Below are 46,512 nucleotides of genomic sequence, written 5' to 3' on the forward strand. Positions count from 1 at the left end.
GGTGTCTGGGTTTCTCGCGTGAGAGGTCCGGTGTGGACGGTTCCACCGGTGGCGGCGGAGGAGGTCGGAGGCGGGAACACCATCCCCGTGGGGTCGGAGCGCGTGGCGCGGCAGGGATGAGGGCGTGCCGACGGGTTGGGCCGGCACTGGTCGGGCCATGGCGAAGATCAGGCCGCCGAGGAGTGCTGCAAGACTGCCGCAGGTGACGAGCTGGATCACAGTCCCTCCCTTACAGACTGGTCGGCCATAGATGACGACCCGAGGTGAACCACATCGCCGACTGCGACCGAACGAACGAGTCGGAGAGGTGGTGCTGACACAGCCGGGGCGGGGAAGCCCTCCGCGTCATGCCCTCAAGGTAGATGCTTTATAAAGCTCTCCGGAAGCCGCCTGAACGGGTGATCGCCAGGGAGGTTGTCCCCGGGAGGGAGGCCGCTCGTACTGTTCGCGGCATGGCAAGAACGAGTCGTGCGATCGCACCAACGAACGTCCGACGCAGGCGGCTCGGCGCAGAACTGCGGCGACTCCGAGAGTCGATGAAGCTGTCGATGCAGGATGCGGCGGATGTGCTCGACAAGACGGCGCAGACGATCTCGAACATGGAGCGTGGCCGGTACGGCGTCAGCAAGGCTGAACTTGAGAAACTGCTGGTCGTCTATGGAGCCACGCAGGAGGAGCGTGAGACGCTTGAGTCCCTGAGGCGGGACGGTGCCAAGCGTGGTTGGTGGTCTACTTACGGGCTGCCGGACTGGGCGAAGCCGTACGTGGGGCTGGAGACAGATGCGGTTGCTGTTCGCAACGCCGAACCTTTGATCATTCCAGGTCTGATGCAGACCGCGAGCTATGCGGAAGCCATCCACCTGGTGGCGCGCCAGGCAACCCCACCTGAACAGGTAGCGAAGCGAGTGGATGTTCGGATCCAACGTGCACGTCGACTGCATGACGCGGAGCCGCTTGAGCTATGGGCGATCGTTGGTGAAGAGGCGTTGCGTCGGGAAGTCGGCGGCGCTCAGGTCATGACCGAGCAACTTGATCACATACTGTCACTCCTAGAGCTGCCCAATGTGACCCTTCAGGTGCTTCCGCTCAGCCATGGGGCGCACCCCTGCATGGCTGGCGGGCTTGTGTTGCTACGGTTTGCCGACCCTCTTGACCCACCCTTGGGCTACCTCGAATACCCGTTGGGCGCACATGTAGTAGAAGATGATGAAGCCGTGCGTCGCCTGGAGACCCTCTTCGATGATCTGCGCGCGCTGGCTTTGGACCCGCGGGCGTCTGTACGGCTCATCACTACGATTCGAGACGAGTACAGGAGGCGTACGGGTGGCTCTTGATCGCTCATGGCGCAAGTCGAGCCGAAGTGCCGCCAACAGCGGCAACTGCGTCGAGGTCGCCGGCATTGCGGCCGCTTTGGTGGCCGCTGTACGCGACTCGAAGAACCCGACCGGCCCAGTGCTCGTGTTCGCGCCCGCCGCGTTCACCGCGTTCGTCAACACCGTGAAGACCGGTCGGCTCGACCTGAGCTGACTATGAGCATGCACTGAGGGCGGGGGCCGACGGTCCCCGCCCTCAGTCGTTTGGCCCCTCGTTCGACAACCTGCCGTGGGGCACCATCAGGTCTGACTCGGTTCGAGGGGAGCAGTTGCGATGCGGGAGTCAGCAACTTCAGCAGTCACGAGGTGGCGCAAGTCCAGCCGGTCCTCAGGGCAAAACGGCCAGTGTGTGGAGGTCGCCGGCAAGCTAGTTGGCGTTGCTGCGGTGCGGGATTCGAAGAACCCGACCGGCCCGGCGCTCGTCTTCGCCCCGGCCGCGTTCGCCGCGTTCGTCGGGGCCGTGAAGGAGGGCCGGCTCGACCTGAGCTGACTGCGAGTGTGCACCGAGGGCGGGGGCCGACGGTCCCCGCCCTCAGTCGTTTGGCCCCTCGTTCGGCAACCTGTCGTGGGGAACCATCAGGCCTGACTCGAATCGAGGGGAGCAGTTGCGATGCGGGAGTCAGCAACTTCAGCAGTCACGAGGTGGCGCAAGAGCAGCCACAGCAGCCCGAATGGGACCGCTTGTGTCGAGGTAGCGGCTTCCGAGGATGTTGCTGCGGTGCGGGATTCGAAGAACCCGACCGGGCCGGCGTTGGTGTTCGCTTCGTCAGCGTTCACGGCGTTCATCGGGGCCGTGAAGCAGGGGCAGCTCGACTTGAGCTGACTGTGAGCATGCACTGAGGGCGGGGGCGGTCGGCCCCCGCCCTCGTTCGTTTGGCCCCTCGTTCGGCAACCTGTCGTGGGGAACCATCAGGCCTAACTCGAATCGAGGGGAGCAGTTGCGATGCGGGAGTCAGCAACTTCAGCAGTCACGAGGTGGCGCAAGTCCAGCCGCTCTTCTGGCCAGAACGGAAACTGCGTGGAGGTCGCCGGCAAGCTACTTGGCATGGCTGCGGTGCGGGATTCGAAGAACCCGACCGGCCCGGCGCTCGTCTTCGCCCCGGCCGCGTTCACCGCGTTCGTCAACACCGTGAAGACCGGTCGGCTCGACCTGAGCTGAGTGCGGTCCGGAGCTGAGGGCGGGGCTGGGCGTTGGTTGACTGCCCGGCCCCGCCTTCCCCGCTTCCGGGAGGAAGGCTGGCTGGCCCAGCTCGCCGGGAGTGGTTGGTCAATGGTCGCGGCCGAGGAGGATGTGCGGGTAGCCGCGGTGAACCTGGGGCCCCAGCTCCACTCCGAGATCGGCGATGACCTTCTCCGGGCGTGCGGTGGCGTCGTCGACATCCCGCGCCAGCACGAGACGGAATGTTCCGGTCGGGTGAACGGGATCGCCGGCGACGTGGACATGAACCTCGCGATGCGACCGCTGCACGACATCACGGGCTCGGAGGGTGATGTGAGTTGCGAGGACGCCTACAAGCGCTTCACTAGGCAAGTCCAGTGTCGGCAATGGAGTTGTCGGGAACGTACGCGAACATCTTTGCCTCGACCGCGAGGGACGAGTGATTCCCTAACCAGACGTCGGCATGGATCGCGGCCAAGGCCACGGCGCGCGACGACCCGTCAGTCCGGTAGAGCCGAGGGGATGGCCCGGGTCGGCGTCGCCTCGGAGAAGGCGTTCCACAGCAGAGCAGCGGCAGATCGGGCAGCCGCTCGGCGCTGACCGGGGTGTCGGGCAGTTCGCGGGCGGTGAGGTTGGTGAGCAGGGCGACGCGTTCGCGGTGCCATTCCAGGAAGTCGTAGTCCAGGGTGGGTGGTGGCCGGGTTCGGCGGCGAAGCTGCCGCACACCAGGTCGACCCTCTTGCCGTCGAGTTTGCGCCACAGGTCGCGGGTGCGGACGTGCTCGATGTTGAGCTGCACGCCGCGGCGCTCGAAGTCCTCGCGCAGCGCGGGCCAGACGGCGCCGAGGAACTGCACGGTGAACTCGGTGGTGCCACCACTGATCTGCTGATCATTAGCTGCTCGACCAAAGACCAGGGAGGGCCTCGCGCGCGACTACTGGGCTGTAGTAGGGGGACCCCCCACTTCTAGAGTCCCATGGGGCACCGACAGAATCCGCCCGAGGACCAGGACGCAGACGGGCGAGACGCCGGAAGATCCGCCAACCGGGTGGACTTCCGGCGTCTCGCTCGGTCTTTCCTGGATTGGGCCGCTCGGCGCGTCGCTCGGGGCTTCGCGGTCCGCACGGAAGTTCCGGTCTCCGTGGTGAAGCGGAATCCGCTCGGCCGAACCGACCACCGACCAAGACAGCCAAGGCAGCTCAGGGCCAGGAGGTCTCGGAGGTCGGGCAGACGACCAACTCCCGCACCTCGCAGCCCGGGGGCTGGGTCAGCGCCAGCAGCACCGCCCTGGCGACGTTCTCCGGCGCGTTGAGGACGCTCTCATCGGCCGGGCGGTACTTCTCGTCCCGGTCGGCGAAGAAGTTCGTCCGCATGCCGCCCGGCACCAGGAGGGTCACCCCGACCTCGCCGGCCAGCTCCGCCGCGAGCGCGCGCGTGAAGCCGACGACGCCGAACTTGGCGGCGCAGTAGGCGGTCGCGTCGCTGACGGCGCGCAGGCCCAACGTCGAGGCGACGGTCACGACGTGGCCGTGGCTGCTGGTCAGGTAGGGCAGCGCGGCGCGCACGACGGCGGCGGTGCCCAGCAGGTCGACGGCCACGACGTTGTCCCACTCCTTGCCGGGCACGTCCGCGAGCCGTCCGCAGCGGTCGATGCCGGCGGCGGTCACCACCGCGTCGAGCCCGCCCGCACGCTCCGCCAGCTCGCGCACCGCGCGTTCGGTCGCGCGCGTGTCGGCCACGTCGACGCGGGCGAAGTCCTCGTCGCGCAGGGAGTCGGGCTGGTTGAGGTCGAGCACGAGCGGACGCCCGCCGGCCTCTCTCACGGCGCGCACCACGGCGGCGCCCAGTCCGGACGAGCCCCCGCTGACCAGCACGGTGCCCGGGTTGTCCCGGCCCCGGCGGTCACTGGCGGCGATCCCCAGGTCCTGCGGTCGAATCGTCACGCTTGTCCTCCCCTCACTCGGCACTCACTCCGGCCTGACAAACAGCGGAAGGTGCTCACATCCGCCGGAAACCCGCACACCACACCGGTGGACACTCACATCCGCCGGGCACCCCCACGCCCACAGCGCCTGACAGCCGCTCACATCCGCCGGCCGCCCCACACTCACACCGCCCCACACAACTCACACCGCCCCACACAACTCACACCGCCCCACACTCACACCGCCCGACACTCACACCGCCCGACAGTCGTTCCCGCCCGACAGCCGCGCCCGTCTGACCACCACCCGGCGCTCGCCAAACAGCCGGCGAACCACCCGCCGAACCGAGCACAGCACGAAGCGCTCAGCGGGACAGGGCACGGACCAGGCCCGTCGTGGACCGGCCGCGGTGGTAGGGCACGACCACGGCCTGGCCGCCCCAGCTCCGCACCAGCTCGGCCTCGGGCAGGCGGTCGGCGGAGTAGTCGCCGCCCTTGACCCACACGTCCGGCCGCAGCCGGGCCAGGGTCGCCTCCGGGGTGTCCTCGTCGAACACCACCACCGCGTCCACAGTGGACAGAGCACGCAGCAGCTCGGCGCGGTCGCGCTGGTCGATGATCGGACGCGCGGCGCCCTTCAGTCGACGGACCGACGCGTCGGAGTTCAGGCACACCACGAGGCAGTCGCCCAGCGCCCGCGCCGCCGCGAGCGTCCTGGTGTGCCCGGCGTGCAGCAGGTCGAAACACCCACCGGTCGCCACGACGACCCCGCCGCGCGCCCGCGTGGCCGCGACCACCCGCTCCGCTTCGGCCATCCCGTCGTCCACCGGCGGCATTCCCCGGTGGTTCCCGTCGTCCATGGCGTCGACGCCGCCCGCCGCCAGGAACTCCCCGGCGGAGGTCACCGCCGCGGCGACCGCCTCGTCGGTGGGCGCTCCCTCGCGCAGCCACCGGGCGGCCGTGGCCGCGAACCGGTCGCCCGCCCCGCAGGGGTCGGCCACCGACACCTTCTGGGCCGGCGCGGCCACGGGCCCCGGCCCGCCCTGGTCGAGCAGCGCGCCGCGCGCGCCCATCGTCACCGCGACCGCCCTGGCCCGCCACTGCCGCCGCAGCGACGCCGCGCACCGCTCGGCGATCGCCAGTTCGGCCCCCTCGCCGCCGCGCTCCCCGCTGAACTGCCGGGCCTCGGCCAGGTTCGGCGTCGCGAGCCGCACGCCGGGCACGGGCGTCGCGCCCCTGGGGTGCGGGTCCCACACGACCGGAATCCGGGCCGCCAGGTCGGCGAGCAGGGCCCGCAGCGCCGGGTCCTCGGCCACGCCGCGCCCGTAGTCGGCCACCAGCACCGCCCCGGCCTCGCGCACGGCGGAGAGCATCGGCACGCTGAACGAGGGGCGCACGGAGGCCTGGCGGTCGCCCCGGTCGATGCGGGCCAGGGAGTGCCCGTCGCACCGCAGGCGCGTCTTCACCGGGGTCGGCCCCGCCGCCCGCCCCGCCACCAGGCGGACCCGGTCGCGCAGCAGGGATTCCAGCCGCTGTCCCGCCTCGTCGTCGGCCAGCGCGGTCACGAGCACGACGGGGACGCCGTCGGCGGCGGCGAGGGCGGCGGCCAGTCCCGCGCCGCCGGGCCGGGCGCGTTCCCGCCGGACGTCGAGCACGGGGGCCGGCGCGTCCGGGCAGACCCGGGTGACCGAGCCGACCACGTCGACGTCCAGCAGGGCGTCGCCCACGACCACGAGCGGTCCGGTCATGACACCCTCCTCGTCACCGACGCCGTCGCCGACGCGGGCGCGGACCCGGACGCCGGGGAGACCGGGGCGGTCAGCCCGCCGGTCCCCGTCGCCCGCCGTTGTCCGTCCATTGTGGACAAAGCGCTCTCGAAGGCCGAACAGATCATGTGCACCGCCACGAGCTGCGCCTCCTGCACGCTGGCCGTGCTGCCGGGCAGGCACAGCGCCTCGTCCGCCACCTCGGCGAGCGGATTGGGGCGCGGCCCGGTGAGCGCCCACGTCGTCGCGCCGGCCCTGCGGGCCGCGTGCGCGGCGTACAGGAGGTTGCGGCTGCGCCCGCTGGTGGACAGCAGCACCACGACGTCCCTCGGCCGCGCGTGCGCCTCCACCTGCCGGGCGAACACCTGGTCGTAGCCGTAGTCGTTGCCGATGGCGGTGAGGCTGGAGGTGTCGGCGTGCAGGGCGATCGCCGAGAACGGGCGGCGGTCGGTGGAGAACCGCCCGACCAGCTCCGCGGTGAGGTGCTGGGCCTCCGCCGCGCTCCCGCCGTTGCCCGCGGCCAACAGACGGCCACCGGCCACCAGTCGCCCTGCCAGGACCGCGCCCCACCGCGTGATCGTGGTGGCGTCGCCGCGCAGCGCGGCCAACGTCACCGTCAACGCGTCGACGTGCGCCTTGGCCGGGATGTCCGACAGCGTCGGCACCCTCCGGTCGTGATCCCCTCGCCCCTGGTTCTCCCGCGGCGCGCTCATCGCGAACCACCCGCCGCCTGGTCGGCCGTCTCGCGCGGGCGGCACTCGACGATGGCGCGCTCGTAGACCCGCCGGGTGTCCTGCGCGATGCGGTCCCAGTTGTAACGGGAGCACGCCCGGTCCCTGCCCGCCGCGCCGTAGGCGGCCCTGCGGCCGGGATCGGCCAGCAACGAGCGCAGCGCGCGGGCCAGCTCCTCCGGCCGGCGCGGCGGCACGTGCAGCCCGGTGATCCCGTCGACCACCGTGTCGGTCAGACCGCCCACGGCGGCGGCGACGACCGGCACACCACACGCCATCGCCTCCAGCGGCACGATGCCGAACGGCTCGTACCACGGGGTGCACACCACGGCGTCGGCGGAGCGCAGCAGCGCCGGCATCTCCGCGCGGGAGATCTGCCCCAGAAGCCGCACCCGGTCGGCCACGCCCTCCCGGGCGGCGTGCTCCTGGAGCCGGCGCGCCTCCTCGTCGGCGGCCAGCGCCTGCCTCGGCGGGCCGCCGGCGATCACCAGCTCGGTGTCGGGGAGCCGGCGCAGCGCGCTGATGATCGTGTCGAAGCCCTTGCGCGGCACCAGCCGGCCCACCGAGACCAGGCGGTGCGGCGCGCCGGTGGGCGCGCGCTCACCGCCGGGGCTGAACAGCTCGGGGTCGACCCCGCACGGGACCACCGAGATGTTGGCCCGCCGCACACCCATCCTGGCCAGCTCGAACACCTCGTCCGAGCACGTGGCGGCCACCCGGGTGGCCCGCTGCCCGATCTGGCGCTCCAACGCCACCCGCTCCGACGGGCTGGTGTCGAGCGCGCCCTGGTGGCGCCGCTTCACCGTGCCGAGGGCGTGGAAGGTCTGCACGACGGGCAGCCCGTGCCCCCTGGCGCCCAGCAGGGAGGCCAGGCCGGACATCCAGAAGTGGGCGTGCACCACGTCCGGTCGGTCCCTGGCCCACTCGGCGTCCAGGAACTCGGCGAACTCGCCCATGTGCGGCAGCAGCTCGTCCTTGGGCAGGCGCCGCGCGGGGCCGGCCGGCACGTGGACCACGGTCACGCCGGCGCCGGCGACCACGCGCTCGGGCAGGTCGCGCGCGTCCCGTCTGGTGTAGACGGTCACGGTGTGACCCAGCCGGGCCAACGCGGCGGACAGCTCCGCCACGTGCAGGTTCTGACCGCCGGCGTCGACCTCGCCCAACGCGGCCAGCGGGCTGGCGTGCTCGGACACCATCGCGATCCTCATGATCCACTCCCTCCCGTCGTGACCGGGACCGTCGGGGACGCCGGCCGCGCGGTCCGCGCCGCCGTGATCGTCAGCAGCCGGTCCCAGTCGGCGAGGAACGGCGCCAGGCCGTACCGGTCCAGCGCGGCCCGCCGGGCCGCCCTGCCCAGCGCGGCGGCGGCCGCCGGGTCGGCCAGCAGCTCGCGCACCGCGTCGACCAGGCCGTCCACCCGTGTCGAGATGACCCCGGCCCCCGGCGGCACCGCCTCCACCACCTCGGTGGTGGCCAGCGCGACCACCGGCATGCCCAGGTGCATCGCCTCGATCAGGGACAGTCCCAGCGAGGTCCAGCGCACGGGGTGCACGTACACCCGGCGCCGCGCGAGCTGCTCGTGCAGCTCGCGGGGGCGGAGGTTGCCCGCCGCCCTGACCCGTCCCCCCACGTCCCCGAGGGCGCCGTCGCCGCCCAGCCGGCCGGGCAGCTCCTCGGCGCCGATGCCGAACACGTCCACCGGACCGGCCGCCGCGAACCGGGGCAGCAGGTCGGTGCCGGTCACCCTCCACCGCCGCACGGGCTCGTTGATCACGACCGCGGCGCGCTCCAACTCCCCGGTGTAGCGCTCGCCGGGATCGGCGACGCCGTGCTCCACGACGACCGTCGGCGCGCGCCCCGAGTCCCACATCAGCTCGTTGAAGTGGGTGACGTGCACCAGGCAGATGTCGTCGCGGTCGGCGATGGGGTGCCGCGTGTTGGGCACCTCGCCCTTCGGCGTGTTGTGCTCGACGTACACGGCGGGCACGTCCCGGCCGGGGCGGCGGCGCAGCCACCGCTCGGCCAGCGCCAGCTCCTCCGGCCGTTGGAGCACGACCACGTCCACGTCCAGGTCCGCCAGCTCGGCGGCGGGAACCTCGACCACACCCGGCCAGTCCCACCCGGCCCGGCCGCCGCCCCACGGCCCGCCCTCGGGCAGCACGGGCATCAGGTACTCGTGCCGGCCACGCACGAACGCGTCGGTCCACGAGCCGTGGACGTGCCACAGCAGGACGCGCAGCCGTCGTTCGCTCACGCCGCGACTCCCTTCGCCAGTCGTTGCACCGCCGCCACCACGTCCCCCGCCGTCACCGAGCCGAGGCAGGGGTGCCCCGGCACCGGGCACGCGCGGGCCCTCGTCCCCCGGCACGGCGCGTCCTGGTCGCCCAGGAGCACGGTCGGCACCCGGTAGGGCGCCCACCGGGCGGCCGGCACGACCGGGGAGAACAGCGAGACGACCGGGGTGCCCACGGCGGCGGCCAGGTGGGCGGGCCCGGTGTTGCCGACGACCACGGCGTCGGCGCCGGCCAGCACGCCGGCGAGCTGGGCGAGGCTGGTCGCCCCGCCGAGGTCGAGCCCGTCCCGCCCCGCGACCAGGGCGGTCAGCTCACGTTCCCGGGGGCCTCCGGTGACCACCACGCGGTGGCCGGCGGCGGTCAGCGCCCGCACGGCCTCGGCGCAGCGCTCGGGCTGCCACGCCCTGGCGGGCACGGTGGCCCCGGGGTGCAGCACCAGGTAGGGGCCGCGCCCGACCAGGTCGGTGACGTCGGGGGGCCGGCGGACGGCCAGCCGCCCGTCGTCGCCCGGCGGCAGCCGGAACCCGGCCGCGGCGGCGACCGCCAACGCCCGCTCCGGCTCGGGCAGGTCCTCGTCGATGTCGACGTCGGGGCGCAGTCGGTGGTCCAGTAGGGAGCCCGGGTAGTCGGTGGACACCGCCGCGATCTCCGGCACCCCGGCCAGCCGCAGCAGCAGGGCCAGCGGCAGCGGGGACTGGTGGAACGAGGTCAGCACCAACGCGACCGAGGGCCGCAGCCGGGCGACCCGACCCACCAGCTCGTCCATCGCCTCCGGCCGCACCGGCTCCGGTTCGGGGTCGAGCCACGGGCAGTGCCAGGTCCACACGTCGGCGACGCCGGGCAGCAGGCGCGCGGCCTGCTCGCCCCTCGGCGAACACAGCAGGGTGACGTCGGCGGGGCCGGAGCCGCGCCCGGCGGCGGCCGCGCGGACCGAGGGCCCGGCGAGCAGCACGTCGCCGTCGCTGTCCAGCCGCGCCACCAGCACCCGTTCCCTCATCGCGCTCCCCCCAGCACCAGCAGGACGGCGGTGAGCAGGTCGGGCGCGGTCATGGGCGCGGCCAGCACCTCCTCCTGCCGGGTGACCGGGGTGGGCACCAGCACGCCGCGCGCGCCGGCGGCCCGCGCCGCCTCCACGTCGCTGCCGATGTCCCCGATCACCACGACCTCGGCGGGGGACACGCCCAGCCGGGACGCGGCCTCCAGGACCAGCCCGGGCGCGGGTTTGCGGCAGGCGCAGCCGTCCTCGGGCGCGTGGCGGCAGATCGCCCACACGTCGAACGGGCCGAGCAGCTCCTCCACCCTGCGGTTCACGGCGCGTAGTTGCCGCTCGTCGATCAGCCCGCGCCCCACGCCGGACTGGTTGGTCACCACGCCGACCGGGATGCCCCTGCGCCGGAGCACCCCGAGCGCGGCCTCCGCGGCCGGCACCGGACGAACCCTCGTGGCGTCGCCGTTGTACGGCACGTCCTGCACCAACGTGCCGTCCCTGTCGAACAGGACGGCGGCGGGCCACCCGGTCGTTTCCGGCCGGCCGAGGGTCGTGGAGATCCGCGTGGGCTTCACGTCATGAGGAGTTGCTCTTCACCGCAGCGGTAAACCCCATCGGCCGAACTACTACTCTTCGTAGTCAGCCTGGCCGCGGCGCCGGGCGTGCGTGCGTCTGAAGGAGTTAACCCTCAGTGGCGACGCCCGTGGCGTCCCCCGACCCTGTTGTGTCCACTGTGTACCGTCGCGTCGACGGAGTGCGTGATGCCTGTGGTGTCTGCGATGTCTGTGGCGTCGACGCTGTCTGTGGTGCCGACGCTGTTTGTGGTGCCGACGCTGTCCGCGGCGTCGACGCCGCGGTGGGCGCCCCGCCGGAGTCCTCACCCCGGTCCCGCCGGCACCGCCCCGGCCGCCACCCCTCGGCCACGACGTCGGCGACCTGGCGCAGCCCCGCGAGGCTGACGGCCTCGTCCACGCCGCTGCCCGGCGGGACGAGCACGGCGAGCCGCTGGCCGACCGCGGCGGCGGCCTCGGCCACGTCGAACAGCGCCCGCACGGCGCCGTCGGAGACCTCGCCGACCCCGCTCAGGTCCACCAGGACGGGCACGGTGCCGCCGCGCGCGACGCGCAGGAGGGCACGGCGCAGCGCGGGACCGGCCCGCTCCGGCAACTCGCCCCGGACGACGACCCGCCCCGGCCCGCCCCGCAGGTCCAGGCTGAACGACTCCGCCTCGGCGACCGTCTCCTCGCCCCTGGCGGGCGCCTCGCGGCGAGGCGTCCTGCGCAACGTCACCGTGGTCCCGGTCGGCGACGGGTCCACCACCACGCGGTCGACGCACTCCTGCATGAGCAGCAGGCCACGGCCCCGCAACCCCGGATCCGCCCCTGGCGGCCGCCACCGGCCCCCGTCGGCCACGACGACCTGGATGGTGCCGTCCCGCTCGACCGACCCGCTCACCCGCACCAGGCCGTCCTGCCCCTCCGGGTAGGCGTGCTCCACGGCGTTGGCGGCGGCCTCGCCCACCGCCTGCTCCACACCCTGCGCGTCGTCCTCCCCCGCCCCGATCTCGGCCAGCCAGCGGCGCAGCTCCTCCCGCACGCCCGGCAACCGGCCGGGCCGCGCGGGGAAGGTCACGGTGAGGGTCGGCGGCGGGGGCTGGGGCGTGAGCGCCAGCACGACCGCGCCGAGGCCGCCCAACCCCAGCGGCTGTCGGGCGATCCGCTCGGCGAGGCGACCGCACAGCGCCTCGGGGTCGTGGCAGGGCAGGCGGGCCACCAGGTCGGCCAGCCGGCGCTCGGGGCTCCCACCCCCGGGGCTCCGGCGGGCCGCGCCCGCGGTGTGCAGCACCAGCATCTCGTGGGGACCCAGCACCGAACGCGCGGTGGCGGCCGGGGAGAGGGGCGGCGCGCCGATCCCGAGCGGCCCCGTGCGGTCGCCGACGAACTGGCGCACCACTCCGCCCTGACCCAACGCGAGCGGGCTCGGGGAGCCGGCGCACGCGACCCGCACGACCGCGTCGGCGGGATCGAACAACACCAGGGTCAGGGTGGCGCCCCGCAGCTCGGGCAGGATCTCGGCGAACCGGTGCAGGCCCACCACCGCGCGCGTCGGATCGGTGCCGTGCAACAGTTCCATCGCCAACGCGCCCCGCAGGCGCTCCACGGCGGTAAAGGCCGCGACGGCGTCGTGGAGCACCGGCAGATGGCCGACGGTCAGGGCGAGCCGGCCGCCGTCGAGGGCGAGCACGTCGTAGAAGTCCCGGCCGGCCCGGCGTTCCGTCCCTGGCACGATCCGCACGGCGACCCGGGCTCCCGGCACGCACGGCAGGGAAACCGTCTCGGGGACCCGCGCCCGCGCGGTCCTCTCGTCCGACACGTCCGCTCCCTGGTCAACACCCCCGACAGGGGCTTCCCAGCACAGCGCGGCACGGACGACCACGCGACCCTGTGGCCCGTTCCTCCCCACGTCGTCCCGCCACGCCAGGGCTTCCCGAGGGGCGGGACGACCAAACGCCGCGTCGATCGAGCGGCGACCGGGGACCGACCATCACACGGCCGAGCGGAGCCCTTCGAGCGGCGCCCTCCGAGCACTGCACGGCCGGGGGCCGTCCGGTCGAACGCGGTCCGACCGACCCGATCGGCAGAACCGATCAGCAGAACCGATCGGGGCAGCCGATCGGGGCAGCCGATCGGGGCAGCCGATCAGCAGAACCGATCGGGAGAAGATCGGGAGAACCGATCGGGAGAACGTCGGCAGGACACGGTGCGGCGGACGGCCGTCGGACCGAACAGGGGGCCGGCCCGACGCTGGACCACCGCGTGGCCGGTCAGCGACGCGCGACGCCCTGGGGACGGTCTAGTGCCGCCGTCCGTGGTGGACGGGCGAGGGCAGCGGCGTCACCTCGCCGTCGGCCAACCGGTCGGCCAACGCGCACTCCATGCGGTGCAGGGCGTCCTCCAACCGTCGCTGAGGATCACCCGCGAACTGGCGCACCAGCCCGCGGCCGGGACGCCACCACATGCGGGCGTGGACCCGGGTGGTGTGCTTCCACGGTCCCGGGCGGAGCCGGATCTGCACCCCGCACACGCCGGGGTGTCCCCCCGCGCGCCAGGCCACCAGTTGCCGGTCCCGGTCGGCGGTGCGCTCCACCGGCACCACCAGCGGAACGCCGTTGGCGCCGACCAGGTGCGCCCGCACCCTGCGGTCGTCGACCCGCTCGATGCGCCGGATCTCCGTCACGAGGTCGGCCAGCACGCACGCGTCCCGGCAGTACCGGTACACCGCCTCCAACGGCTCGCCGACCGTCCAGTCCGTGACCACCTCGCGGCCCCGCATGGACGCGGCGAGCCGGTCCAGCGGCCGGGCGGGCGCCCTGGCCACCGCCACGGCGGCCACCGCGGCCAGCGGCGCCGCCCATCCCAGCCACCGCCGCCACCGCCGTCCGGTCCGGCCTGTCGTCCGCTCGCGCCTGCTCTCGCGCATGACTGTCGCCTCCCGACCTCGGCGAGCGCCCTGGAGCCGGCCACGCCACACCACTCCGGGGCGGCCGACCACCAGTGCACACCCAGCACCCGGGAAGCGCTACCCGCGACCACGCGGGTGTAACCGCCGGACGCGTGGGGTAGCCGACCCGAAACAGGCACAGACCGGCGACAGGGGTTCCGACCGGCCGGCGCACCGCTCCCCCGGTGACCGCCGGCCCCAGGAGGGAGGCCGACGTGACGACCATCGTCAAGTCCGTCGACGTCGAGGTCCCGGTGCACACCGCGTACAACCAGTGGACCCAGTTCACGACCTTCCCCAGATTCATGGCCGGGGTGCGCCGGGTCGACCAGCTCAGCGACACGATGACGCACTGGGACACCGAGATCGCCGGCGTCCACCGCGAGTTCGACGCGCGGATCACCGAGCAACGCCCGGACGAGCGGATCGCCTGGCGGGCCGTGGACGGCCCCGAGCAGAGCGGGGTGGTGACCTTCCACCGGCTCGACGACACCCACACCAGGGTGCACCTCCAGATGGAGTTCGAGCCCTCGGGGTTCACCGAGCTGGCCGGGGCCGCGCTGGGCCTGGTGGAGCGCCGGGTCCAGGGCGACCTGGACCGGTTCAAGACGTTCATCGAGGCGCGCGGCCAGGAGACCGGGGCGTGGCGCGGGCACATCGCCCGACCGCCGCAGGCCGGCGACGTGCGGTTCACCGAGCACGGTCCCGGACCCGTCCACCGGCCCGGCCAGTCCCCGGCCCGGTGAGCGCGGCGTCGGGACCGCACCTGGCGCACGGGACCCTCTCCGCCGCCCCGACCCGCGAGGCCCTCGCCGCGGGCGGGTCGGCCGGCGGACGCGCCGCCGTGACCGGCCGGCGGCGCGTCCGCCCCTCCACACAGTCCCGGGGGCAGGGGACGGGCGACAGCCGGGCCTGCGAGCGCGCCGACGGCGCCGAACCCGAACATCCCCGATCGCGCCGACGACGGCCGACGACGGCCGACGACCGGCTGAAGAGCGCTGATGACCACTGATGACCGCTGACGGACCCGGACCCGGCCGCCCGACCACGGTGACCAGGAGGAGGCGACCATGACCGTGACGACGAGCGGCTCCCCGGGAGCCCCGTCGACCACGTCACCGCGCGACGACCGGACCACCCGCTACCGGCGTGCCGCCGACTTCGTCGCCGCCGCCATGATCTACCTGCGGGACAACGTGGTGCTCCGCGAGCCGCTGCGGCCGGAACACCTCAAGCCGCGGCTGTTGGGCCACTGGGGCACCTGCCCAGGGATCACCTATGTCTACAGTGGACTCAACGGGCTGGTGCGGAGGACGGGGCAGCGCACGTTGTTCGTCGTCGGCCCCGGGCACGGCGCGCCCGCCGTGCACGCGAACCTCTGGTTGGAGGGGACCCACGCCGACCACGACCCGGCGCTGTCCAGGGACGCCGCCGGGCTCGCCGAGCTGGTCCGGCGCTTCTCCTGGCCGGGCGGCTTCCCCAGCCACCTGTCGCCGCAGGTCCCCGGCGTGATCCACGAGGGTGGCGAGCTGGGCTACGCCCTGGCCACCGCGTTCGGCGCGGCGCTGGACGACCCCGACCTGATGGTGGCGTGCCTGGTCGGCGACGGGGAGGCGGAGACGGGCCCGACGGCCGGGTCGTGGCACTGCCCGAAGTTCCTCGACCCCGTGCGCTGCGGCTCCGTGCTGCCCGTGCTGCACCTCAACGGCTACAAGATCTCCTCGCCCACCATCTACGGGACGATGGACGACGAGGAGCTGAGCGACTACTTCCGGGGCGCCGGCTGGTCGCCGCACATCGTCGACGTCACCGCCCTCCGTGATCTGTCCACTTCGGACACCGGCGGCGCGGATGGCGCCGACGCGGAGGCGGGCGCGCGGGCCGACCGGCTGCTCGCCGAGTCCCTGGACGCCGCGCACGCCGAGATCACCGCGTTGCGCCAACGGTGCCGCGAGGGCGACTGGCCCGGCCGGCCCGTGTGGCCGATGCTCGTCGTGCGCAGCCCCAAGGGGTGGGGAGCGCCCGAGCGCGACAGCCGCGGCGTCCCCCTGGCCGGCACTTTCCACGCCCACCAGGTCCCCCTGCCCGACGTCGCCACCGATCCCGACCAGCTCGCCCTGCTGGAGGAGTGGCTGCGGTCCTACCGCCCCGAGGAGCTGTTCGACGAGGACGGGCGACCCGCGCCGGACCTGCTGGAGGTGCCGCCCGAGGGCGACCTGCGACTGGGGTCGGTCCCCCAGGCCAACGGGGGCCGTCTGCGCCGCGACCTCCCCCTGCCGCCCCTGCGCCCCCACGCGGTCGACGTCCCCTCGCCGGGCGCGGCGGAGGCCGGTGCGACCACGACGTTGGCGAACTGGCTCACCGACCTCATGCGCGCCACCGAGGACCGCCGCGACTTCCGCATCGTCTGCCCCGACGAACTGGAGTCCAACAAGCTCGGCGCGGTGCTGTCGACGACGGGACGCGCCTACACCTGGCCGGTCCCCGGCTACTCCGAGCACCTCGCCACCGACGGGCGCGTCATGGAGGTCCTGTCGGAGCACCTGTGCCAGGGCTTCCTCCAGGGCTACCTGTTGACCGGCCGGCACGGCCTGTTCCCGTGCTACGAGGCTTTTGTGTCCATTGTGGACGGAATGGTCAACCAGTACGCCAAGTTCCTGAAGATGGCGGGCGAGGTGGCCTGGCGCGCGCCGGTCGCCAGCCTCAACTACCTCCTCACCAGCGAGGGCTGGCGGCAGGAGCACAACGGCTACAGCCACCAGGGCCCCGGGTTCATCAACAGCATGCTCAACAAGAAGGCGTCGGTCAGCCGGATCTACCTCCCGCCCGACGCCAACACGCTGCTCGTCGTGATGCGCCACTGCCTCGGCACGACCAACCGGATCAACGTCGTGGTGGCCGGGAAACAGCCCGCGCAGCAGTGGCTGGACCTCGACGCCGCCGAGGCGCACTGCCGGGCTGGCGCGGGCGTGTGGGAGTGGGCGTGCAACGACGGCGGGCGGCCCCGCGACCCGGAACGACCCGACGTGGTGCTCGCGTGCGCGGGCAACATCCCCACGGTCGAGGTCCTCGGCGCGGCGTGGCTGTTGCGCCGGCACGCGCCCGAGCTGCGGGTCCGGGTCGTCAACGTGGTCGACCTCCTGGTGCTCCCGCCGCCACGGCGCCACCCGCACGGCATGGACGAGACCGAGTTCGCCGCCTGCTTCGGCGACGACGCGCCCGTGGTGTTCGGGTTCCACGGCTACCCCTCGGCCGTGCACGAGCTGTTGCACGGCCGGGCCGACCCGAACCGGTTCCACGTCCACGGATACCTGGAGGAGGGGACCACGACCACCCCGTACGACCTGTTGGCCAGCAACCGGATGACGCGGCACGACCTCGCCGCGGCGGCGGTCTCCCGGGCGCGGGGCTGGGCCTCGCGCGGCGGCGCGGTCGCCGAGGCGCTGCGCGAGGAGCGGGACGACATCCTGCGCCGGGCCCACCGGGACGGGGAGGACCCCGAGGAGATCACTGGATGGCGGTGGACCTCATGACCCGGACCTCGGCAGTCCTCAGCGTCAACGGCGGCTCGTCGAGCCTCCAGCTCCACCTGGTGCGCGTCGACGGGGAGGACCCGGACGCGCCCGAGACCGTCATCGCCGAGCACGCCGTCGACCACGCGCCGGACACCCCGCCGGCGACCAAGGCGCTGCACGATTTCGTGCGCTGCTCGGGGATGGTGTCGATCCGCGCGGTCGGGCACCGGCTCGTGCACGGCGGCCCCTGGCTGCGCCGGCCCACCCTCGTCGACGACCACGCGCTGGCCGCCGCACGCCGGGCGGCGTCGCTGGCGCCGGTGCACGTGCCGTCGGCGCTCCGCCTGCTCGGGACGACGCGCACCCTGCTGCCCGACACACCCCACGTGCTGTGCCCGGACACCGCCTTCCACGCCGGGCTGCCCGAGGCGGCCAGCACCTACGCCCTGCCGCTCGCCTGGCGTTCCCGGTTCGGACTGCGGCGCTTCGGGTTCCACGGCCTGTCCTACGCGTGGGCGCTGCGCCGCGCGGCGAAGCTGCTGGGCCGGCCCGTGACCGAACTCCAGCTCCTGCTGACGCACCTCGGCGGCGGCTGCTCGGTGTGCGCGGTGCGCGACGGGCGCAGCGTCGACACCTCGATGGGCTTCACGCCGCTGGAGGGCGTGCCCATGACGAAACGGTCGGGCAGTGTCGACCCCGGCATGCTTCTGTGGCTGCTGGAAGAAGGCGGGCTGACGCCGAGCGAGCTGTCCGAGGGCCTCTACCGGCGGTCGGGGCTGCTGGGCCTGTCGGCGGGACGCTCGGCCGACACCCGGGAGCTGGTCCCGGCCGCCGCCTCCGGCGACTCGGCGTCCCGGCTGGCGCTGGACGTCTTCGCCCACCGCGTGCGCGGGGAGCTGGCCGCGGCCGCCACGAGCCTGGACCGGATCGACGCGCTGGTGTTCACCGGCGAGATCGGCTGGGACCAGCCGGAGGTGCGGGAGGCCGTCTGCGCGGGGCTGGGCCTGCTGGGCGTGCGGGGCGGGCTGGCCGGCAACCGGAAGGACGACGGGCCGATCAGCCCCCCGGGGGCGGCCGTTCCGGTGCTCGTCGTCCGTCCGCGTGAGGAGCTTCAGATCGCCCGGGACACGTGGTCGGCACTACCGTCGGAGCGGGATCCGTCCGGTGTCGTCGGCCATCGGGCGACGACGTGAACAGGCGAGTGGTGGAGGTCCGAAGGTGTCGAGTGCGCATCCCCACGTCGAGGGAGCCGGCGAGGCCGGGAGCCACGCGGCCGCCCGGCGCGGCGTCGACCGTCCCAGCCGCGTCGACCTGCGCATCGACGCGCGCCCCGGCCAGCTCTCCGTGGTCCGCGCCGTCGCCGCCGACCTGGCCATGCACCAGGACTTCGACCTCGACGCGATCTCCGACCTGCGGCTGGCCGTCGACGAGGCGTGCGCCGAGCTGATCGGGCTCGCCGCCGGCGACAGCGGGCTGCACTGCCGGTTCGAGGTGCGGCCGCAGGAGATCAGGATGGCCGCCGAGGTCCTCTCGGCCGACAGCAGAGCCCCCCGCCAGGACAGCTTCGGCTGGCGGGTGCTGGCCGCGCTGGTGGACCAGGTGTGGGCGACCACCGCCCCCGCCTCGGCCGACCCCGGCGGCCACGTGGTGCGGATCGAGCTGGTCAAGCGGCGGACCCGGGAGGTGGACGGGTGAGGCCACCGACCGGCCGCGACACCAACTCCCGGTCCCCGGACTACGACCACCTCGCGCCGCTGTTCCACGAGATGGCGGGGCTGTCGGACGACGACCCGCGCCGCGCCGTGCTGCGGGAGAAGCTGGTCACCGAGCACCTGCCGGTGGCCCAGCACATCGCGCGGCGGTTCAGCAACCGGGGCGAGCCGCACGAGGACCTCGTCCAGGTCGCCACCCTCGGCCTGATCAACGCCGTCGACCGGTTCCAGCCCGACCGGGGCGTGGACTTCCTGTCCTTCGCCGTCCCGACGATCATGGGCGAGGTGCGCCGGCACTTCCGGGACACCGGGTGGGCCGTCCGGGTGCCGCGCCGGCTCAAGGAACTGCACCTGTCGATCAACGCGGCGATCGGCGAGCTGTCCCAGCGCCTGGGGCGCGCGCCCACGCCCAGCGAGCTGGCCGGCCACCTCGGCATCTCCCAGGAGGAGGTGTTCGAGGGTCTGGAGGCCACCAACGCCTACCGCAGCGCCTCCCTGGACGACATGCTCGTCGCCGACGACGACTCGGTGTCGCTGGGCGACGCCATCGGCGAGGTCGACACCGAGCTGGCGCAGGTGGAGTACCGCGAGACGCTCAAACCGCTGCTGGCCCGGCTGCCCGAGCGCGAGCGCACGGTGCTCGTGCTGCGGTTCTTCGGCAACATGACGCAGACCCAGATCGCGGAGCGGATCGGCGTGTCCCAGATGCACGTCTCCCGGCTGCTCGCGCGGACGCTCGCCCAGCTTCGGGAGGAGCTGCGCGATGCGACGGGATGAGGACGACGTGCTCCCACCGCGCGTGGTGGCGCTCCGCGCGTTGAAGCTCGGCGACCTGTTGGTGGCCGTGCCCGCGCTGCGGGCGTTGCGCCGCGCGTTCCCCAACCACCTGATCCAGCTCGCCACGAGCGGATGGCTGGCCCCGGTCGTGCGGCTGACCAGGGCGGTCGACCAGGTGCTGCCCACCAGGGGGCTCGCGCCGCTGGGGCCGTTGGCCTGGCGGCCGGACGTGGCGGTGAACCTGCACGGGGCCGGCCCGCGCAGCAGCCAGGTGCTCGACGCGGTGCGGCCCCGCCGGCGCATCGGCCACGCCGGCGCGGGGTGGAGCGGCCCGGCGTGGCGGGACGACATCCACGAGCGGGAGCGCTGGTGCCGACTGCTCGCCGCGCACGACGTGCCCGCCGACCCCGACGACCTGCTGCTGGCCCGCCCGGACGTGGCGAGCCCGGCGCCCGGCGCGGTGGTGCTGCACCCCGGCGCGGCCCACGGCAGCCGGCACTGGCCCGTCGACCGGTTCGTCGCCGTGGCGCGGACCCTCGTCGGTCGGGGGCTGCCCGTGGTCGTGACGGGCGCGGGCGCGGAGCGGGAGCGCGCCGAGGAGGTCGCCGCGCTCGCCGGCCTGCCCGACGCGGCGGTGCTGGCCGGCCGCACCGACCTGCCCCAGCTCACCGCGCTCGTGGCCGACGCCCGGCTGGTGATCTCGGCGGACACCGGGGTCGCCCACCTCTCCTACGCCTACCGCACGCCCTCGGTGGTGCTCTTCGGCCCCGTGCCCGCGGCGTGGTGGGGTCCCCCGGCGAACGGCCCGCACGTGGCCCTGTCGGACGACGCGGCGCGCCGCGGCGACCCGTTCGCGGCCGACCCGGACCCGGCCTTGCTCGGCGTGGGCGTCGACGCCGTCCTCGACGCCGTGGACCGCCTGCTGCCCGACCACCACTGACCCGGACTTGGCCGGCTTGGTCAGGCCACCGCTAACGCGGGCTTGGTCGGCTTGGTCAGGCCACCGCTGCCCCGGGCTTGGCCGATTTGGTCAGGCCACCGCTGCCCCGGGCTTGGCCGATTTGGTCAGGCCACGGCTGACCCGGACTTGGTCGCGTGTCCCTCGGCAGCGCCAAGCCCTCGCGCATGGGCTCAACCCCCACCCCGGGGCCATCAAGATCCACATCGGCGGGCGGAGGAACGCGCACGCGCGCGACTACTACCCAGAAGTAAGGGGGAACCCCCACTTCAAACATCCCATCCGGGTCTGACAAAAAGAGCCCTGCTCAGGGTGCTGAAGCAGCAGATCACCCGAACGAGACAGCATCCTGGCCGTCGTCGGCTTTCACGAGCATCGTCAAAGTCTTCCTGGCCGTCGTCTGGTGCGACCTCCGTCGTCGGAGACCCGCCGGGAAGCACCAGATGGCTCCAGCGCGATCGGACGACTCTGGGCGTCCTCAGGGGCCTCGCGCATCGGCTGGTCCCGGCCGTCGTCAGGTGTTCCGGCACCGAGGTGTTCCGGCACCGTCAGTTGACTCTGGACGTCGTCAGTCAACTCCGGGCATCGAAGGTGACCCGTGCATCGCCCGGCCCTGAGGCCCTCAGCCGTACTTCGCCTCAACCGTGCTTCGGCAGCCTCGGGTCCTCGACCGGTGATCAGGAACCGCGCTGGGGCATCGAGATCCACATTGGTGCGGAAGAACGCGCACGCGCGCGACTACTACCCAGAAGTAAAGGGGGACCCCCACTTCAAACATCGCACGAGGGTCTGACAAAAACTGGCCTGCTCAAGCGCTGCCACTGGTAGATCACCCGAAACGGGACAGCAGCCCCGGCGGACTCCACGCCACCTCGGCACCGCCGGGAACAGGAGACCTCACGGCGACCCCGAACAGAAGACCTGACGGCGACCCGGGACAGAAGACGAGGAGCCCGAACTCAAAGCCGCGCGCCACTCGGCAGGCCGCCGGGCGCTCCGACTCCCGCCCTCACACCACCCACCACTCCACAACCCAACAAGGCCGAACGCACGCCACACCCGAGAGCGGTCCCGGGTGCGCCGCGTCGCCCGTGCCTTGTCTGTGCCTGTTCGCGTCTTCGCGGCTTCGCGCCTGTTCGCGCGTGCTCGTGCCAGTGGATGCGGTGTCCGTCTGCCCGCCGATCCCTGTCCGCTCCGCTGGGGCCGCTGCCGGCACGCTCAGGTGCGCCAGGCACGTCAGACGCGTCAGGTGCGTCAGGCGCGTGAGGTGTCGGGCGTCAGGTGCGCCCGAGCAGCCGGTCGCGGAGTTCGGTCAGGTACTGGTCGTCGTCCCGGTAGATCTGGTCGGTGTCGATGTCGTGGGGCAGGGACGTTCCCGGCTCGCGCTCCAGCAGGTAGCCGATCGTCTCCTCGACGAGATGACGTTCATCGACGTCGGGGAGCTGGAGGTCGGCGAGCACCTGCTCGGAGACGGTGATCCGGTGGTGGGTGACCTCCTGGCCCTCGCCGACCGTCGCCGCGTACTGGCGAGGTCCCATGGGCAACACCTCGATCGTCTGCCGCACCGCTCACACCCCCATGTCGCCACGGCTGCCCGACGCGACCAGCGTGCGCAGGTCCTCGGGCAGCGACTCACCCAGCTTCGTCATCACCGTGGGGCTGGTCGCCTCGCCGACGACCTCCATCACCACGCGGGCCTGGAACGCCGCCTGCGGGCGGGGCGACCCACTCCGCTGGACCACGCGGTTCAGGAACTCCTCCAGGTCGAACCGCTCCCCCGTGCCCTGCCCGCCGTAGACCTCCGTGCGGCGCAGGTGCTCCCCGATCTCGTGGGGGAGCTGGCCGGCCAGGCTCTCGCACAGGCCCTCGGGGATGCGTTCCCCCAACGTCTCCAGGGTCGCCCTGACCGCGCGCTCCGCGTCCCCCCGACTCCCGAGCCGGGCGCGGTTCTGCACCTGGCCGATCAACTCGTCGTGCCGCATACCGCCCTCCTTCCACGGGTGTCCGCTCCGGGCCTACCCCGATCGGGGAGGACGCACACCGCGAATGGTGGACCGGGCACCGGGTATCCCCAGGTATGACCACTTCGCCCGATCCCGATCCGGAGAACACACCTGGCCTGGAGCCGGGCGGCGGCGTGCGACCGGGGGACACCCCACCCGGTGAGAGCAGCACGCACGGGTTGTCCCACCACGAGCCGACCCCGCCCCGCTGGGGCAACGCGGTGACCATCGGCCTCACCATCATCGTCACGCTCGCCGTGCTGGTGGTGATCATCGTCATCGTCGTCCAGATGATCTCCGTCGTGTGAGGGCCGCGCGGGCGTCGCGCCCCGTCGTGGCGACGAACGGCGCCGGCGGGACGGGGCGGCGGTGACTTCTGCGCCTTGGCTTCGACTTCTGCGCCTCGTGGTCCCCTGGTCAGCGCGGTCACTCCTCTCAGATGAGCCTTCCCCGGGAAGTGGTCGAAGTGGTCACGGGGCTCTCGTGAGTCCGCGCGGACCGAAACGGTCGAGTAGCGCATATTCGTCCAGAATGGACAGTCCTCGTTCCTCGTCGGCATTCCGTCGCACGAGAGCCGTGCTCCCGGCTCACCCCCGGCGGGCGCGACGGCCATCGCCGGTTTCGCCCACCTCCGCGCGCGTCACCCCCCTGTCACCCCCGTTGCGGGCAACCCGGGCAGCACCACCCGCGTCACACTGACGGGTGACGAATGCCCGGTGAGCACCAGGGGGCCAGATGCGGGACAGGTGGCGGGTGGGGCTACTGCGCGCCGGGGTCGGGATCGGCGTGCTCGGAATCCTGCTCGCCGTGCCGGTCGCCTGGGTCCGGTTCACGGCCTCCGCCCACCTGCGCGACGCGGCCAACGTGCCCGACGCGCCGGTGGCCCTGGTGCTGGGCGCCGGACTGTTCGACGGTGAGCCGTCGCCGTTCCTGGCCGGCCGGCTGGACGTCGCGGCCGACCTCTACGCCAGGGGCAAGGTCCGCGCGGTGCTCGTCTCCGGCGACAACAGCAGGACCGACTACGACGAGCCGTCCGCGATGCGCCGCTACCTCGCTCGGCACGGGGTGCCCGAGCGGGTGGTGGTCGCGGACTACGCGGGCTTCGACACGTGGGACTCGTGCGTCAGGGCGAAGAAGGTCTTCGGGGTGGACCGCGCGATCGTGGTCACCCAGCGGTTCCACCTCCCCCGCGCGGTCGCGTTGTGCCGGGCGGCCGGCGTGGACACCGACGGCGTCGGCCACGACTCGACCGGCATCAGCCGCGTCACCACGGCCTACGGCGAGTTCCGGGAGCTGCTGGCCAGCAGCAAGGCGCTGTGGGACGGCCTGCTGGTCCGGCGCGATCCCCGCTTCCTCGGGCCCAGGGAGACCGGCGTCGCCGATGCTCTCGGAAAGTAACGAGAAATTGGTCCGATAGTGTGTCGCCCGTGTGGCGGAGCCTGCTCGACGAGGCCGTGGAGGATGTCCGGTTCTTCGCACCGGCCGACCCGGAGGAGATCGCCGCGGCCGAGCGGGCCCTCGGCCATCCGCTGCCCGAGGACCTGGTCTCGCTGCTGAGGGAGACCAACGGGATCGGCGACGAGTACGACGACGGCAGCTACGTGTGGCCGCTGGACCGCGTGGTCGAGGAGAACCTCCACCTCCGCCACGACGACCTGCTGCGCACCCTCTACATGCCCTTCGACCCGCTGCTGTTCTTCGCCGACGCGGGCAACGGCGACCTGTTCGCGTTCGTGCTCAGGGACGGGCGGCGGGACATCTTCGTCTGGGACCACGAGACCGACAGCCGGAGCATGCTCGCCAGCTCCCTGGAGCGGTTCCTGCTGGGCTGGTGCACCGGGAAGCTCGACGTCTGAGGGCTCGCGGATGGCTCCAGCGCGCCTCGGCGGCGCCGGGGCACGGACCCGCCGGCGCCAGGGACGCGCGGCCCTGCCCCGTCCATTCAGGACAGAGACGCGGTCGGCCCCGGTGCGCCCGCCGCCCGCCGCCCGGCGTCCCTGGCGGCCGGCGCCGGCCCGGCTCCCCCGGAACCGGGGACGGCCACCCCCGCGTCGGAACCGTCGATCACCCGATCCGTGGGTTCCCGGTACGGGACGGAACCGGATCGCCTCCTGTCACGTACCAGGTTGAGCGTCACCCACGCGGGTAGCGCGTGCGGCGCTCGCCCCACCACAGCCGACAAGGAGGTCCTCATGGGCGCTCCACCCGCCGTCCGGAGCACATCCACCAGCGGGCAGACCGTGACGGACAGCGACGACCTGAGCGGAGTCCTCCGGCAGCTCCGGCGCACGGCCCGGCACCGGGTGCTCGCCGTCCTCCCCGGCCCGGGTCCGGCCCACGCGTTGCTCGCCGGGCTCCGGTCGTCGGACCCCGTCCCCGACCGCCGCGTCGAGGTGCGGTTACTGTGCTCGCCCTGCTGCCTGGCGCACCCGCCCGTGCGGGACCAGCTCAGGGGCCTGGCCGCCGGGGGCGCGGTGGTCCGGCTCTCCGACGCGGCCCCGCAGCCCCTGGTGGTGTTCGACCAGGCCGCGGCCCTGCTCGCGGTGGACGGCCGACGTCCCGCGTTGGGCGTGCGCCTGGTCGAGGACCCGGTCCTCGTGCGGGGTCTGGAGTCGTTGGGCCGCGCCCTGTGGGAGGCGGGGCGGCCGGTGAGGGAGGACGAGCCCCCGGTGTCGGCGGTGGAGCACCGGGTGCTCCGGATGCTCGGCCTCGGCGTCACCGACGAGACCGCCGCGCGCCGGCTGAGCATGTCGGAACGCACCTTCCGCCGGCACGTCGCCCGCCTGATGAGCCGCCTGGGGACCAGCAGCCGCTTCCAGACCGGCGCCGAGGCCGCCCGACGCGGCTGGGTCTGACCCCGACCCGCCGGCGAACAGCAGGAAATCACCACTCCCCCGGATGGTTGGTGAGTTTTCAGCGAATCTCCTTTCACCGCCCGGGGCCGTTCGGGCACGCCCGCACCCCCTTTCGGACGCGGGAGACCACTGGTCCGAATGGTGGAAGTACCCCCTCTTCACCACTACTCCATCAGTGTTGTCCTTTCGTCACTCGCTCAGTCTATTGACGGCGGTATCCGCAGCTCATCACCACGGCAGAACGGTGAAGGAAACGCGTCCGAACCGGGGATCCCGCATTTCCTCCGCACGTCCCGAATTTCCGGGACTAGTGTGGCGTGCGGCTCGACAACCCCAACACCGTTCTCCTCCAGCGTTCTGGCGACGGAGCGCCCCGGAGTTCCTCGGAACGTTCTGGCGAGATCTCGGATGGTGATGCCCGGTGACCGTCCCCGATGATCCCCTGCCCCCTGCCGACCCGACCACCGCCGACCCGTTCGACGCCGACCCGTTCGACGCCGGCCCCTTCGACGCCGACGGCGGTGAGGAGGGCGGACGGAGACGGGCGCGGTGGCCCAGGAGGAGCCGACGGCGGCGGGCCGCGTCGGCCGTCGGGACCACCGGAGCCCGGTTCGGCCCGCCGGCCAACCGCCACCGCCTCGACGACGACTCCAACGCGTCCGACGGGTCCGACGAGCCCGGCGCCACCGAGATCACCACGGTGGTGCCGGCGGTGGACGTGGACGGGACGGGCGCCGCGGAGGACCCCTTCGTCGGCCTGACCGGCGCGCGCTTCGGCTCCCCCGCCCTGCGTCGACGCTGGCAGGAGGACCTGACCGCCGACCAGCGGAACCGCCAGCGGGACCCGCTGCCCGACGGACCCCGAACCGCGCCCCCGCGCCCGAGGCAGGGTACGACAGCCCAGACGGAGGACATCGTGCCGGAGGAGCAGGAGAGCCTGAGGACCTTGGTCCGCCCCTACACGTGGACCGGGGGACGAACCGCGCCCCGGTACGACCTCGGGCTGGAGACCCTGGTCTCCGCCAGCGACGACGCCGCGCGGTGGGACGAGGAGCAGGTCAGCGCGGAGTTCCGGCGGGTGGCCGCGCTCTGCGCCCGCCCCCGGTCGGTGGCCGAGGTCGCGGCCTCCCTGTCCATCCCGCTGGGCGTCGCCCGCGTGCTGCTGGGCGACATGGCCGTGGCGGGCAGCATCGTCGTCCACCGCTCGGCGACCGCGGACGGCATGCCGGACCTCGCGTTGATGGAGCGGGTGCTCCACGGGCTCCGCCGGCTGTAGACCGACCCGCCCGGCCCCGGTCAGCCGACCCGCGCCACGACCCCCTCGACCACCTCCCGCACCCTCGCGGCCCCGTCCTCCGCGCCGATCCGCCGCGCCACCGCCTCGGCGCGTCGGCGGAGCGCGGGAGCCCCGACGGCGTAAGCGAGCGCGGCGGCGAGGCGGTCTCCGGTGAGCTGGCGCGTGGGCACGACGGCCGGCGCCACACCCAGCGCGAGCAGCCGTTGCGCCCAGAACGGCTGGTCGTGGGCGAGCGGCACGGGCACGGCCGGCACCCCGGCGCGCAGGCCCGCCGCGGTGGTGCCGGCGCCCGCGTGGTGGACCACGGCGGCCACCTGGGGGAACAGCCAGTCGTGCGGCACGTGGTCGACCATGAGGACGTCGTCGCCCTTCACCGCAAGCTCCGCCCACCCTCGATGCACGATCGCCCGGAGACCGCTCCGCGCGAGGGCTTCCTGGACCACGGCCTGGAGTTGCTCCCGCCGGTTCGCGCCCATGCTGCCGAAGCCGACGTAGACCGGGGGCGGGCCGGCGGCGAGGAAGTCGACCAGCTCGGCCGGAGGCTCCCAGCCCGCGGGGCGCGGCGGCCACCAGTAGCCGACCATCTCCGCCGTGTCCGGCCAGTCGGTCGGCCGGGGAACCACGACCGGACTGACCCCGTGCAGGGACCGGAGCGGATGGGCCTCATAGCGCCGACGGATGGCGTCCGGCGACACCGGCGGCAGCCCGAGTTGCGCGCGCAGGTCGCGCACGACGCCCGCGAACATCCGGTATGCGCCGCGAGCGACCACGTTCGCCACAGCGACATTGAGCGTCGGCCCCAGGTTCCGCCCGCCCAACGCCATGGGGCCGAGATACCGGGAGGGCTCCGCCGGTTGCAGCGGCAGCACAACACAGGGGATCTTCACCGCCTCCGCGATCTGCCGTCCGAAGAGGACAGTCGGGTGCGAGCACAGGAGCACGTCGGCCTGCCGCACCGCCTCGATCATCGCCGGGAGCTGCCGTCGGAAGACCTCGACCCCGAGCCGGATGAGTGCGAACGCGGCCCTGGCGCCGGTGTTGTTGGCGGCATCGGCCGCCTCGGCCACCCCCGTGTCCCGAACGTCCAGGTCGGGCAGGGAGTGGAACGCCAGGCCCGCCCCCGTGACATAGTCGTGGAACCGCTCCGACACCGCGATGGTGACGTGGTGGCCGGCGGCCCGTAACTCCACGCCCAGCCCGACGTACGGCGCCACGTCACCGTGGCTGCCGGCGGTCAGGATCGCGACCCTGCTCATCCGGATCTCCTTCGTCGCAACATTTCCTTGTCCATCACGGAAAGCGGCGTGTTCCTGGGTCGGCTCGTCACCGAGTTTCGGGCGCGCTCCGGTAGGCCTCCAGGCCGTTCAGCAGGCAGCCGAACCCGAAGGCGAACCGGTCCGCCCACACGTCCTCCCTGTCCGGTGGGTCGGTGGCGAACCTCGCCGCCGCCAGCAACGGGTGCCGCTCGCCGATCCGGCGCGCGAACTCCGCCGCCTCCTCCCGCTGATGGTCGTCGGCCCGCCCGGCCGCCTCGGCTCCCTCACGCCAGGCGGACTCGAACACCACCGCGCCCACCACGAGCTGGTTGAGCGCGCTGAGCGCGGCGTCGAGCATGTCCTCGTCGAACCCGGCCCTGGACAGCACCCGCAGGGTGTGCTCGGCCGCCCGCAGGGCGTTCGGTCCCAACGTCCGGCGGGTGCTCAGCAACGGGATCATCCAGCGGTGGCGGAGCATCACCGCCCTGTGCGCCTGCGCCACCGTCAGCAGCGCCTGCCGCCAGTCCGCCATGCGCTCCGCCGCGGCGATGTCGACCTCGCCGAGCACCGCGTCCAACGCGAGTTCGACCATCTCGTCCTTCGTCGCCACGTGCCAGTAGAGCGATCCCGGCGTCACTCCGAGCCGCTCGGCCACCCGGCGCATCGACAGCCCGTCGTGGCCCTCGGCGTCCAGGACCTCCACGACCACCCGCACGATCCGCTCACGGCTGAGCCGCCGGTCCCGCACCCGCCGCTCCGGGCGCAACCACACCGACCAGGGCTCACCCGTCGTCCTCCGCCCGCCGCCCACGCCCCCACGCTACCCCTAACCAACCACCGTTCAACACCCCATACACCGTTCAATTAAGCGCTTCGACCGCCACACCTCCCGTCACGGGCCCAGACCTGGAGATGTTGTTGCGCGGAGCCGGTTGGACCAACCCTCCCGAGTACGACGGCTCGGGTCGGGTGTCCTGGTTTGTCGAGGTGTTGACGGAGCGAGAGGACTCCCGGCCCGAGATCGAGCGGTTCCTCTGCCGAGTGTGCGACCCGCTGGAGTACGACGACGGAATGTCCACAGCGGACACCGTGCGACAGTGCCTCAACCAGATCCTGGAACCCGAACGCCTTGAGGTCTCCTACGCGGGAAGCCGACCGGTCATCGGAGAACGCGTCGCGCAGGGCCAGCCCCGGGTGGTTCTGGAGCCCGGAGACGTCAGGGAAAGGTTGTGCCGATGGATCAAGGACGACAAGGCGGTGGAACTACTGATCGTTCGACTCGTGGAGGTGCAGGAGGCCGAGGTGAGGGCGCCTCTGCTGGCGTTGTTCGGCATCGGCAGCTTCATCGAAGGCCTGTTGTACTTGGTGCTCGTCGAACGATTCCCCGAGCTGGAGCAGGACGGGTTCCCCGCTCAGAACGGCAAACGCGTCCCCGCCAAACACGCGGGTCTTGAGCTCCTCCTCAACATCGCACACGAGCGCAACCTGATCCAGCTCGACGCGAAGAGCTTCATGGAACCGATCCGCAACTTCCGCAACTACATCCATCTGCGTCGTCAGCGGGAGAGCGACTTCATACCAGACGGCGACACCGTCACCATGTGCTGGCCGCCGGTCCAGGCCCTGCTCAACGACCTGGACGCCAGCGCGACGGAGACCAGCGGGGTCTGAAGCCGAACGCGCCGTGGTGGTCTGGTCCCGGAGGGAGACCAGACCACCACACCACGCGTCAGGGCCGGGAACGGCGGTAATGCTCGTACAGGCCCTGAACCTGGCTCACCCAGAACTCGGTCCTGTCCTCACCGGACCGCAACAGGCCCAGTTGCTTGGCGAGAGTGTAGAAACCCCTCCCGGCGTCGTTGCGGCCCTCGTACACCACCAACGCCGAGATCATGTGCTGGCTCTCCGGCAGGTTCCGCTCGACGGCCAAATAAAGGAGGTGGCCGATGGCGGCGGGTTCACTTGGCTGCGAGAAGTCGAATCCGCGCAACCCGGTTCGGTCGACCAGGGCCGCGTTGAGCTTCTTGTATGTCGTCTTTGTCTCTAATCTCGCGCATTCGACGAGAAAATCCAGTGCGGCATCCGTCAGTCGCTCCCACTCTTCGTCATCACGGCCGTACAAGGGCATGGGACACCTCCAGGGTCGTGTCGGGTTGGATTGAGAACGGGCCCTCAGCCCGCTTCCTCGACGAGCGTCCAGACCTGCTTGAGCGGGAGATCCGCCTGGATGTCCGCCGGCAGGCCGCGGTAGTGCCGGAACAGTCGGTCGAGGACGTCCCCGGCCTCCCAGATCCTGATCGCGAACCGCTGGCTCGCCAGGTGCTGCCGCGCCTGCCGCGTGATCCCGCCCCACGCCACCAGGAGGCCCTGGTCGGCCCCCTGCGCCGTCATCGCGCCGAGGAGCTGTTGGACGACAGGAAGCCCCACCGCGGTCGCCTCGGACTTGACCTGCACCACCAACCGGGGAGCCCCGAGCCCCAGCACGCCCGTTCCGGCGACGATGTCCACGCCGTGGTCCGGTCCCGGCGGCGAGACCTCGCACCTCATCCCCTCCGCCTCCAGGATCGCGGCGACGAGGTCGGTCAGGCGGTGACCGGCGAACACCTCGATCGTCCTGCTGGTGATCCTGTCCATCGCGTAGCGCTCGATGTCGATGTCGAGCTGGCTGCTGTCGAGGACCTCGTCGTCGCCGTCGCCGGGCACCGGACGGGGTGCTTTCCCCGTGTTCGACACGGCGGTTCGTGCTCCGGGGTCGGTCCCGTCCTCGGCGAGTCGCTGGAGGCGCCACGCCGCGTCGTTCCGCGAGATCTCGCAGACGGTGGAGAAGGCGCCCAACGAGTGCAGGAGGTCCTGCTTGACCACGGTGCGCGGGACGTCCACGGTCAGCCACTGGACGGGCCGCACGTGCCGCCGGTCCCTGCCCTCCTCGTCCGCGAGGTACGTGTAGTTCCCGGTGACGCGCCCGATCGCGACGTGCGGCGACGACTTCAACGGCATGACGACGAGGTCACCGATGTTCATTCGCGCACGAAGCGCCCAGAGCTGAGCGGTGAAATTGCGGATCGCGCCCTCTGACTGGCCGGACGCGCCTTTCCTCACGAGCGCCTGGACGTCGTCCCGAGTCGATGCGCCGGTGAGATCCGACACCTCATCGAATCCGCCCCCGGTCACTCCTTCTCGATCGCCCAGCTCTCGCGTTCGCCGGTCCGCCCGGCCCGCACCAACCACGCCCGCACCACTCGTCTCCTGAGTCTCCCGAGGAATCGTGATCACCGTGGCACGCAGCGTAGGGCCGGGGTCCGACATCGAAAGCGTTGTCGCTCGGGGGAAAGCAGTCCGCCCCGGCCCGACGGTGACGGTCGGGCCGGGGCGGACGGGAGCGGATGGCGAGGAGTGCGGGATCAGCACTCGATGACGTTGACGGCGAGGCCGCCGCGGGCCGTCTCCTTGTACTTGACCTTCATGTCGGCGCCGGTCTCGCGCATGGTCTTGATGACCTTGTCGAGGGAGACGAAGTGGTTGCCGTCGCCACGCAGCGCCATCCGCGCGGCGGTGATGGCCTTGATCGAGGCGACGGCGTTGCGCTCGATGCACGGGATCTGCACGAGCCCGCCGACCGGGTCGCAGGTGAGGCCGAGGTTGTGCTCCATGGCGATCTCGGCGGCGTTCTCCACCTGCTCCGGCGTGCCGCCCAGCACCTCGGCCAGGCCGGCGGCGGCCATCGAGCAGGCGGAGCCGACCTCGCCCTGGCAGCCGACCTCCGCGCCGGAGATGGAGGCGTTCTCCTTGAACAGCACGCCGATCGCGCCGGCGGTGAGGAGGAACCGCACCACGCCGTCGTCGTTCGCGCCCGGGACGAAGCGGTGGTAGTAGTGCAGGACCGCCGGGACGATGCCCGCCGCCCCGTTGGTCGGCGCGGTCACCACCCGCCCGCCGGCCGCGTTCTCCTCGTTCACGGCGAGGGCGAACAGCGACACCCAGTCCATGACGCGCAGCGGGTCGGTGGCGTAGTGCTCGCCGGTGAGCCGGCGGTGCAGCTCGGCGGCGCGCCGCCGGACCTTGAGCCCGCCGGGCAGCACGCCCTCCTTCTGGCAACCCCGGTTCACGCAGTCCTGCATCACGCCCCAGATGCGCAGCAGGCCGGAGCGCACCTCGTCCTCGCTCCGCCAGGACAGCTCGTTGGCGAGCATGATCCGGCTGATGGGCTGGCCGGTCTGCCGGGTGAGCGCGAGCAGCTCCACGGCGGTGCGGAACGGGTGCTGGACGGGGGTGTCGTCCTCCTTGATCCGGTCGGCGCCGGTCGCGGTCTCGTCCACGACGAACCCGCCGCCCACGGAGTAGTAGGTGCGGGCCCGCAGCTCGACGCCGTCGGCGTCGTAGGCGGCGAACCGCATGCCGTTGGGGTGGAAGGGCAGCGACTTGCGGCGGTGCAGCACGAGGTCGCGGTCCGGGTCGAAGTCGATCTCGTGGTGGCCGGCCAGCGGGATGCGCCGGGTCGAGCGGGCCAGCGCCACGCGCTCGTCGACGGTCTCGGTGTCGACGGTCTCGGGGTCCTCGCCCTGGAGGCCGAGCAGCACGGCGCGGTCGCTGCCGTGGCCGTGGCCGGTGGCGCCGAGCGAGCCGAACAGCTCGGCGTGCACGCGCCGCACCTCGCCGAGCTGGCCGTCGGCGGCGAGGCCGGCGACGAAGGTGGCGGCGGCCTTCATCGGTCCCACGGTGTGCGAGCTGGACGGCCCGATACCGATCTTGAACAGATCGAAGACGCTGATCACGGTGTGCTCCTGTCAGCCAAAGCGGGAGTCGGCCGACTGGTCGGTCGTCCAGCCAGCCCCGGTCTCCCCGCTCTGTCGGAGTACCTGTGAGCTTCGCCGCACGACCGCGCGGCTTGCACCGTGGGTGAGACGGCACGACCGCGCCGTCTGCTTTCCAGAGTTCGCCTCGCCCGGGCGGTTGGGGTGCCTGAGAGTTTCCGGGGAGTGGTTGCTCCTTCGGCGCCCCGCCACGTCGTCGGGGTCTCTCCCGCTCGGGTTCCAGCGGCGAAGTGTGTTCGTTTGTGCCGGGCACAGCCTACGAGGTGGAACCGCGTTCGTCACACGGCACGGCCCGACACGAGATCAACAGGAACGGGCACCCGCGCCATCACCCCTGGGCAGCCATCGGAGGCGGACACCTCAGGCCCCCTCGGCAGGGCTCCCCTGGCGTTGAGCGCTCACCAGTCTCGCGCGGAGGTCAGCAGGAGCCGGCGCTCGCATCGGCGGAGCAGCCGGAGCCGGAGCCGGACACGTCCATCGTTCCCAGGAAGGCGGCCACCGAGGTCGACGTGGTGGCCGACGTGGTCAGACCCCTACCGCCGTGCTCGCGCCGCATCCCGCGGAACTCGACGGCGAAACGCGGTACCCAGAAGCCCGCCAAGACGACCGCGAGAGCCGTCAACCGCGACCGCCACGAGCACCATGTCGCCCCCTCCCCACTCATCCAACGCCCCGGCAGAAGGAAGATCACCCGTCACGCGGGCGAACAGCGGAGTGAGACAGGACACAGCGGTGACGGAAGACGGACGGAGCCGCCGTGCCCGAGAGACACGGCGGCTCCGCCTCGGAGGGAGGGGGACCCGACCTAGCAGGCGCCCTGGTCGGACCAGACTCCCCACTCACCGGTGGTGCCGGGCTCCTCACCCTGCGTCCACCACTTCGCCCGCCACTTGCGGCCCTTGTGCGACACGGTCTCGCCGCCGTTGTAGGCCTTGGCCCGGTCCCACGCCGGCGCGTCGCACACCGGCGGCGTGGTCGTGGTCGTGGTTATGGAGGTCGTCGAGGTGCTGCTGGTCGGCGTCGTGCCGCCCACACCCCGCCCCAGGTCCTGGGTGACGGCGTAGCTCTTGCCGCCGAAGTGCACGGTGTAGTTCGCCGGGCCCGAGATCGGCAGGTAGTAGGTGAGCTGGACCTCGGCGGTCTGCCCGGGGGCCAGCGTCTGCCAGCTCGGGAACTTCAGCGACACCCGGTGGAAGTCGCCCTTGATCCCGCCCACGTTCGGGCCGGTGTGGTCGCTCCGGATCACCGACAGGCTCCACCCCGACTGCTGCACCATGTTGTTCGGGGCGGCCGTCGGGTAGTCGAACTGGATCTCGGTGCCGCCGGGCAGCGTCTGCTGCGACCGGTTGGTGATCCGCAGCTTGGGGCTGATCGGGTAGTTGCTGTCGCCGAGGGCGAACCCGGTCAGCTCGAACCGCACGTCCAGCGCCTCGCTCGGCATCGCCTGCTTGGCCCGCTTCGCCTCGTAGGGCGCGGCCGACCGGAAGGCGTCGTGGAACGCCGAGGTCAGCGTGGTGCCCATGAAGTACTCCTTGCGGGAGTCGTCCCAGGCGTAGTCACCGGCCAGCTCCCAGAACATGACGCCGCCGAGGCCCTTGTCGACCACGTACTTCGCCTTGGTCGCCACCGACTGCTCGTCCTCGGTCGACAGGAACACCTTCTTCTCGTTGTTCCACAGCCACGGGGCGACGAGCGTGTTGTCGTAGTGCCGCGTGTAGGTGCCGGTCAGCTTGTCCTCGGGGTCGGTGGCCGGGTCGAGGCCGTAGGACTTGAGGTAGCTGCCCGTGATGCCCTTCTCCAGGTTCTTGGCGTGCCACATCGGGTTGGACCCGGCCCCGACCTCCTTGCCGTTCTCCAGGTCGTGCCAGATGTTGTCGATGCCGCGCGCGCCGTCACCGCAGGAGGTCAGCCCCTGCGGGCAGTTGGCGGTGTTGCCCACGGACTTGCCCCACAGGCCGTTCGTGCCGCCGTTGACGTTGCGCCAGCCGCGCGTGTAGTAGGGCAGGCCGATGTTGATCCGCCCCGCCTGCACACCACCCCGGAAGTAGTGCACGGCCCAGTCGGTGTTCAGGTAGCCGAGGCCGCCGTACTGCGGGGTGCTGTAGTAGTTCCACCGAATCAGCTCGGCGTCCTTGCCGTCGTCGTACAACGCGGCGTTGGGGCCCACGAACTCGTTCCACGCGCCGTGGAGGTCGTAGGTCATCAGGTTGATGTAGTCCAGGTACTGGAAGACCTGGAAGTGCTCCATGCCGCGCAGCAGGTAGCCGGAGGACGGGGCCGCGACGGTGAGCATGTAGTACCGGCCGTCGGCGGCGCTGGCCGCGTCGAGCTTCTCCCGCAGCGTCTTCATCAGCTCGACGTAGCCGCGCATGAGGCCGGCCCGCCGGCCGTTGGCGAGGGACCAGTCGAGCGGGTTGCCGGCGTCCTTCATCGACGTCGGGTACTCGTAGTCGATGTCGACGCCGTTGAAGCCGTAGGTGCGCAGGAAGTCGACCACCGAGTCGGCGAAGGTGTTGATGCCGGCGGTGTTGACGCTGTTGTCGGCGTTGGTGGTCATGCTGTAGAAGCCGCCGCTGGCCACCCGGCCGCCGTTGTCGTCGAGGTAGCCGCCGGTCTCGGCCCAGCCGCCGACGGAGATCAGCGTCTTGACGTCCGGGTACTTCTTCTTGAACTTGTTGAGCAGGTTGAAGTGGCCCTTGTACTTGTAGGCCGGGTCCATCTCCGCGCCCGGCACGCCGGGCCACTCCATGCCGGTGGCGGGGTTGTCCGCGTTGTTCCCGCCGACCGAGATGCGGTTGCCGCCGTCGACGTGCGCGAAGGCGTAGTTGATGTGGGTGAGCTTGTCCCAGGGGATGTTGTTCGCCAGGTAGGCGGGCTGGCCGTTCTTGCCGGTGCGCCACCCGGTGAAGTACCCGATCACGCGCCGGGGGGTGCGCATCTTCTCCCGGCCCTCACTGTCGTAGATCTGACAGTAGGGCGCGGTGACGCCCGGGGTCCGGTGCAGTCCGTCCGGCCGACACTGTTCGTGGTCGGCGGCCTCGGACCGGCCGGTGGCGCCCACGACCAACAACCCGGCGAGCAGGCCGAGCAGGGTTAACAAGGGCAGCGTTCGTCTGGCCACGGGGGTGACCTCCCGTCGAGGAGATCCAGCAGGGGAAGCCGCCATGCCGTGGAGAGGTGACCCGGGTCACGGCACGGCGGTGCCGGCGACGGTAAGGAGGTCTAGACCTTCGTGTCAATAGGTCTAAACCAAGCGACGACCGGAGGGCGAACGGCCGGCGAACGGCGCGACTACGGTGGGACGCATGGCCGGGCGCTCCTCACGTCTGCTCCGACTGGGTCTGGTGCGCAACGCGCACGCGCCCACCCACCTCGACACGTTCGTCGTGTCCGGGGTCAGCACCGTCCTCGTCACCAGGGGCTACCTCGCGCTGACGGGCTATCCCCGCATCGGCGGGCGCACCCTGCACATCGCGCACGTCCTCCCCGGCGGCCTGCTGATGCTGGTCGCGCTGTTCCTGCTGCTCTCCTACGTCGGCCCCGTGGTCCGGCCGGCGGCGGCGGTGCTCGGCGGCATCGGGTTCGGCCTGTTCATCGACGAGGTCGGCAAGTTCGTCACCCTGGACAACGACTACTTCTTCCGCCCGTCCGCCGCGATCATGTACGTGATCTTCACGTCCGTGGTGCTCGCGGTGCACACCCTGCACCGCAAACGCCCGCTGGACCCCAGGGAACACCTGGCCAACGCGGTCGACCACGCGGTGGAGGGCGTCGCCGGCGGGCTGTCGGCGCGCCGGAGGGCCGAGGCCGAGGGACAGCTCCGCAACGCGGGGGACGTCCCCGGGATCGCCGAGGCCGGCGCGCTGGTCGCCGCGTGCTCCCCCGACGCCGTGGAGCTGCCCGCGCCCGTGCTGGCCGCCAAACAGGCACTGCGCCGCGCGTTCACGCGGCTCGCCGCGCGCCACGCGGTCCGCGTCGCCGTGGTGGTGCTGCTGGTCGTCCAGGCGCTGGGAGCGCTCGCCGTCGCGGTCCAGGGCCGGGTGGAAGGCGACGGCACGAGCCTGGTCGGATTCCGGGGCGTGGTCACGGGCAGCATCGTCTCGGCGCTGCTCATCGCGGGCGGCCTGGTGCGCCTGCGCCGCGACCGGCACGCGGCCATCCGCGCCTTCCAGCTCTCCGTGCTCGTCTCGCTGTTGGTGACGCAGGTCTTCCAGTTCGCCGACGCGCAGTTCGCCGCGTTGGGCGGGCTGGCCGTCGACCTCCTGCTCCTCGGCCTGCTGGGCGCCGAGGCCGAGCGCCTGCGCCGCCTGGCCGCGCTCACCACGGGCGAGGCCGCCGTCGGGCGCTGACCGGCCCGGCCGCCTCACCGACCGAGCCGCCGCCTCACCGACCGAGCCACGGCTCACCGACCGAGCCACGGCTCACCGGCCCTCACTGACCGAGCTGCACCAGGTGGCACGGGTAGCCGTCGAACCGCTCCGGCCGCAGCTTCCGCAGGACGGGCAACCAGGCCCGGTACCCCCACGGGAGCTGGCGGCGCAGCTCGGGCGGCGGCTCGGCGATCGTGCGACTGTCGAGCACCCGCACGTCGAGGTCCCACTCGGCCAGCTCGCGCACGTCGTCGCAGGCCCACCGGAACGAGGCGGCCATGTCGGCGAGCACGTCGTGCCGGTCCTGGGTCTCGACCATGTGCCGCGACGCGGTCTCGAAGGCCAGCCGGCAACCGGGGAAGTTCCGCGCGACCAGCCCGAGCGCCTCCCGCACCTGGTCCCTCGGCAGGTAGATGAGCACGGCCTCCACGGCGAAGAAGTACGGTCCCGGGCACTGCCGGACCACCTCGACCCAGGACGGGTCCAGGACGGACGCGGCGAGCATCCGGCGCCGCTCGTCCTCCTCGAAGAACCGGCGCCGCAACGCCATCGAGTCGGGCAGGTCGATCTCGACCCACCGCGCGACGCCGTTGTCCAGCCGCTCGAACCGGGTGTTCAGGCCGGCGCCGACCTCCACGACCGTCCCCGTCGGGTGCTCGGTGAGGAACCGGCGCACCCACACGTCGAACAACGCGGTGCGCAGGACCGAGCCGACCAGGCTCCGCTTCCCCGCGAACCGACCGAAGTCGTAGTCGATGGTCCGCACCATCGTGACGGCCTTGGGGTCGCGCAGGATGGGCCGGCGCTTGGTGCTCTCCACCGCGCGGCCGTAGAGCGGGATCAGCAGCGTCTCCTGCACGTCCCCCAGCTCGACGCGCACCTTCTTCGCCACGGTCGCGCCCGGCGCGACCGACGCGGCACCCGCGCCCGGTTGGCGCTCGTCGGGGAGGGAGTCAGCGTCACCCACGAACGCCTCCTGTGTCCTGCGGGACACCCGCACCCGATCGGCGTCCGTAAGCGAAGAAGAAACCAGGATCGCCCACGAACGCCCCTGTGCCTTGCGGGACACCCGCACCCGATCGGCGTCCGTAAGCGAAGAAGAAACCAGGATCGCCCACGAACGCCCCTGTGCCTTGCGGGACACCCGCACCCGATCGGCGTCCGTAAGCGAAGAAGAAACCAGGATCGCACACGGACGCCTCCGGTGTCCTGCGGGACACCCGCACCCGCCGTCGCGCGGCCGGAAGAGGAGTCAGCGCGCTCACGAACACCTCCGGATGCCACCGGGGACACCCACGCCTCGACACCCGCGGCGACCGTCGGTCGCGCGGCCGGTACCCGACCGCCTCGCGGTCGGCGTCGCCCCGTCCCGGCCGGCGGGCACAAGATCGACGCCCTCGATTTGTACCACCACGGACCGGATCGGGAGGCAGGCGTCCCACGACACGACGAGGCGCCGCGCGCTCCGGGTGAGCGCGCGGCGCCGTCGGGTGGGCGACCGTCCGGCCTAGAGGCCGAGCTGACGGGCGATCAGCATGCGCTGCACCTCGCTCGTGCCCTCGCCGATCTCCAGGATCTTGGCGTCCCGGTAGAACCGGCCCACCGGGTACTCGTTCATGAAGCCGTAGCCGCCGAAGACCTGCGTGGCGTCGCGGGCGTTGTCCATGGCCGCGTTGGAGGCGACGAGCTTCGCGATCGCGGCCTCCTTCTTGAACGGCTCGCCGCGCAGCATCTTGGCCGCCGCGTGGTAGTAGGCCAGGCGGGCGGTGTGCGCCCGCGCCTCCATGTCGGCGATCTTGAACTGGATCGCCTGGTACTCGCCGATCCGGTGGCCGAACGCCTCGCGTTCCTTGGCGTAGCGCAGGGACTCGTCCACGCAGCCCTGCGCCAGGCCCACCGACAGCGCGGCGATGGCGACCCGGCCCTCGTCGAGGGTCTGGAGGAACTGGGCGTAGCCGCGGCCCCGCTCGCCGAGCAGGTTCTCCGCCGGCACACGGCAGTCGGCGAAGGACAGCTCCCTGGTGTCGGAGGCGTTCCAGCCGACCTTCGAGTACTTCTTGGACACCGTGAAGCCGGGGGTGCCGGCCGGCACGATGATCGACGAGTACTCGGGGCGCCCGTTCTCGGTCCGCCCGGTCACGCAGGCGACGGTCACCAGCGCCGTGATGTCCGTGCCCGAGTTGGTGATGAACGCCTTGGTGCCGTTGATGACCCACTCGTCGTCGTCGAGTCGGGCGGTGGTGCGCATACCGCCGGCGTCCGACCCGCTGCCCGGCTCGGTCAGGCCGAACGCGGCCAGCTTCTCCCCCGCGCACAGGGCGGGCAGCCAGCGGGCGCGCTGCTCGTCGGTGCCGAACCGGTAGATCGGCATCGCGCCCAGCGACACCCCGGCCTCCAGGGTGATCGCCACCGAGGAGTCCACCCTGGCCAGTTCCTCCAACGCCAGGCACAGCGCGAAGTAGTCGCCGCCCATCCCGCCGAACTCCTCGGGGAACGGCAGCCCGAACAGGCCCATCCTGCCCATCTGGCGCACGATCTCGTACGGGAACTCGTCGCGCTCGTAGAAGTCGCCGATGACCGGCGCGACCTCCTCGCGCGCGAACTCCTCGACGGTCTTGCGCAGCGCCTCGTGCTCCTCGCTCAGGCGGTGGTCCATCGTTGCTCCCATGCTCACGCCTCCTCGTGGGGGGCGACGACTGCCAGGGGTTGGCCGAGGCCGACCGACTGCCCGGCCCGCACGTGCAGCTCGGAGACGACCCCGTCGACGGGGGCGGTGATGGTGTGCTCCATCTTCATCGCCTCCACGATCAGCAGCGGCTGCCCGGCGACCACGGCGTCGCCGGCCGCGACCTTCACCACGAGCACCGTGCCGGGCATCGGGCTGGTCACCGGCCCGCCCGAGGCCGCGGTCTCGTGCCGGGCGGCGGCCAGCCGCTCGGTCTCGGTCAGGGCCCAGGTGTGCCCGTCCTCGCCGAGCCAGGTGACGTCGCCGTCCCTGGCGCAGCCGAACCGCCGGACGCGACCGCGGTAGGTGAGCAGGAGGTCGCCGTCCTGCCATCGGGCCCGGGCCGGCTCCGGCCCGGCGTCGCCGACGACCACCTCGGCGTTGGCGGCGCGCCCGCGCACCCGCACCTCCACCGCCGGCCGGTCGGCGGTCTCGATGCGCCACGTCGCCCACGCCGGCTCGCCGATCCGCCAGCCGCCGGGCACGTCCCACGGGTCCACCACCGGGCCGGACGGCTCCAGCGCCAGCGCCCGTTCCATGGCGGCCGCGACGAGCACCTCGTCGGGGAGGTCGGCGCGGACCAACTGGTCGAGCCGGCGCTCGACCAGCCCGGTGTCCAGCCGGCCGGCCACGACGTCCTCGTCGGCCAACAACGCCCGCAGGAAGGGGATGTTCGTGGTGACACCGAGGATCTCGGCCCGGGACAGGGCGTCGCGCAGCCGGCGCAGCGCCTCGTCGCGGGTGGCGCCGTGCGCGACGTACTTGGCCAGCATCGGGTCGTAGTCGCTGCTGACCCGCTGCCCCTCGACCAGGCCCGAGTCGACGCGCACCCCGTCGGGCTCCCGCAGCCGCAGGACCGTGCCGCCGGTCGGCAGGAAGTTCCTGGCCGGGTCCTCGGCGTAGATCCGCGCCTCCACGGCGTGCCCGGTGAGGCGGACGTCCTCCTGGCTCAGGGGGAGTCGCTCGCCGGCGGCCACCCTGAGCTGGAGCTCCACCAGGTCGAGGCCGGTCACCAGCTCGGTCACCGGGTGCTCGACCTGGAGACGGGTGTTCATCTCCATGAAGTAGACCTGGTGCCCCGACGCGTCGTCGCCGGCCGCGATGAACTCGACGGTCCCCGCTCCGACGTACCCCACGGACCGCGCGGCGCGAACCGCGTGCGCGCCCAGCCGCTGGCGCGTCTCCTCGTCGAGGAACGGCGACGGCGCCTCCTCGATGATCTTCTGGTGGCGGCGCTGGAGGCTGCACTCGCGCTCGCCCAGGTGCACGACCTCGCCGTGCGCGTCGGCGAGCACCTGGATCTCGATGTGCCGGGGGTTGGACACGAACCGCTCCAGCAGGAGCGTGTCGTCGCCGAAGGCCGAGGCGGCCTCCCTGCGGGCGCCGGCGATGGCGTCCGCGAGCTGCCCGGCCTCGGTGACCAGGCGCATGCCCTTGCCCCCACCGCCGGCGGAGGGCTTGAGCAGCACGGGGAACCCGATCTCGGTCGCGGCGGCGACGAGGTCGTCGTCGGTCAGGCCCGGCTCGCTGCGACCAGGCACGACCGGCACGCCGGCCGCCTCGACCGTCCGCTTGGCGCGGATCTTGTCGCCCATGGCGTCGATGGCCGAGGGCGGCGGGCCGACGAACACCAGGCCCGCGTCGGCACAGGCGCGGGCGAAGGCCGCGTTCTCGGCGAGGAAGCCGTACCCGGGGTGGACGGCCTGCGCGCCGGAAACCCGTGCGGCGTCGAGGATCCGCTCGATCGACAGGTAGCTCTCCCGCGCCGCCGCCGGCCCGAGCCTGACGGCGGTGTCGGCCTCCCTGACGTGCCGCGCGTCGGCGTCGGCGTCGCTGTAGACGGCGACCGAGCGGATGCCCATGCGGCGCAGGGTGGCGATGACGCGGACCGCGATCTCTCCGCGGTTGGCCACGAGAACGGTGTCGAACATGCCCCTCACATCCGGAAGACGCCGTAGCTGACCGACTCCAGCGGCGCGTTGGCCGCGGCCGACAGCGCCAGCCCGAGCACGGTGCGCGTGTCCTTCGGGTCGATCACGCCGTCGTCCCACAGCCGCGCCGTGGAGTAGTAGGGATGGCCCTGGTGCTCGTACTGCTCCCGGATGGGCCGCCGGAACTCCTCCTCGGCCTCGGCCGACCACTCCTCACCCCGCGCCTCCACCTGGTCGCGGCGGACGGTGGCGAGCACGGAGGCCGCCTGCTCCCCGCCCATCACGGAGATCCTGGCGTTGGGCCACATCCACAGGAACCGGGGCGAGTACGCCCTGCCGCACATGGAGTAGTTGCCCGCGCCGAACGACCCGCCGATGACCACGGTGAACTTGGGGACGCGCGCGCACGCCACGGCCGTCACCATCTTGGCGCCGTGCTTGGCGATCCCGCCGGCCTCGTACTCCCTGCCGACCATGAACCCGGTGATGTTCTGGAGGAACACCAGCGGCACCGACCGCTGGTCGCACAGCTCGATGAAGTGTGCGCCCTTGAGCGCCGACTCGCCGAACAGGATGCCGTTGTTGGCCACGATGCCGACGGGGTGGCCGTGGATGCGGGCGAAGCCGGTGACCAGTGTCGTCCCGTACTCCCGCTTGAACTCCTGGAACCGCGAGCCGTCCACGATCCGCGCGATCACCTCGCGGACGTCGTAGGGGGTGCGGGAGTCGGTGGGCACCGCGCCGTACAGCTCGTCGGGGTCGACGACCGGCTCCTCGGTCGGCTCGACGGTCCATGGGCGCGGGGCGCGCGGCCCCAGCGTGCCGACGATCGAGCGGACGATCTGGAGGGCGTGCGCGTCGTCCTCGGCCAGGTGGTCGGTGACGCCGGAGGTGCGCGAGTGCAGCGCGCCTCCGCCCAGCTCCTCGGCGGTGACGACCTCGCCGGTGGCGGCCTTCACCAGCGGCGGGCCGCCCAGGAAGATCGTGCCCTGGTCGCGGACGATCACGGCCTCGTCGCTCATCGCCGGGACGTAGGCCCCGCCGGCGGTGCAGGACCCCATGACGGCGGCGATCTGCGGGATGCCCCTGGCGGACATCGTGGCCTGGTTGAAGAAGATCCGGCCAAAGTGGTCGCGGTCGGGGAAGACCTCGTCCTGCCGGGGCAGGAAGGCCCCGCCGGAGTCGACGAGGTAGACGCACGGCAGGTTGTTGTGCAGCGCCACCTCCTGCGCCCGGAGGTGCTTCTTGACCGTCATCGGGTAGTAGGTGCCGCCCTTGACGGTGGCGTCGTTGGCGACGACCACGCACTCCCGGCCGGCGATCCGGCCGACGCCGGTGATGATGCCGGCGGCGGGGGCCTCCCCCTCGTACATGTCGTGGGCGGCCAGCGGGGACAGTTCGAGGAACGGCGAGCCGGGGTCGACCAGGGCGTCGACCCGGTCCCTCGGCAACAGCTTCCCTCGGTCGACGTGCCGCTGGCGGGCGCGCTCCGGGCCGCCGAGACGGGCGGCGGCGAGGTGCTTGCCCAGATCCGCGACGAGCGCGGTGTGCTCCTCGACGTTGCGGAGGAATCCCTCGGCCGACGGGTCGGCCGAGCTGCGCAGGACTGGCGCATCCATCACGTGGTCGCGACTCCCGGTCCGGGCGCCTTCGACGGCGTCCACTGTTAGCGGTCGTTAACGCGAGCTGATGTTAACGCCCACTAACCGGGTCGTCCAGCCCTCGGAGGGCAGGACGACCCGAGGAGTGGACGGCCGACGGGGGGAGCCGGGGAGAGGAGCGGAGACCCGCCGGGCAGCGCGGTGCCCGCAGGGAGGTGACGAGGCCAACGCGGGTGGCGGCGGCCACTTCCACCAGGTGGGAGTGGGTTAACGGCGGCTAACTCCCGGTTAGCATGGCGGGGTGACGCGCCAGTCGACGACAGCCGAGGCCGCCCCCTCCGAGCAGCGCAAGCCCACCCGCCGAGAGCAGATCCTGGCCGCCGCGGCGGAGCTGTTCGCCCACCGCGGCTTCCACGGCGTGGGCATCGACGACATCGGCTCGGCCGTCGGCATCTCCGGACCCGGCCTGTACCGGCACTTCCGCAGCAAGGACGCCATGCTCGGCGAGATGCTCGTCGCGATCAGCGAGAAGCTGCTCGCCGGGGGGCGGCGCCGGGTCGAGCTGGCCGGCGGCCCCGAGGAGGCGCTGACCGAGCTGGTGCGCTGGCACGTCGACTTCGCGCTGGACAACCAGGCGTTGATCACCGTGCACGAGCGCGACCTGGCGAACCTGGCCGAGGACGACCGCCGGCGGGTCCGCGCGCTCCAGCGGCAGTACGTCGAGGTGTGGGTGGACGTGATCCGCGAGGTCGTGCCGGCGACCGACGAGCCCACCGCCCGCGCGGCGGCCCACGCGGTGTTCGGCCTGCTCAACTCGACCCCGCACAGCAAGCACCTGGACCGCGACGCCATGGCCGTCCTGCTGCACCGGATGGCGATGGCCGCGCTGACGGGTCCCGGCGCGCTCAGCGGGCTCACGCCGACCGACTGACCCGCCTGGTCCGCCGCCCGGCTGGCCCCGCCCGCCGGCCCGGCGCCCGCCCGACCCGGCCCGCGTGCCCGGCGGGTGGCACCCGCCGGGCACGAGTCGGACCGGCGGAGATCAGAAGGCGGAGTTGGCCAGCCAGTCGTCGAGCACCGACACGTCGCCGCTGACCTCCACGGCCGCGTCGGCCACCGGGAGCCGGCGCACGGCGACCAGCCACAGGTCGGCGGCCGGCCCCTGGACGGTGACGTCGGCCCCACGGGGGTCGGACCCGCCGCGCTGGACGGTCACGCCGTCCGGGCCGCGCCGCACCGACCACCGGCCGGCGAGGTCGTCCCCGACGTCGGTCGCGACGAAGGACAGCGTCCGCGTGGTCTCCGCCCGCAGGCCCGGCTTCCGCTCCAGCATCGCCGGCAGCGACAGGAAGCCCAGCCACTCGTCCAGCCCGTCCACCGCGACCTCCGGGTCGACCGCGAACGGCCGACCCGTGGTGAGCGCGGCGTCCGCCCGGTGCACCACGGTCTCGTGCAGCATCCGCCGGACCCAGAAGCCGGCGCGGTGGTCCTGCGACCAGTTCCAGACGGGCGCGTCCGGCCCGGCCTCCCGCACCGCCGCCACGAGCCGGCGGGGGCCGGCCCGCAGCCAGTCGACGCGCTCGGCCGCGCCCTCCGGCAGCCGGACGTCCGGGACGTCCTCGAAGGCCGGCATCCCGGTGGCCCTGGTGGTGACGGCGTGCGCCGCCCACCGGTGGGCCTGCCCCACGTGCTCGGCCAACTGCGCCAGCGTCCACTCGGGACAGGTCAGGACGGTCGCGCCGAGATCGGCGCCGTCGAACGCCTCGACGAAGCGGCCGCCCTCGGCCTCCAGCTCGGCGTAGTAGCGGTCCATGGTCAACGTCATGGCGTCCCCCAGTCCGTGGTCATCGTGCCAGGCGGAAGTCTGCCCGCACCCCACGACAATCCGGCCACACAAGTGACCCGGAACGCCCCGAGAACGGCAGGAGACCCACCCCTGCGGGTGGATCCCCTGGACCACCGCGACACGGTTTGCCCACCCGGCAGCGACCGCGTCCAGGTGCTCACGACTATGGACGGACAAGTCCGTGCTTCGGGGAAGTACTGACGCGGCAGGCCATGGTGTTTCGACACCGCCACGTTGCCAGGGTGAAATGCGGGTCCCGATGATCAGAGCACCTTCCCGGTGACCCGGCGCGGCCCGGTCACCGGCCTCGGCGGGACGGATGCTGATCACAGCCACAGGGGACGCCGTGCGAGGTGCGCGCTGCCGGGTCTGGCGGTGCGGACGCCGCACGTCCGTCCGGTGCGCCGCGCGCAGGTCAGCTCCCGGCGCAGTTGTCCGCACCCCCTGGGCGTAGAGGGCCTGGGGCCTGTCCTCCCAGCCGGATGAGCAGGGTGGCCAGATCGACCATGCGTCGGTAGGAGGTGACGATCTCGGCATAGCCGGTGGCGAGAGCGCGCCCCTGTTCGAGCCGGCTGACGCAACACGCAACCTCGTCACGGCGCGGGTAGACGCCCGGGTCGGGGGCGGGCGGGCGCCCGCCGGCCCACCCCCGGTGGCGGGTGTCCCGCTGGTCGACGTGGTCGGGGATGGCCGCCGGGATACGGGCGCCGACGCAGGTAGAAGCGATCGCTCGGCGGGAGTAGCCGTTGTCCGCGATCACCCGGCTCGGCCTAGGTCGTGTCCGCAAAGTCAGGGCAGCCAGAGTCGTAGGCAGGCGAGAGTGACCATGGCCTGATAATGCCGGGCTCGTTTGTCATAGCCAGTGGCCAGGGCCTTGTTGTGCTTGAGCCGGTTGAAGCAGCGCTCGACGACGTTGCGACGCCGGTAGGCCACGCGGTCGAGCCGGCATCTGCTCTCACCCCTGCGCGGACGGCCGTTGATCTGGTCGATCCGCTCCGGGATGGCCGCTGTGATGCCTCGCCTGCGCAGGGAGGAGCGGATCTTCGTGGACGAGTAGCCCTTGTCCGCAACGACCAGCGCGGGCCGGGTCCGCGGGCGGCCTGGCCCGCACCGTGAGATG

44 protein-coding genes, 1 pseudogene and 1 riboswitch are annotated in these 46,512 nt (G+C 72.5%); of the genes and pseudogenes, 19 read left to right on the forward strand and 26 right to left on the reverse strand.

The genetic code is table 11. The annotated features are described in order from the left end of the window. Nucleotides 1–452: 452 nt before the first annotated feature. The 5 genes from LX15_RS27775 to LX15_RS27795 all read left to right on the forward strand — a co-directional run bounded on the left by LX15_RS27775 (nucleotide 453) and on the right by LX15_RS27795 (nucleotide 2,532). A complete protein-coding gene (locus tag LX15_RS27775) occupies nucleotides 453–1,334 on the forward strand; it encodes a helix-turn-helix domain-containing protein (protein ID WP_253673095.1) in 882 nt (293 codons plus the stop codon). Continuing rightward, entirely contained in the window at nucleotides 1,324–1,527 is a 204-nt protein-coding gene (locus LX15_RS27780; protein ID WP_253673097.1) for a DUF397 domain-containing protein, read from the forward strand. Before LX15_RS27775 ends, LX15_RS27780 begins: the two co-directional genes overlap by 11 nt. Before the next feature lie 120 nt (nucleotides 1,528–1,647). Further along, complete coding sequence (locus tag LX15_RS27785; RefSeq protein WP_253673099.1) at nucleotides 1,648–1,863, forward strand: DUF397 domain-containing protein; 216 nt, start codon at nucleotides 1,648–1,650, stop codon at nucleotides 1,861–1,863. Between the two features lie 120 nt (nucleotides 1,864–1,983). Further along, nucleotides 1,984–2,196, forward strand: coding sequence for a DUF397 domain-containing protein (locus LX15_RS27790; protein ID WP_253673107.1), 213 nt, complete (start codon nucleotides 1,984–1,986; stop codon nucleotides 2,194–2,196). Nucleotides 2,197–2,316: 120 nt separating this feature from the next. Further along, nucleotides 2,317–2,532, forward strand: coding sequence for a DUF397 domain-containing protein (locus LX15_RS27795; protein WP_253673109.1), 216 nt, complete (start codon nucleotides 2,317–2,319; stop codon nucleotides 2,530–2,532). A gap of 108 nt (nucleotides 2,533–2,640) precedes the next feature. On the opposite strand, the gene LX15_RS27800 is transcribed toward LX15_RS27795, so the two are convergent. The 11 genes and pseudogenes from LX15_RS27800 to LX15_RS27850 form a co-directional block, all read right to left on the reverse strand. Then, the gene (locus LX15_RS27800) at nucleotides 2,641–2,841 is read right to left on the reverse strand and encodes a hypothetical protein (protein ID WP_253673111.1); all 201 of its coding nucleotides are present in this window, start codon (nucleotides 2,839–2,841) and stop codon (nucleotides 2,641–2,643) included. A gap of 55 nt (nucleotides 2,842–2,896) precedes the next feature. After that, nucleotides 2,897–3,256 (reverse strand): hypothetical protein, encoded by a 360-nt coding sequence (locus LX15_RS27805; protein WP_253673113.1) that lies wholly within the window; start codon nucleotides 3,254–3,256, stop codon nucleotides 2,897–2,899. A 474-nt stretch (nucleotides 3,257–3,730) separates the two neighbouring features. After that, a complete protein-coding gene (locus LX15_RS27810) occupies nucleotides 3,731–4,447 on the reverse strand; it encodes an SDR family oxidoreductase (protein ID WP_253673216.1) in 717 nt (238 codons plus the stop codon). A gap of 373 nt (nucleotides 4,448–4,820) precedes the next feature. Then, nucleotides 4,821–6,203 carry a D-glycero-beta-D-manno-heptose 1-phosphate adenylyltransferase gene (gene rfaE2 / locus LX15_RS27815; RefSeq protein WP_253673115.1) on the reverse strand — a complete coding sequence of 461 codons (1,383 nt, stop codon included), beginning with the start codon at nucleotides 6,201–6,203 and terminating at the stop codon, nucleotides 4,821–4,823. A gap of 116 nt (nucleotides 6,204–6,319) precedes the next feature. Further along, a pseudogene (locus tag LX15_RS27820) lies at nucleotides 6,320–6,868 on the reverse strand (D-sedoheptulose-7-phosphate isomerase); the annotation flags it as partial. Nucleotides 6,869–6,930: 62 nt separating this feature from the next. After that, nucleotides 6,931–8,160 carry a glycosyltransferase gene (locus LX15_RS27825; RefSeq protein WP_253673119.1) on the reverse strand — a complete coding sequence of 410 codons (1,230 nt, stop codon included), beginning with the start codon at nucleotides 8,158–8,160 and terminating at the stop codon, nucleotides 6,931–6,933. After that, entirely contained in the window at nucleotides 8,157–9,191 is a 1,035-nt protein-coding gene (locus LX15_RS27830) for a glycosyltransferase (RefSeq protein ID WP_253673218.1), read from the reverse strand. Before LX15_RS27830 ends, LX15_RS27825 begins: the two co-directional genes overlap by 4 nt. Nucleotides 9,192–9,202: 11 nt before the next feature. After that, nucleotides 9,203–10,243, reverse strand: a complete 1,041-nt coding sequence (locus tag LX15_RS27835) for a glycosyltransferase family 9 protein (RefSeq protein ID WP_253673121.1) — start codon at nucleotides 10,241–10,243, stop codon at nucleotides 9,203–9,205. Further along, nucleotides 10,240–10,809: a D-glycero-alpha-D-manno-heptose-1,7-bisphosphate 7-phosphatase gene (locus LX15_RS27840; RefSeq protein WP_253673123.1), complete on the reverse strand. Its 570-nt coding sequence runs from the start codon at nucleotides 10,807–10,809 to the stop codon at nucleotides 10,240–10,242. The genes LX15_RS27835 and LX15_RS27840 overlap by 4 nt, the downstream gene beginning before the upstream one ends. 106 nt (nucleotides 10,810–10,915) lie before the next feature. Next, on the reverse strand, nucleotides 10,916–12,607 hold the full coding sequence (locus LX15_RS27845; protein ID WP_253673125.1) for an ATP-binding protein: 1,692 nt from the start codon (nucleotides 12,605–12,607) through the stop codon (nucleotides 10,916–10,918). 480 nt (nucleotides 12,608–13,087) lie between these two features. After that, a complete protein-coding gene (locus LX15_RS27850; protein WP_253673127.1) occupies nucleotides 13,088–13,714 on the reverse strand; it encodes an SRPBCC family protein in 627 nt (208 codons plus the stop codon). A 236-nt stretch (nucleotides 13,715–13,950) separates the two neighbouring features. On the opposite strand from LX15_RS27850, the gene LX15_RS27855 reads away from it, so the two are divergent. The 6 genes from LX15_RS27855 (at nucleotide 13,951) to LX15_RS27880 (ending at nucleotide 20,679) form a co-directional block, all read left to right on the forward strand. Further along, complete coding sequence (locus LX15_RS27855) at nucleotides 13,951–14,481, forward strand: SRPBCC family protein (RefSeq protein ID WP_253673135.1); 531 nt, start codon at nucleotides 13,951–13,953, stop codon at nucleotides 14,479–14,481. A 324-nt stretch (nucleotides 14,482–14,805) separates the two neighbouring features. Continuing rightward, complete coding sequence (locus LX15_RS27860; RefSeq protein WP_253673137.1) at nucleotides 14,806–17,268, forward strand: phosphoketolase family protein; 2,463 nt, start codon at nucleotides 14,806–14,808, stop codon at nucleotides 17,266–17,268. Next, nucleotides 17,250–18,443: an acetate/propionate family kinase gene (locus tag LX15_RS27865; RefSeq protein ID WP_253673145.1), complete on the forward strand. Its 1,194-nt coding sequence runs from the start codon at nucleotides 17,250–17,252 to the stop codon at nucleotides 18,441–18,443. The genes LX15_RS27860 and LX15_RS27865 overlap by 19 nt, the downstream gene beginning before the upstream one ends. A gap of 25 nt (nucleotides 18,444–18,468) precedes the next feature. Next, a complete protein-coding gene (locus tag LX15_RS27870) occupies nucleotides 18,469–18,945 on the forward strand; it encodes an ATP-binding protein (protein WP_253673147.1) in 477 nt (158 codons plus the stop codon). Beyond that, the gene (locus LX15_RS27875; protein WP_253673149.1) at nucleotides 18,942–19,739 is read left to right on the forward strand and encodes a SigB/SigF/SigG family RNA polymerase sigma factor; all 798 of its coding nucleotides are present in this window, start codon (nucleotides 18,942–18,944) and stop codon (nucleotides 19,737–19,739) included. The genes LX15_RS27870 and LX15_RS27875 overlap by 4 nt, the downstream gene beginning before the upstream one ends. Continuing rightward, nucleotides 19,726–20,679 carry a glycosyltransferase family 9 protein gene (locus LX15_RS27880; protein ID WP_253673151.1) on the forward strand — a complete coding sequence of 318 codons (954 nt, stop codon included), beginning with the start codon at nucleotides 19,726–19,728 and terminating at the stop codon, nucleotides 20,677–20,679. The genes LX15_RS27875 and LX15_RS27880 overlap by 14 nt, the downstream gene beginning before the upstream one ends. 1,295 nt (nucleotides 20,680–21,974) lie before the next feature. Here LX15_RS27880 and LX15_RS27885 read toward each other — a convergent pair. Together LX15_RS27885 and LX15_RS27890 are read right to left on the reverse strand one after the other, a co-directional pair. Then, nucleotides 21,975–22,262, reverse strand: a complete 288-nt coding sequence (locus LX15_RS27885; RefSeq protein WP_253673153.1) for a hypothetical protein — start codon at nucleotides 22,260–22,262, stop codon at nucleotides 21,975–21,977. Nucleotides 22,263–22,265: 3 nt separating this feature from the next. Beyond that, nucleotides 22,266–22,679 carry a DUF2267 domain-containing protein gene (locus LX15_RS27890; RefSeq protein WP_253673155.1) on the reverse strand — a complete coding sequence of 138 codons (414 nt, stop codon included), beginning with the start codon at nucleotides 22,677–22,679 and terminating at the stop codon, nucleotides 22,266–22,268. 95 nt (nucleotides 22,680–22,774) lie between these two features. On the opposite strand from LX15_RS27890, the gene LX15_RS27895 reads away from it, so the two are divergent. From LX15_RS27895 to LX15_RS33315, 5 genes are all read left to right on the forward strand, one after another. Further along, nucleotides 22,775–23,008, forward strand: coding sequence for a DUF6480 family protein (locus LX15_RS27895; protein ID WP_253673157.1), 234 nt, complete (start codon nucleotides 22,775–22,777; stop codon nucleotides 23,006–23,008). 427 nt (nucleotides 23,009–23,435) lie between these two features. Further along, a complete protein-coding gene (locus tag LX15_RS27900; protein ID WP_253673159.1) occupies nucleotides 23,436–24,098 on the forward strand; it encodes a SanA/YdcF family protein in 663 nt (220 codons plus the stop codon). 29 nt (nucleotides 24,099–24,127) lie between these two features. Continuing rightward, nucleotides 24,128–24,556, forward strand: coding sequence for an SMI1/KNR4 family protein (locus tag LX15_RS27905; RefSeq protein ID WP_253673161.1), 429 nt, complete (start codon nucleotides 24,128–24,130; stop codon nucleotides 24,554–24,556). 336 nt (nucleotides 24,557–24,892) lie between these two features. Continuing rightward, nucleotides 24,893–25,555, forward strand: coding sequence for a helix-turn-helix transcriptional regulator (locus LX15_RS27910; RefSeq protein ID WP_253673163.1), 663 nt, complete (start codon nucleotides 24,893–24,895; stop codon nucleotides 25,553–25,555). A 421-nt stretch (nucleotides 25,556–25,976) separates the two neighbouring features. Continuing rightward, nucleotides 25,977–26,831, forward strand: a complete 855-nt coding sequence (locus LX15_RS33315) for a DUF742 domain-containing protein (protein WP_253673165.1) — start codon at nucleotides 25,977–25,979, stop codon at nucleotides 26,829–26,831. Nucleotides 26,832–26,851: 20 nt separating this feature from the next. Here LX15_RS33315 and LX15_RS27920 read toward each other — a convergent pair whose 3' ends face one another. Together LX15_RS27920 and LX15_RS27925 are read right to left on the reverse strand one after the other, a co-directional pair. Beyond that, nucleotides 26,852–28,108: a glycosyltransferase gene (locus LX15_RS27920; RefSeq protein ID WP_253673167.1), complete on the reverse strand. Its 1,257-nt coding sequence runs from the start codon at nucleotides 28,106–28,108 to the stop codon at nucleotides 26,852–26,854. Nucleotides 28,109–28,175: 67 nt separating this feature from the next. After that, nucleotides 28,176–28,919: a TetR/AcrR family transcriptional regulator gene (locus tag LX15_RS27925; RefSeq protein ID WP_253673169.1), complete on the reverse strand. Its 744-nt coding sequence runs from the start codon at nucleotides 28,917–28,919 to the stop codon at nucleotides 28,176–28,178. A gap of 179 nt (nucleotides 28,920–29,098) precedes the next feature. Here LX15_RS27925 and LX15_RS27930 point away from each other — a divergent pair, with 179 nt between their 5' ends. Continuing rightward, nucleotides 29,099–29,779: a hypothetical protein gene (locus tag LX15_RS27930; RefSeq protein WP_253673171.1), complete on the forward strand. Its 681-nt coding sequence runs from the start codon at nucleotides 29,099–29,101 to the stop codon at nucleotides 29,777–29,779. A gap of 58 nt (nucleotides 29,780–29,837) precedes the next feature. Here LX15_RS27930 and LX15_RS27935 read toward each other — a convergent pair whose 3' ends face one another. From LX15_RS27935 to LX15_RS27950, 4 genes are all read right to left on the reverse strand, one after another. Beyond that, nucleotides 29,838–30,236: a hypothetical protein gene (locus LX15_RS27935; RefSeq protein ID WP_253673173.1), complete on the reverse strand. Its 399-nt coding sequence runs from the start codon at nucleotides 30,234–30,236 to the stop codon at nucleotides 29,838–29,840. A 44-nt stretch (nucleotides 30,237–30,280) separates the two neighbouring features. Then, nucleotides 30,281–31,414: a restriction endonuclease gene (locus LX15_RS27940; RefSeq protein WP_504978736.1), complete on the reverse strand. Its 1,134-nt coding sequence runs from the start codon at nucleotides 31,412–31,414 to the stop codon at nucleotides 30,281–30,283. Nucleotides 31,415–31,509: 95 nt separating this feature from the next. Beyond that, entirely contained in the window at nucleotides 31,510–32,880 is a 1,371-nt protein-coding gene (locus tag LX15_RS27945; protein ID WP_253673199.1) for an L-serine ammonia-lyase, read from the reverse strand. A gap of 165 nt (nucleotides 32,881–33,045) precedes the next feature. Further along, nucleotides 33,046–33,140, reverse strand: a riboswitch (glycine riboswitch). Between the two features lie 584 nt (nucleotides 33,141–33,724). Beyond that, a complete protein-coding gene (locus LX15_RS27950; RefSeq protein ID WP_372502803.1) occupies nucleotides 33,725–36,085 on the reverse strand; it encodes a chitinase C-terminal domain-containing protein in 2,361 nt (786 codons plus the stop codon). Nucleotides 36,086–36,224: 139 nt separating this feature from the next. Between LX15_RS27950 and LX15_RS27955 the strand changes: the two genes are divergently transcribed. Continuing rightward, entirely contained in the window at nucleotides 36,225–37,268 is a 1,044-nt protein-coding gene (locus LX15_RS27955; protein ID WP_253673203.1) for a hypothetical protein, read from the forward strand. A gap of 82 nt (nucleotides 37,269–37,350) precedes the next feature. On the opposite strand, the gene LX15_RS27960 is transcribed toward LX15_RS27955, so the two are convergent. The 4 genes from LX15_RS27960 to LX15_RS27975 form a co-directional block, all read right to left on the reverse strand. Next, entirely contained in the window at nucleotides 37,351–38,256 is a 906-nt protein-coding gene (locus LX15_RS27960; RefSeq protein WP_253673205.1) for a class I SAM-dependent methyltransferase, read from the reverse strand. Nucleotides 38,257–38,796: 540 nt separating this feature from the next. Beyond that, a complete protein-coding gene (locus tag LX15_RS27965; RefSeq protein WP_301305380.1) occupies nucleotides 38,797–39,957 on the reverse strand; it encodes an acyl-CoA dehydrogenase family protein in 1,161 nt (386 codons plus the stop codon). A 2-nt stretch (nucleotides 39,958–39,959) separates the two neighbouring features. Further along, nucleotides 39,960–41,945 (reverse strand): acetyl/propionyl/methylcrotonyl-CoA carboxylase subunit alpha, encoded by a 1,986-nt coding sequence (locus LX15_RS27970; RefSeq protein ID WP_253673207.1) that lies wholly within the window; start codon nucleotides 41,943–41,945, stop codon nucleotides 39,960–39,962. A 5-nt stretch (nucleotides 41,946–41,950) separates the two neighbouring features. Continuing rightward, on the reverse strand, nucleotides 41,951–43,564 hold the full coding sequence (locus tag LX15_RS27975; protein WP_253673209.1) for a carboxyl transferase domain-containing protein: 1,614 nt from the start codon (nucleotides 43,562–43,564) through the stop codon (nucleotides 41,951–41,953). 283 nt (nucleotides 43,565–43,847) lie between these two features. On the opposite strand from LX15_RS27975, the gene LX15_RS27980 reads away from it, so the two are divergent. Continuing rightward, nucleotides 43,848–44,477, forward strand: coding sequence for an SACE_7040 family transcriptional regulator (locus LX15_RS27980; protein WP_253673211.1), 630 nt, complete (start codon nucleotides 43,848–43,850; stop codon nucleotides 44,475–44,477). Between the two features lie 111 nt (nucleotides 44,478–44,588). Here LX15_RS27980 and LX15_RS27985 read toward each other — a convergent pair whose 3' ends face one another. From LX15_RS27985 to LX15_RS27995, 3 genes are all read right to left on the reverse strand, one after another. After that, nucleotides 44,589–45,371 (reverse strand): maleylpyruvate isomerase family mycothiol-dependent enzyme, encoded by a 783-nt coding sequence (locus LX15_RS27985; RefSeq protein WP_253673228.1) that lies wholly within the window; start codon nucleotides 45,369–45,371, stop codon nucleotides 44,589–44,591. A gap of 436 nt (nucleotides 45,372–45,807) precedes the next feature. Then, the gene (locus LX15_RS27990) at nucleotides 45,808–46,152 is read right to left on the reverse strand and encodes a hypothetical protein (protein ID WP_253673213.1); all 345 of its coding nucleotides are present in this window, start codon (nucleotides 46,150–46,152) and stop codon (nucleotides 45,808–45,810) included. A gap of 29 nt (nucleotides 46,153–46,181) precedes the next feature. Beyond that, the coding region (locus tag LX15_RS27995) for a transposase (RefSeq protein WP_253673214.1) at nucleotides 46,182–46,512 on the reverse strand (331 nt) is incomplete at its 5' end.

The sequence above is a fragment of the Streptoalloteichus tenebrarius genome, from assembly GCF_024171885.1.
Lineage (GTDB): Bacteria > Actinomycetota > Actinomycetes > Mycobacteriales > Pseudonocardiaceae > Streptoalloteichus > Streptoalloteichus tenebrarius.

What these genes read in the sequence shown, in the direction of transcription:
- rfaE2 (WP_253673115.1), bottom strand. Translation starts at nt 6,203, where the DNA reads ATGACCGGACCGCTCGTGGTCGTGGGCGACGCCCTGCTGGACGTCGAC.
- LX15_RS27970 (WP_253673207.1), bottom strand. Translation starts at nt 41,945, where the DNA reads ATGTTCGACACCGTTCTCGTGGCCAACCGCGGAGAGATCGCGGTCCGC.
- LX15_RS27865 (WP_253673145.1), top strand. Translation starts at nt 17,250, where the DNA reads ATGGCGGTGGACCTCATGACCCGGACCTCGGCAGTCCTCAGCGTCAAC.
- LX15_RS27795 (WP_253673109.1), top strand. Translation starts at nt 2,317, where the DNA reads ATGCGGGAGTCAGCAACTTCAGCAGTCACGAGGTGGCGCAAGTCCAGC.
- LX15_RS27955 (WP_253673203.1), top strand. Translation starts at nt 36,225, where the DNA reads ATGGCCGGGCGCTCCTCACGTCTGCTCCGACTGGGTCTGGTGCGCAAC.
- LX15_RS27775 (WP_253673095.1), top strand. Translation starts at nt 453, where the DNA reads ATGGCAAGAACGAGTCGTGCGATCGCACCAACGAACGTCCGACGCAGG.
- LX15_RS27880 (WP_253673151.1), top strand. Translation starts at nt 19,726, where the DNA reads ATGCGACGGGATGAGGACGACGTGCTCCCACCGCGCGTGGTGGCGCTC.
- LX15_RS27940 (WP_504978736.1), bottom strand. Translation starts at nt 31,414, where the DNA reads ATGTCGGACCCCGGCCCTACGCTGCGTGCCACGGTGATCACGATTCCT.
- LX15_RS27900 (WP_253673159.1), top strand. Translation starts at nt 23,436, where the DNA reads ATGCGGGACAGGTGGCGGGTGGGGCTACTGCGCGCCGGGGTCGGGATC.
- LX15_RS27850 (WP_253673127.1), bottom strand. Translation starts at nt 13,714, where the DNA reads ATGCGCGAGAGCAGGCGCGAGCGGACGACAGGCCGGACCGGACGGCGG.
- LX15_RS27975 (WP_253673209.1), bottom strand. Translation starts at nt 43,564, where the DNA reads ATGGATGCGCCAGTCCTGCGCAGCTCGGCCGACCCGTCGGCCGAGGGA.
- LX15_RS27890 (WP_253673155.1), bottom strand. Translation starts at nt 22,679, where the DNA reads ATGCGGCACGACGAGTTGATCGGCCAGGTGCAGAACCGCGCCCGGCTC.
- LX15_RS27860 (WP_253673137.1), top strand. Translation starts at nt 14,806, where the DNA reads ATGACCGTGACGACGAGCGGCTCCCCGGGAGCCCCGTCGACCACGTCA.
- LX15_RS27910 (WP_253673163.1), top strand. Translation starts at nt 24,893, where the DNA reads ATGGGCGCTCCACCCGCCGTCCGGAGCACATCCACCAGCGGGCAGACC.
- LX15_RS27965 (WP_301305380.1), bottom strand. Translation starts at nt 39,957, where the DNA reads ATGGGAGCAACGATGGACCACCGCCTGAGCGAGGAGCACGAGGCGCTG.
- LX15_RS27950 (WP_372502803.1), bottom strand. Translation starts at nt 36,085, where the DNA reads ATGGCGGCTTCCCCTGCTGGATCTCCTCGACGGGAGGTCACCCCCGTG.
- LX15_RS27835 (WP_253673121.1), bottom strand. Translation starts at nt 10,243, where the DNA reads ATGAGGGAACGGGTGCTGGTGGCGCGGCTGGACAGCGACGGCGACGTG.
- LX15_RS27825 (WP_253673119.1), bottom strand. Translation starts at nt 8,160, where the DNA reads ATGAGGATCGCGATGGTGTCCGAGCACGCCAGCCCGCTGGCCGCGTTG.
- LX15_RS27790 (WP_253673107.1), top strand. Translation starts at nt 1,984, where the DNA reads ATGCGGGAGTCAGCAACTTCAGCAGTCACGAGGTGGCGCAAGAGCAGC.
- LX15_RS27785 (WP_253673099.1), top strand. Translation starts at nt 1,648, where the DNA reads ATGCGGGAGTCAGCAACTTCAGCAGTCACGAGGTGGCGCAAGTCCAGC.
- LX15_RS27895 (WP_253673157.1), top strand. Translation starts at nt 22,775, where the DNA reads ATGACCACTTCGCCCGATCCCGATCCGGAGAACACACCTGGCCTGGAG.
- LX15_RS27985 (WP_253673228.1), bottom strand. Translation starts at nt 45,371, where the DNA reads ATGACGTTGACCATGGACCGCTACTACGCCGAGCTGGAGGCCGAGGGC.
- LX15_RS27920 (WP_253673167.1), bottom strand. Translation starts at nt 28,108, where the DNA reads ATGAGCAGGGTCGCGATCCTGACCGCCGGCAGCCACGGTGACGTGGCG.
- LX15_RS27935 (WP_253673173.1), bottom strand. Translation starts at nt 30,236, where the DNA reads ATGCCCTTGTACGGCCGTGATGACGAAGAGTGGGAGCGACTGACGGAT.